This window comes from Sphaerotilus uruguayifluvii, from assembly GCF_013294065.1.
Taxonomy (GTDB): Bacteria; Pseudomonadota; Gammaproteobacteria; order Burkholderiales; family Burkholderiaceae_C; genus Sphaerotilus; species Sphaerotilus uruguayifluvii.
This window is the reverse complement of the sequence record NZ_JABSNM010000001.1, coordinates 10,500-65,747: the sequence shown is the minus strand read 5'-3', so window position 1 is coordinate 65,747 and position 55,248 is coordinate 10,500. Positions and strand designations below refer to the sequence as shown.

The window sequence follows — 55,248 nt, the reverse complement described above, 5'->3', positions numbered from 1 at the left end:
CCGTTGACCACCAGGCCCAGCCCGAACACCAGCATCAGCGCCATCGCCGCGGCCTGGCGGCGCTGGCGCGGCGGCGTCGCGCGCCGCCACCACAGCGCCAGCGCGAGCAGCACGCCCAGCCGCCCGGCCCAGGGCACCGCGTGATAGAGCGCCTGCACCGGCGCGAGCTGCCCCAGCGGGAAGGGCGTCGCCGCGGCCGCGTCGTGCACCGCGGCGGTGACGGCCAGATCGAGGCCGGGCCGCAGGTTGAACAGCGCCAGCGTGCCGGCCAGCGCCAGCAGCCAGCCGGCCCACAGGGTGCGCCAGCGTCGGTTCATCGGGGACTCTCCGGGACGGGGGCAGGAATCCGGGTGCGCCACAGCGTCAGCCGCAGCGGCGAGCCGCTCTGCGGCGCGCTGGCCCGGGCCAGCGGCTCGGGCGGAGCGAAGGCCTCCCAGCCTTGCGGCGGCGTGTCGCCTTCGGCGACGATCAGCACGGTGCGACCCCGGTCCGCCGCCGCGATGCCCTGCGCTCCGGGCCAGCCGGCGACGAGCTGGTAGTGGTCGGTCGGCGGGCGGGACGGATCGGGGCGCCAGGCCCGCCAGTCGGCGCCGGGCAGATCGCGCCAGGCATGGCGGCCGTGCGCGATCAGCGTGCGGTCGGCGCCGAGCAGCAGCGCGCCATCGGCCAGCGGCCCGCGCGCGGCCGGCGCCAGCGCCGCCAGCGCCGGCTCCCAGCCGCGCATGCGTGCCCACAGGTCGAGCGCCCGCGGCGGCACCGCGCCGTCGCCGCCCGCGAGCCGGGTCGCGGTGCCGATCAGCGGCAGCGTGCTCACCAGCAGCAGGTGCAGCGCGACGATGCCGGCGGCGGCGCGGCGCAGCGGCCGGCGCGCCGCCGGCGCCAGCCACAGCGCCAGCGCCAGCACCAGGCCCTGCGTCGCCGGCGCGGTCCAGTTGATCTGCGCCTTCGCGTTCAGCGCCTGCGCCGCGCCCAGCGCCAGCAGCGGCAGCGTCATCGCCAGCAGCAGCTCGCGCACGGGGGCCGGCAGCGGCTCGCGCTGCGCGCTGCGCCGGCGCCAGCGCAGCCACAGCACCAGCCACAGCGGACCGCTCATCAGCCACTGGCCGCCGATCCATTCCGCCAGCGACGCCAGCACCGGGCGCTGCGCGTCACGGCGGGCCTGCAGGGTGATCTCGGCGGTGTGGTGCAGCGTCGGCCAGCCGGCCGCGGCGTTCCAGAGCAGGTTGGGCACCAGCAGCAGCGCCGCCAGCGCGAGGGCCAGCGCCAGCGCCGGCCGCGCATCGGGGCCGCCGTCGTGCCGGCGCCGCCACAGCCACCACAGCAGACCGGGCAGCAGCGCCGCCATCGTGTACTTCGACAGCAGCCCCAGGCCCAGCCCCAGCCCGAGCGCCAGCCCGTCGCGCAGGCGTCCCGAGCGGCGCAGCCGCCACAGCGCGTGAGCCGCCAGCGTCCAGCACAGCAGCAGCGGCGCGTCGGTGGTCGCCGCCAGCCCGAGCAGGCCGGCGACCGGATTGCTCAGCGCGATCAGCGTCGCCCAGAGCGCGGCCCGGCGCGCCCGCGCCGGCTCCTGCGGCCAGGCGGCCTGCGCCAGATCGTGCGCGAGCGGGCCCAGCGCGAGGCAGGCGGCGACCTGCACCGCCATCGCCAGCCAGCGCACGCCGAGAACGCCATCGCCGCCGATCGCGGTCGAGGCGGCGATCAGCGCGGCGATGCCCGGCGGCTTGGAGTAGTAGCCCCAGTGCAGCTCGCGCGACCAGTCCCAGTACTGCGCCTCGTCGACCTGCAGGCCGACGCCCGGATCGAGCAGCACCAGCGCCAGCACGCCCAGCCGCAGCAGCAGCGCGGCCGCGCCCAGCGCGAGCAGGCGGGCGCGCAGCGCCGGGCTCATCCGCGGACTCATCGCACCGGCTCCTGCGGCTCGGCCGGGCGCTGCACCAGGCTCAGGCCGCTGCGCTCGGCCAGGCGCAGCGGCGGCGCGCGCCAGCCGGCCTGCCGCGCCAGCGCCTCGAGCTGGTCGCTGCGCACCAGCGCCAGCTCGCCCGGCTGCGGCGCGCGTCGCGGCACCGGCCGGTCCAGATGGAAGGCGAAGCTGGGCAGATGCAGGCCCCACTGCACCGCGGCGGGCGCACCCGGCTGCGCCTGCGCCTGCCGCGCCAGATCGCGCACCGGGCCCTGCAGCCGCTCGCCCCACCACGGCGCGCACTGGCCGTGGAACCACAGCAGCCCGCACAGCGCCGCCGCCGCCAGCCGCGCGGGCTCGCCCCAGCGGCTGCGCGGTCCGGTCAGGCACAGCGCGGCGGTGGCCGCGGCCAGCAGCGCCCCGGCCGCCAGCGGCGCCGGCGACGGCGTCGGTGCGCCCAGCAGCGCCCGGTACAGCGGATCGGCGATGCGCTCGGCGTGGGTCTGCAGCGCCAGCGCGACGCCGGCCAGCAGCGGCGCCAGCAGCACCAGCAGCGCCTGCTGCAGCCGCAGCAGCGCGCCGGGCAGCGCCTCGCCCGGCGCGCTGGCGGCCAGCAGCCGCCCGGCCAGCAGCGCCAGCGGCGTCAGGCCGTACAGCGCGTAGTGCGGCAGCTTCGTGCCCGACAGGCTGAAGAAGAGAATCACGAAGCCGGCCCAGCCGAGCAGATAGCCCGCCAGCGGCTCGTGCCACAGCGCGCGTGCACGGCGCAGCAGCTGCACCAGCAGCGGCGTCCACGGCAGCATCAGCAGCGGCAGCACCAGCAGGTAGTAGCCGAGGCTGCCGCCGTGGCCCTCGAGCGTGCCCTGGTAGCGCGACAGGTTGTGCCGCACCAGGAATCCGTCGACGAAGGCCTGGCCGTGCTGGACCAGCATCAGCGCATACCAGGGCAGGGCCACCGCCAGCATCAGCGCCCAGGCCGTCCCGTCGCCCAGCAGGCCGCGCAGCCGCGTGCCCACCGGCACCCGGCTGCGGTGCGTGGCGATGAAGACCAGCGCGGCCGCACCCGGCACGATCAGCGCGATCGGACCCTTGGTCAGCAGGCCCAGGCCGATCCACAGCGCGGTGCGGCGCAGCGCCTGGCGCGCCGCCGCGCTGCCGGACGCGGCCTCGAGATGGCGCCACAGGTCCAGCCCGGCCAGCGCCAGCCACAGGTTCAGCAGCGCATCGGCGGTGGCGGCCCGCCCGATCAGCGCCACGCCCAGCCCGCTGGCCAGCACTGCACCGGCGCCCAGCGCCGCCGCACCGCCCCAGCGTGGCCGCGCGAACATCGCGGTCGCCAGCACCCAGCCCCAGGCCGCCAGCACCGAGGGCAGGCGCAGCGCGAACTCGTGCCGGCCCAGCAGCGCCATCGCGCCGGCCTGCAGCCAGTAGACGAGGATCGGCTTGTCCCAGCGCGGCTCGCCATTGAGCGTGGTGCGGCTCCAGTCGCCGCCGGCGAGCATCTCGCGCGAGGCCTCGCCGAAGGCGCCCTCGTCGACGTCGACCAGCGGCGCGGCGCCCAGCCGCAGCAGCATCGCGCCGAGCAGCAGCAGGGCCGGCAGCCAGGGGCTCCAGCGCGGGGCGCGCGATTCAGGCGCGGGGCTCATCGCGGCCGTCGTCCTGCCGCACCACATAGGGCTGGCCGTGGCGCGCGCCGTAGTAGATGCGGATCAGCAGCTCGGCCAGCACGCCGGTGGTCAGGAACTGCAGCCCGCCGATGCTGCAGAAGAAGCCCAGCGACAGCAGCGGCCGCCCGCCGATGTCCTCGCCCAGCAGCAGCTTGAGCACGCCCAGGTAGCCCAGGATCGCCAGACCGGCGCCCAGCACCGCCAGGCCGATCACGCCGAAGAAATGCCCGGGCCGCGCCGCGAAGCGCTGGAAGAAGGTGACCGCCAGCAGGTCCACCAGCACCCGCAGCGTGCGCGACAGGCCGTACTTGGAGGTGCCGTGCAGGCGCGGGTGGTGGTCGACCGGCTCCTCGGCCATGCGCGCAGGCGACGTCACCGTCGACAGCCAGGCCGGAATGAAGCGGTGCATCTCGCCGTAGAGCCGCACCTCGCGCAGCACGCTGGCGCGGAAGGCCTTCAGGCTGCAGCCCAGGTCGTGGAAGGGCAGTCCGGTGATGCGCCGGATCAGCCGGTTGGCCAGCTGCGAGGGCAGGCGGCGCAGCCAGAAGCCGTCCTGGCGCTTCACCCGCCAGCCGGCGACGATGTCCAGGTCCTCGGTCAGCAGGCGCTGCACCAGGCGCGGGATGTCGCGCGGGTCGTTCTGCAGGTCGCCGTCCATCGTCACGATGACGTCGCCCTGCGCGGCATCGATGCCGGCCTGCATCGCGGCGGTCTGGCGGAAGTTGCGCGCCAGCGAGATCACCCGCACCGGCGCGCCGGTGGCGCGCGCGTGGCGGCGCAGCGCCGCGGCGGTGGCGTCGCGGCTGCCGTCGTCGACGACGACCAGCTCCCAGGGCTGCGGATAGGCCGCCAGCGCGGTGCGCACCGCGTCGATCAGCGCCGCGGCGTTGTCGACCTCGTTGTACATCGGCACGACGACCGACAGATGGTGGGCCGGCAGGTGCGCCGGCGACGGCAGGCCTGCGCCCGCCGCCGCCACCTTCACCCCGGTGACCCCCATGGCGCCACTCCACGCCCCGTCACCGGACTCCCCTGTCCCATCCCGTTCCCATGCTGCGGCCGAGCCTGCAGCGCCTGCCGCGTTCATGTCGTCGATCCTGTCGTTGCAGTGCGCAGGGTGCCGAGCGCCCCGCCGAAAGCGCCGCCGAGCGTGGTCAGCGCCAGCGACAGCGCATGCATCTGCAGCACCGCGCCCAGCGCCAGCGCCGCCGGCTGCGGCGCGCCGGCGCCGGCCCAGACCGCCGCCTCGTAGCTGCCCAGCCCGCCCGGCGCCTGCAGCGGCAGCACGCCGGCCCATTCGCCGGCCAGCACGCCGCGCAGCGCCGCGCTGCTGCCGCCCGAGCCGGTGCCGCCGAGCGCGTCGAGCAGCAGCGCCAGCGTCGCCAGCTTCAGCGTCCAGTTGCCGATGCAGGCCATCCAGGCCCGGCGCCCGCCGCGGCGCGCCAGCAGCGCCTCGCGCCAGCGCGCCAGGCGCGAGGGGGCCGGCGTCGGCCGGTCCTTCGAGGCCAGCCGGGCCAGCAGCCGCTCGGCCGGCGCGATCAGGCCGAGCAGCAGCAGCGCGGCCAGCGCCAGCGCGGCCGGGCCCGGCAGGCCTGCGCCGGCCAGCGCCAGCGCCAGCGCGCCCAGCAGCGCCAGCACCAGCGCGTCCTGCAGCCGCAGCCACAGCAGGCTCGGCAGCGACTCGCGCAGCGGCACCTGCCAGCGCCGCTGCAGCCACAGGCTGTAGCCGGCCTCGCCGCCGCGCATCGGCAGCCAGACCACCGCCGCGTTGTGCATCAGGAACAGCGCCAGGCAGTCGCGCAGGCTCGCGCCGGTGCGCGGATGCCATTCGGCATGCAGCCGCAGCGCGCGCAGCAGCCAGGTGCCCGCCAGCGCGGCCGATGCGCCGGCCCAGGCTGCCGGCTGCAGCGCGCCGGCGCGCTGCAGCAGCGTGTCCATCATCTCGGCCGGGCTCATGGCGCGCTCCGCCGCGCCGGCACGGCCAGCGCGCGGCCGCCGCGGTGCAGCCCGGCGCCGATCGACAGCGCCGCCAGCACGCCCTGCAGCGGCAGCGCCGCCGGATAGCCGGTCGACAGGCGCGCGATCGCCAGACCGCAGCCGATCTGGACCAGCGCCAGCACGAGCTGGCCGCGCCGTCCGCCCAGCCAGCGCGTCAGGCCGCCGCGCGCCGACAGCGGCCAGGCCCAGGCGGCGGTCATCAGTCCGATCGCCGCGCCGGCGCACACGTCGGCCGGCCAGTGCGCGCCGACGGCCACGCGTGCCAGCAGCAGCATCAGCGTGCCGGCCGCGATCAGCCCCTGCTGCAGCGGCGAGCGCCGGCGCGACAGCAGCAGCAGGCCGGCCAGCGCCAGCGCGGTGACCGCGTGGCCCGAGGGCATCGCGCCGCGCAGCAGCGGCTCGCCGATCACCGTGATCGCGTCGGGCGGCAGCACCGCCGCCGGGCGCGGATGGTCGAGCAGCCGCTTGAAGAGATGGGTGAGCGCGCCGCCGATCGGGAAGGACCACAGCAGCGCCGCCACCGGGCGCATCGCCTCGGGCCCGGCGCCCGGATGCGCGGCCACCAGCACGATGAAGGCGCTCAGCCCGAGGCCGGCGACGCTGAGCATCGACCACAGCCACTGCGGCAGCGGCGCGGGCAGCGCGCCGAGCGCGCCGTTCAGCGCGACGAAGAGATCGGCGTCACGCCCGTGCAGCGCCAGGCCGGCCACCAGCAGCACCGCCGCCAGTCCACGGCACCAGACGGCCGGCAGCGGCCGGCGGTGCGGGATCGGCAGGGAAGGATGGGTGGCGTTCATGGCGCCGCGGATGGTCGCCAGGGCCGATGACGACGCGGTGAATCCGCGATGACGGCTGTGTGACGTCGGCTGCGCGAGACGCCGCCGGTCCGGCCGGCGGGAACCGACACGGTCCTGTCATCGCGGCTGCCGAGCATGCGCAGCCACCATGGCCCAGATCCTCGTCACCGGCGCGGCCGGCTTCATCGGCGCGCATGCCGCCGCGGCGCTGGCGCAAGCCGGCCACCAGGTCGTCGGCTGCGACAGCTTCAACGCCTACTACCCGGTCGAGCTCAAGCGCGCACGGGTCGAGGCGCTGCTGCAGCCCGCCGGCGTGCCGGTCGAGACGCTGGACCTGTGCGACGGCGCGGCGCTGCAGGCGCTGATGCGCCAGCACCGCATCGACACCGTGCTGCACCTGGCCGCGCAGGCGGGCGTGCGCCACTCGGTCAGCGCGCCGCTCGACTATGTGCAGGCCAACCTGCTCGGCTTCGCCTCGGTGCTGGAGGCCTGCCGGCTGCAGGGCGTCGGCCATCTGCTCTACGCCAGCTCGTCGAGCGTCTACGGCCGGCGCGACGGCGATGCCGCGCCCGGGGGCTTTCGCGAGAGCGACCGCATCGACGCGCCAGCCTCCTTCTACGCCGCGACCAAGCAGGCCAACGAGGCGATGGCCCATGCCACCGCCGCGGTGCACCGCCTGCCGGTCACCGGCCTGCGCTTCTTCACCGTCTACGGGCCGTGGGGCCGGCCGGACATGGCGTACTGGAGCTTCGCCGAGCGGCTGCGCCGCGGCGAGACGCTGCAGCTCTACGGCCGCGGCGAGCTGCGCCGCGACTTCACCCATGTCGACGACGTGGTGGACGCGCTGCTGCGGCTGGTCGCACGCGGCGCCCCCGCCGGCCGGCACCGCGAGGACGGCGTGCCGGCCGAGCTGTTCAACATCGGCCACCGCCATCCGGTGCGGGTGATCGACTTCGTGCGGCTGCTCGAGCGCGCCACCGGCTGCCCGGCGCGCATCGAGTTCGCGCCGATGCAGGCCGGCGACGTGCCCGACACCAGCGCCGACCCGTCGCGGCTGATCGAGGCGATCGGGCCGTGGCGGGCCACGCCGCTGGCCGAGGGCCTGGCGGGCTTCGTGCGCTGGCTCGACGCCTGGCGCGCGCGCGAGACGCCGTCGCCGGCCTGGCCGGTCAGGCTGCCGGCGGCGGCCTGACGCGGCGCTCAGCCACCTCAGTCGCAGATCCAGACCTGCGACTGCCGGCCGATCGCCGCGAGGCGCCGGCCGCTGCACAGCACCAGATCGACGCCCGGCTGGCGCGCGCTGTCGGGGCGGCGGCGCCAGAAGTGGCGCGCGATGCCGGCCACGCCGAGGTGGCGCAGGCCGTCGATGCACAGCCGCGGCGTCAGGTCGGGATCGTCATGGTGGCGCGGCGACGGGCCCGGGCCCTCGATCAGCGCCGGCACCTCGATCAGCAGCATCGCCGGCGCGCCCGGCGCGGCCTGCCAGACGGCCGGATCGACCTCGGCGGCGGTGGTCAGCGCCAGGCGCAGCGGCGTGCTGCGGTCCGACAGCGCGTGCAGCACCGCGGCCATCGCCGGCGACAGGCGCTGGGCCGGGCGGGTCGGCGGGGTCGGCGCGTCGGCGACCTCGAGCACCTCGCCGGGGCGCTCCAGGGCCTGTCGCAGCAGCCGGGTGGCCAGGTCGCTGGCCGAGGTTTCGGGCAGGGAGGTCGTCATCGCGGTGCTCCTTCGTGCGGGTCGACGCAGGCAGTGTCGGCGCCGTCCATGACACGAGCTTGTCGCCGGACCGTCGTGCCCGCTGTCGTGCCGATACCGCGTCGTGCCGCTGTCACCCGCGCTTCACCGGGCGGTCATCCGGGCTGCCGACGATGGCCCCATGAACGCCATCACCGCCCCCGCCGCCGCGGCGCCGGACAGTGCCTTCGCGCAGGAGGAACTGTCGGTGCGCACCGTGTTCATTTCCGACGTGCACCTGGGCACGTCCGGCTGCCAGGCCGAGGCGCTGCTCGACTTCCTGCGCGCGGTCGAGTGCGAGACGCTCTACCTCGTCGGCGACATCGTCGACGGCTGGCAGCTGCAGCGGCGCTGGTTCTGGCCGCAGGCGCACAACGACGTGGTGCAGAAGGTGCTGCGCAAGGCGCGCAAGGGCACGCGCGTGATCTTCGTGCCCGGCAACCATGACGAGTTCGCGCGCCGCTACGCCGGCCACGCCTTCGGCGGCATCGAGGTGGTGGAGGACTGCATCCACCAGACCGCCGACGGCCGCCGGCTCTGGGTGATGCACGGCGACCTGTTCGACGGCGTGATCCAGTGCGCGCGCTGGCTGGCGCATGTCGGCGACGGCCTCTACCAGCTGGCGCTGCGGCTCAACCGGGTGCTGAACTCGGCGCGTGCGCGCTTCGGCCTGCCCTACTGGTCGCTCTCGCGCTACCTGAAGCTCAAGGTCAAGCGCGCGGTCAGCTTCATCAACGACTTCGAGCTGGCGGTGATCCGCGAGGCGCGCCGGCGCGGCGTCGACGGCGTGGTCTGCGGCCACATCCACCACGCCGAGCTGCGCGTGGTCGACGGCCTGACCTATGCCAACGACGGCGACTGGGTCGAGAGCCTGACCGCGCTGGTCGAGCATGCCGACGGCCGGCTCGAGGTCATCGACTGGGCCGAGGCGATGCGCCGGCGCGCGCGCCGCGCGCCGATGGCGGCGCTGCCGCAGCCGGCCTGAGCCCGATCCGGCCCAGGCTCCGGCCCCGGGCTCAGGTCGCCGCGATCAGCGCGGCCGGCCGCGGGATCGGTCGGAGCGCCTGCTCGAACTGGCGCGTCGCCGCCGCCCAGGTGTAGCGCTCGGCGAAGGCGCGCACGCGCGTGCGGTCGCAGCGCAGCGCGGCCAGGCAGGCCGCCTTCAGGTCGGTGTCGATCACGCCGCCCTCGCCGCTGGTGCCGACCACGTCGATCGGGCCGGTCGCCGGCAGCGCCGCCACCGGCGTGCCGCAGGCCATCGACTCGATCAGCACCAGGCCGAAGGTGTCGGTCTCGCTCGGGAAGACCATCACGTCGGCGCTGCGGTAGAGCTGCGCCAGGTCCGGGCCGGAGAGCACGTCGAACCAGCGCACCCCGTCGCCGTAGGTGCGGCGCAGCCGCGCGGCCTCGGGGCCGGCGCCGGCGACCCATTTCTCGCCGGGCAGCGCCAGCCGCAGGAAGGCGTCGATGTTCTTCTCGACCGCCAGCCGGCCCACGTACAGGAAGACCGGGCCGTGGCCGGCCGGGCGCGCCAGCACCGGCCCGTGCGGGCTGAACATCTCCAGGTTGACGCCGCGGCTCCAGTGCACCGGATGCCGGTAGCCGTGGCGGCGCAGCTCCTCGCCCATGTGCGGCGTGGGCACCAGCGTGGCCACGCCGCTGTTGTGGAAGCGGCGCAGCAGCGCGTGGCTCCAGTTCACCGGCAGGCCGGTGCGCAGCTGCAGGTATTCGGGGAACCGGCTGTGATAGGCGGTGGTGAAGGGCCAGCCGCGCCGGCGCGCCACCGCGCGTGCCGCCCAGCCCAGCGGGCCCTCGGTGGCGATGTGCAGGCAGTCGGGCTGCAGCGCGTCGAGCCGGCGCGCCATGCTGCCGGGCGTCACCGCGGCGAGGCGGATGTCCGGATAGGTCGGGCAGGGCACGCTCGGCCAGCCCTGCGGCGAGACGATGTGCACCTCGTGGCCGAGCAGGCCGAGCTCGTGCGTGGTCATCTTCAGCGTGCGAACCACGCCGTTGACCTGCGGCTCCCAGGCGTCGGTGACGATGACGATCCTCATCAGGCGATCTCCTTGTGGCGAGGGGCTTGCCGGTGGTGGTGCCGGTGATGCAGCGCGACCAGCGCCATCAGCAGCGCGATGCCCAGGCCGAAGCCGCGGATCAGCAGGTCGAGCGGCAGGGCCTGCCGGGTGAAGGCGGCATAGGCTGCCAGCATCAGCAGCACGCTGGCGTTCTCGTTGAAGTTCTGCACCGCGATCGAGCGTCCGGCGCTGAGCAGCGCGGCGCCGCGGTGCTGCAGCAGCGCGTTCATCGGCACGACGAACAGCCCGGCGACCAGGCCGGCGCAGGCCAGCAGCGGCAGCGCCGGCAGCCAGTGGTCGATGTGCGGCATCGGCAGCAGCAGCAGGCCCATCGGCACGCCCAGCCACAGCACCTGCGGCGCACGCTCCAGCGGCACCAGCCGCCCGGCCAGCAGCGCGCCGACCACCACGCCGGTGGCCGACAGGCCCTGCAGCCAGGCGGCCTGCGCCAGCGTCAGGCCGAGGTCTTCCTCGGCCCAGCGCAGCACCAGGAACTGCAGCGTGGCGCCGACGCCCCAGAACAGCGTGGTGGTGGCCAGCGAGACACGCCCGAGCGGATCACGCCACAGCCGCGCGTTGGCGCGCGCGAAGTCGCCGAGCTGGCCGGCCAGCGGCGGCGCGGCCGGATAGCGCGCGCCGCTGTCGGGAATGCCCAGGTTCAGCAGCGCCGCCAGGCCGTAGAGCGCCAGCAGGCCGGCCAGGGCGGCGGCCGGCGCCAGCCAGGCCAGCAGCGCGCCGCCCAGCATCGTGCCCAGCAGGATGGCCAGCACGGTGGCGACCTCGATCCAGCCGTTGGCGGCGACCAGCCGGTGCGCCGGCATCAGCTCGGTCACCAGACCGTACTTGGCGGGCGAATACAGCGCCGCGCCGGCCCCGGCCAGCGCGAAGCACGGGCCCACCGGCGCGCCCAGCGCCATCGCGGCGCAGGCGCCGGCCTTGAGCGCATTGGCCGCGCTCATCACCGCGGCCTTCGGCGCGCGGTCGGCCAGCGGCCCGACGAAGGGCGCCAGCAGCACATAGGCCAGCGTGAACGCCAGCTTGAGCAGCGGCGGCAGCCAGACCGGCCCGCCCTCGGCCGCGAGGCGGCCGATCGCCACCAGCAGCAGCGCGCTGTCGGCCAGTCCGGACACGAACTGGGCCGACATCAGCAGTCGGAAGCCGCGCAGGGCGGCGGGCAGGGGCAGCGACGTCGTCACCCGGCCGAGTGTCGGCAGCGGGCATGACGCCGGCGTGATCGGGACGTGATCGTGGCGTGACCGGGCCGCGTCAGCCCGCCAGCGCGCGCCCGATCAGGATCTTCTGCACGTCGCTCGTGCCCTCGTAGATCTGGCAGACGCGCACGTCGCGGTAGATGCGCTCGACGGGAAAGTCGCTGACATAGCCGTAGCCGCCGAAGGTCTGGATCGCCATCGAGCAGACCCGCTCGGCCATCTCGCTGGCGAAGAGCTTGGCCATCGCGGCCTCCTTCAGGCACGGGATGCCGGCGTCCTTCATCGAGGCGGCGTGCCAGATGAGCTGGCGCGCGGCCTCGATCTGCGTCGCCATCTCGGCGAGACGGAACTGCACCGCCTGGTGCTCGAAGATCGGCACGCCGAAGGCCACGCGCTCCTTGCTGTAGCGCAGCGCCGCCTCGAAGGCCGCGCGCGCCATGCCGACGCACTGCGAGGCGATGCCGATGCGCCCGCCCTCCAGCCCGGCCAGCGCGATCTTCAGGCCCTGGCCCTCGTCGCCGATGCGGTTGGCCGCCGGCACGCGGCAGTTCTCGAACAGGATCTGCGCGGTGTCCGAGCTGTGCTGGCCCATCTTGTCCTCGATGCGCGCCACCGTGTAGCCGGGCGTGGCGGTCGGCACGATGAAGGCGCTGATGCCCTTCTTGCCGGCGTTCCGGTCGGTCACCGCCATGACGATGGCGACGTCGCCGTTCCTGCCGCTGGTGATGAACTGCTTGACGCCGTTGAGCACGTAGGCGTCGCCGTCGCCATCCTGGACCCGGACGGCGGTGGTCTTGAGCCCGCCGGCTTCCGAGCCGACATGCGGCTCGGTCAGGCAGAAGGCGCCGAGCATGTCGCCGCGCGCCAGCGGCCTAAGGAAGCGCTGCTTCTGGTCCTCGCTGGCGAAGCCCATCAGGATCGAGCAGACCGGGCAGTTGTTGACGCTGATGACGGTGGAGGTGCCGCCGTCGCCCGCGGCGATCTCCTCGAGGATGAGGGCCAGCGCCAGGTAGTCGAGGCCGGCGCCGTCGTGCTCGGTCGGCACCGCCACCCCGTAGCAGCCCAGCGAGGCCAGACCCTTGAGCTCGGCGGCGGGAAAGTGGTGCTCCTTGTCCCAGCGCGCCGCGTGCGGGGCGATCTGGTCCTGGACATAGGTGCGGATGGCGTCCTGGATGGCGCGGTGGTCGTCTGAGAGCAGCATGGGTGGGCCTTCGCTTCTTTCGCTTGTTCTGCGTGGGCACCCGCCTTGCGCGGGCGTGACGGACAGGGCGTGACGGGGGTCGCCGGGCTTACCAGTCGAGCGGCGAGCCGTCGAGGTTCAGGAAACGGCCGTTGTCGGCCGGGGTCAGGCGGGCGAAGGTGGCGCGCAGGCTGCCGGCGCTGTCGGCCACCGGCAGCGGCGCCTGCGGGCCGCCCATCGCGGTCTGCACCCAGCCCGGATGCACGGCGATGCAGGTCGCGCGGCCGGCCAGCGCCAGCGACACGTCCTTCAGCACCGAGTTCAGCGCCGCCTTCGACGCGGCGTAGAGCCAGCCCAGCGTCTGCGAGCGGCTGCCGATCGAGGCCATGATCGACGACACGACCACCAGCCGCGCGCCCGGCGCCAGTGCGTCGAGCAGCTGCGGCAGCACCTGCATCGGGCCGAGCACGTTGGTGTGCATGACCGCATCGAAGTCGGCCGCCGAGGGCGTGTCGAGCGTGCGCAGGCGCGGGCCGTAGACGCCGGCGTTGACGACGACCAGATCGAAGGCCTCGCCGTCGATCTGCCAGGCCAGGCCGGCGACGCTGGCGGCCTTCGCCACGTCGATGCGCAGCGCCTTGGCGCCGAGCGCCGACAGCGCCTGCAGGCCGGCGTCGTCGCGCGCGGTGGCGACGACGCGGGCGCCGGCGGCGCGGTACTGGCGCACCAGCTCCAGGCCGATGCCGCGCGAGGCGCCGACGACCAGCACCGAGGCGGGTTCCGCGGCGGGAGAGGACAGGGTGGAGGACGAGGTCATGGCAGGGGTGCCTCGGTGCGGGCCAGCCGTGCGGCCAGGCCCAGGAAGAGCAGGCCGCCCAGGCCCTGCAGCCAGCGGCCGGCCGAGGCGGAGGCGAAGGAGGACGCGCGCGCACGCTGCCGGAGCAGGCCGGCGAGGCCCACGAGCACGGCCAGGAACAGCGCGCTCTGCGCCGCGAACCAGGCGCCCAGCACCAGGAAGCTGAAGGCCTTGTCGGGCGTGGCGGCGTCGATGAACTGCGGCAGGAAGGCGAGGAAGAACAGCGCGACCTTCGGGTTGAGCACGTTCGTCAGCAGGCCCTGGCGAAAGGTGCGGCCCAGCGACGGGGCCTCGCCGGCGGCGCCGTGCGACACCGCGGCCGCAGGAGCCCGCGCCGGATCGGCCCACGCCGCGCGCAGCATGCCCGCGGCCAGCCAGACCAGATAGGCCGCGCCCAGCCACTTCAGCGCCGAGAAGGCGGTGGCCGACATCGCCAGCAGCGCCGCCAGCCCGGAGGCCGCCGCCAGCGCGTGCACCACGCAGCCCAGGCTGATGCCGGCCGCGCCGGCCAGCCCGGTGCGCGGTCCGCACTGCAGCGTGCGCCCGACCACGAAGACCAGGTCGACGCCCGGCGTGGCGTTGAGCACCAGCACCGACAGCGCGAACAGCGCCGGATCGTGCAGACCCAGGGTCATGCCGATGCCGTGCGTCACGCCATCTCGACGGCCAGCGCGGTGGCCTCGCCGCCGCCGATGCACAGGCTGGCGACACCGCGCCTGAGGCCGCGCTTCCTGAGCGCGCCCAGCAGCGTCACGACGATGCGCGCGCCCGAGGCGCCGATCGGATGGCCCAGCGCGCAGGCGCCGCCGTGCACGTTGACGATCTCGTGCGGCAGCGAGAACTCGTGCATCGCCGCCATCGTCACCGCCGCGAAGGCCTCGTTGACCTCCCACAGGTCGACGTCGCCGGCCTGCCAGCCCGCGCGCGCGAGCACCTTGCGGATCGAGCCGACCGGCGCGGTCGAGAACCAGGCCGGCTCCTGCGCGTGCACCGCATGCGCGACGATGCGCGCGACCGGCCGCAGGCCATGCGCGGCGGCGGTCGACTCGCGCATCAGCACCAGCGCGGCGGCGCCGTCGGAAATGCTGCTGGCGTTGGCGGCCGTGATCGTGCCGTCACGCTTGAAGGCCGGCTTCAGCCCGGCGATCTTGTCCAGACGGGCCTTGAAGGGCTGCTCGTCGTGGCGGACCACCGTGTCGCCGCCGCGGCCCCTGATCGTCACCGGCGCGATCTCCCAGTCGAAGGAGCCGTCCTCGTTGGCAGTCTTGGCGCGCGTGGTGGAGGCGATGGCGTAGGCGTCCTGCGCCTCGCGGGTGAAGCCGTACTTCTCGACGCAGGCCTCGGCGAAGACGCCCATCGCCTTGCCGCGCTCGTAGGCGTCCTCCAGGCCGTCCATCGCCATGTGGTCGAAGAGCTGCGCGGCGCCGTACTTCACGCCCTTGCGCACGAAGCTCAGGTGCGGCGCGTTGGTCATGCTCTCCATGCCGCCGGCGATCATCACGTCGGCCGAGCCTGCGGCGAGCATGTCGTGCGCGAACATCATCGCGCGCATGCCCGAGCCGCACATCTTCGACAGCGTCACCGCGCCGGCCGAGATCGGCAGGCCGGCGGCCAGCGCGGCCTGGCGCGCCGGCGCCTGGCCCTGGCCGGCCATCAGGCAGTTGCCCATCAGCACCTCGTCGACCACGTCGCCGGGCAGGCCGGCGCGCTCGATGGCGGCGCGGATCGCCACGCCGCCGAGCTCGGCGGCGGGCAGCGCGGCGAAGTCGCCCAGCAGGCCGCCGATCGGCGTGCGGGCGGCGGAGACGATGACGACGGGGTCGTGGCTGCGGCTGATGCTGACGCTCATGGAGGCGCTCCTTCGGGATTCACTCGGTGGGGACGTGGGGAACAGGGGCAACGGCAGGTCCGACCGGGCGCCGACGGTGCTGGAAGCGGCGCTCCGGGTCGTAGGGAAAGACGTCGTGCACATGGCCGGCGCGGATGCGCGTCTGGTGCGCCTGCCAGAAGGCCGCATCGAGCAGGTCGGCGTGATGGCGCATGAACACCTCGCGCACGCCGCGGTGGCCGAGCAGGAAGGGGCCGAAGGTCTCCGGGAAGACATCCTTCGGGCCGACCGAATACCAGATCTCGCCCGACATCTCGTCCTCCTCGTTGCGCGGCGCGGGCACGCGGCGGAAGTGGCAGTCGGTGACGTACTCGATCTCGTCGTAGTCGTAGAAGACGACCTTGTTGTTGCGCACCACGCCGAAGTTCTTCCACAGCATGTCGCCGGGGAATATGTTGGCCGCCACCAGGTCCTTGATCGCCTGGCCGTACTCGACGACCGCATGCTCGAGCTGCTCGGGCGTGGCCTCCTGCAGGTAGATGTTCAGCGGCACCATGCGGCGCTCGATGTAGACGTGCCGGAGGATCACCTCTTCCTGGCCGTCGCCGTCGCGGTCGGAGATCTCGAGCTGGCTGGGCGCCTCGCGGCGGATCTCCTCGATCAGCTCGTCGGAGAAGCGCGCGCGCGGGAAGGCGACGTTGCTGAACTCCAGCGTGTCGGCCATGCGCCCGACCCGGTCGTGCTGCTTGACCAGCAGGTACTTGCCCTTGACCTGCTCGCGCGTGGTGTCCTTCTGCGCCGGGAAGCGGTCCTTGATGACCTTGAAGACGTAGGGGTAGCTGGGCAGGTCGAACACCAGCATCACCATGCCCTTGATGCCCGGCGCGATGCGGAAGCGGTCGGTCGAGTGGCGCAGGTGGAACTGGAAGTCGCGGTAGAACAGCGTCTTGCCCTGCTTGTGCAGGCCGAGCTGGCTGTAGAGCTCGCTGCGCGGCTTGCGCGGCATCAGCGCGCGCAGGAACTGCACGTACGCCGAGGGCACCTCCATGTCGACCATGAAGTAGGCCCGCGCGAAGCTGAACAGCCGCTGCAGGTCGTCCTCGCCGAACAGCGCCGCGTCGATCGTCAGCCGGCCGGCCTCGTCATGCAGGATCGGCAGCGCGAAGGGCAGGTCCCTGTAGCCGTTGATGATGCGGCCGACCACATAGGCGCCCTTGTTGCGGAAGAACAGCGAGCTCAGCGCCTGGATCTGGAAGTTGGTGCGCAGCCGCCCCGGGCCGATCGCCGCCTCGGTCTCGGCGAGCACGTCGTCGAGGTCGCGCTCCAGGTCGGCCCACTCGCCCTCCAGCCCGAAGCTGCCGACCAGCTGCGCCAGCGCCTCGCGCAGCGTCTCCCGGACCGGATACCAGGCGCGGAAGGTCGGGCGCGCCTGCGGCTCGTCGTTCTCGATGTATTCGGTCGAGACGGCCGGGCGCACGAAGATGAAGTCGTTGTGGAAGTAGTCCCGGTGCAGGATCTTGGTCGTCACCGAGTTGAAGAAGGTCTCGGCCAGCTCGGGCTGGCGGTGGCCGGTCAGCAGGCCGATGTAGTGCAGCTTGACCTGCTGCCAGACCGTCATCGGCAGCGAGCCGGCGCGGAAGTCGCCGCGCAGCCGCTCGAGCGTCTCCTCGACGCGGCGCGGGTAGAACTCGATGCGCTCGCGCTGCGCACGCTGCTGGCCGTGCCAGTCGGCCCGCTCGAAGCGGGCCTTGGCGCCGGCGCTGGCCTCGCGCAGCAGCCGGTAGTGGCGGTTGAAGCCGTCGAGCATCGCGCAGGCGATGTCGAAGGCGCGGGTGTCGTCGAGCTGCTGCGGGAACATCGGCCGGCGCTCCGGGGGTCAGGCCGCCGCGCCTTCGCCGGACGCGAAGCGCTGCTTCAGCGCCGCCAGCGCGCGTGCGTAGGCCGGCTCGATGTCCTTCGACTTCGCCACCGTCATGCGCATGTCCTCGAGCAGGCCGTTGTGCAGGCCGTAGACCCAGCCGTGGATGACGACTTCCTGGCCGCGCTGCCAGGCGTCCTCGACGATGGTGGTGCGGCAGACGTTGCGCGCCTGCTCCAGCACGTTGAGCTCGACCAGCGCGTCGGTGCGGCGTTCCGGCTCGACGGTGTCGAGGAAGTCGTGGTGGTGGTTGCGCACGTCCTGCACATGGCGCAGCCAGTTGTCGACCAGGCCGACGCGCAGGTTGTTCAGCGCCGCCTTGACGCCGCCGCAGTTGGAGTGGCCGACGACGATGACGTGCGTGACCCTCAGCGCGTCGACCGCGTACTGGATCACCGACAGCGCGTTGAGGTCGCTGGGCACGACCACGTTGGCGATGTTGCGGTGGACGAAGAGTTCACCGGGCAGCAGGTCGACCAGCTCGTTGGCCGGCACGCGGCTGTCGGCACAGCCGATCCACAGGTACTGCGGAGTCTGCTGCTTCAACAGGCGCGAGAAGAAACCCGGCTCGCGGGTCTCGGTGTCGGCTGCCCACTGGCGATTGCGTTCGAAGAGTTCGTTCAGTTCTGTGCTCATGGACAGCGATTGTTGCGTCAGGGACCTGTCCGTGGCTGACACCCGGGCGATTTTTGTTTACGTTTACGTAAACGTCAATCGGTGAAAGCCAGCAGGCCGCGGCCGAGGCCGGGCGAGGCGGTCCGGCCTCGGTCTCAGCACTCGACGATGTTGACCGCCAGCCCGCCGCGGGCGGTCTCCTTGTACTTGGTCAACATGTCGGCGCCGGTCTCGCGCATGGTCTTGATGACCTTGTCGAGGCTGACATGGTGCGAGCCGTCGCCGCGCAGCGCCATGCGCGCGGCGTTGACCGCCTTGACCGAGGCGATGGCGTTGCGCTCGATGCAGGGGATCTGCACCAGGCCGCCCACCGGATCGCAGGTCAGGCCGAGGTGGTGCTCCATGCCGATCTCGGCGGCGTTCTCGACCTGCTCGGGCGTGCCGCCCATGACGGCGCACAGGGCGCCTGCAGCCATCGAGCAGGCCACGCCGACCTCGCCCTGGCAGCCGACCTCGGCGCCGGAGATGCTGGCGTTCTCCTTGTAGAGCAGGCCGATGGCGGCGGCGGTGAGCAGGAAGTCGGCGATGCCGGCGGCGCTGGCGCCGGGGTGGAAGCGCGCGTAGTAGTGCAGCACCGCCGGGATGATGCCGGCCGCGCCGTTGGTCGGGGCGGTCACGACCCGGCCGCCGGCGGCGTTCTCCTCGTTGACCGCCAGCGCGTAGAGGTTGATCCAGTCCAGCGTCTGCAGCGGGTCGCGCAGCGCGGCCTCGGGGTGCGCGAGCAGCTGCGCGTGCAGCGCCGCGGCACGCCGGCGCACCTTGAAGCCGCCGGGCAGCACGCCCTCGGTGCGGCAGCCGCGCGCCACGCAGTCCTGCATCACCTGCCAGATGCGCGCCAGACCCGCGTCGATCTCGGCGTCGTCGCGCCAGTGGCGCTCGTTCAGGCGCATCACGCCGGCGATCGAGGTGCCCAGCGAGCGAGTCAGCGCCAGCAGCTCGGCGCCGCTGCGGAAAGGGTGCGGCAGCACCGAGGCGTCGGGCGCGATGACGCGCTGGCGCTGGCCGTCTGCGGCGACCTGCTCGCTGACGACGAAGCCGCCGCCGACCGAGTAGTAGGTGCGGCTGTCGAGCTCGCGGCCGTCGGCGTCGAAGGCCAGGGCGCGCATGCCGTTGGCGTGAAAGGGCAGCGGGCGGCGCAGCATCGCCAGATCGTCGCGCTCGACGAAGGTCACCGGATGGCGGCCGGCCAGCACGATGCGCCGCTCGGCGCGCATCGTCGCCAGCAGCGCCGGCACCGCGTCGACGTCGACGCTCTCGGGGTCGTGCCCGGCCAGGCCGAGCAGCACCGCCTTGTCCGAGCCGTGGCCGCGCCCGGTGGCGCCCAGCGAGCCGTGCAGCTCGACGCGCACCCGCGCCACCGCCTCGAGCCGGCCCTCGGCGATCAGGCGCTCGACGAAGAGCCGGGCGGCGCGCATCGGCCCCACGGTGTGCGAGCTCGACGGCCCGATGCCGATCTTGAACAGGTCGAATACGCTGACGGCCATCTTGTCTGTCTCCTCAGAGCACCGCGTAGCGCCCCGGTCGGTGGTTGATCGCGATGAAGAGGTTCATCGTCACCGCGGCAAGGATGGAGTAGAGCGCCTTCTGCGGCTCGATCAGCGCGAAGGACAGCGCCAGGATCGTGCCGTCGATCGCCATCTGCACATGGCCGGCGCGCCAGTGGCGCGAGCGCTGCAGGTAGAGCGAGACGATGGTGGCGCCACCCAGGCTGGCGTGGTGCCGCGCCAGGAACAGGCAGCCCGAGCCCAGCAGCAGCCCGCCGAGCACCGCCGCGTAGGCCGGATGCAGCCGCTCGATCGCGAACAGCGCCGGCGACCAGGACGTCATCAGCGACAGCAGGCCCACCGACAGGAAGGTCTTGAGCGTGAACTCGCGCCCCATGCGCTTCCAGGCGAAGCCGTAGAAGGGCAGGTTCAGAACGAAGAACAGCGGCCCGAAGCTCCAGCCGGTGGCGTAGTGCAGCAGGAAGGCGGCGCCTGCGGTGCCGCCGGTCATCAGCCCGGCCTGGCGGAACATGATCAGCGCCAGCGACACGAACAGCGTGCCGGTGAACAGCGCCTGCGCGTCCTCGAACGGGGTGTGGCGGCGCACGCGCTCGGTCTCGGCGGCGGGCGGGGCGGGGCGGGAAAGCGGATCGGCGGCCATGACCCGAATCTGCAGGAAGCGTGCCGGCACCGATCCGGTCGTGTCGGCCACGATTCTCCGGGTGTTCACGCCTGTGCGCGCCCGCGGCGCTGCGGCACAGTGGCCGGCCAGCCGTCCGGAGATCCGTCCATGTCGACCGCCATGCCGTCCCCGCTGTCCGCCGCCCGGCGTGCGCACATCGCCACCGTCATCGAGGTCGCCGACCGGGGCCTGACGGCGCCGGCCGCCGCCGCGCACGACGCGATCATCCGCGCGAGCTGGCAGCGCTGCGTGCACGACCACCGGCTCGACCCGACGCGCATGCAGGAGGCGGTCATCCTGCCGCAGGCCCGGCTGCGCGAGCACCAGGACCAGATGGAGGACTTCCTGCAGATCGCCCGCCACGGACTGGAGCAGCTCTATCGCCAGGTCGCCGGCCTGGGCTATGTGGTGCTGCTGACCGACGCGCGCGGCGTGACGGTGGACTTTCTCGGCGACCTGCAGATCGAGGGCCGGCTGCGCCGCGCCGGCCTCTATCTGGGCGCCGACTGGAGCGAGGCGCAGGCCGGCACCTGCGGCGTGGGCACCTGCATCAGCACCGGCCAGGCGCTGACGGTGCATCTGGACGACCACTTCGACGCGACCCACATTCCGCTGACCTGCACCTCGGCGCCGGTGTTCGGGCCCGGCGGGCGGCTGGAGGCGGTGCTCGACATCTCGCAGCTCAGCAGCGCCGAGCCCAAGTCCAGCCAGCATCTGGCGCTGCAGCTGGTGCGCGACGCCGCCGCGCGCATCGAGGACGCCGCCTTCCTGCGGCGCCACCGGCGCGACTGGATCCTGCGCCTGGGCGACGCGCCGGCCTTTCTCGACCTGCGCGCCGACTATCTGCTGGCGCTGGACGCGGCCGGCCGCGTCACCGGCCACAACCGCCGCGCGCAGCAGCTCTTCGCGCCGCCGGGCACCGCGGCGACGGCGGCCTCGACGCTGATCGGCCGGCCGCTGCAGGCGCTGCTGGAGCTCACGCCCGCCGAGCTGCCGCGCCATCTGGCCGGGCAGGGCGGCGAGGCCGGCGCGGTGCGCTGCACCGGGCGGCCGGACCTGCTGTTCCTGCGGGTGAGCGCGCCGCCGGCCGTGTCGCCGGCCCGCCGCCCGGCCGAGACGCCGCGCAGCGCCACGCTGCCGGCGCCGCTGGCCGCGCTCTCGGGGGGCGACCCTGCGCTGGACCGGCTGGTCGAGCGCGCCGCGCGGCTGGTCGACAGCCCGGTCAGCCTGCTGATCACCGGCGAGACCGGCAGCGGCAAGGAGTTTCTCGCCAAGGCGCTGCACCGCAGCAGCGCGCGCCGCGACGGGCCCTTCGTCGCGGTCAACTGCGCCGCCATTCCCGAGTCGCTGATCGAGAGCGAGCTGTTCGGCCATCTGCCGGGCAGCTTTTCCGGCGCGGGCCCGAAGGGCAAGCGCGGCCTGATCCAGGAGGCCGACGGCGGCACGCTCTTTCTCGACGAGATCGGCGACATGCCGCGTGCGCTGCAGGCGCGGCTGCTGCGGGTGCTGGCCGAGCGCGAGGTGCTGCCGATCGGCGCGACGCGGCCGCAGCCGGTGCGCCTGCGGGTGATCGCCGCGACGCACTGTCCGCTCGAGACCATGGTGCGCGAGGGGCGCTTCCGCGACGATCTCTACTACCGGCTCAACGGCGCGCACTTCGCGCTGCCGCCGCTGCGCGAGCGCCGCGATCTGGAGGTGCTGGTCGCGCGGCTGCTGGCCGACGACGGCGCCGGCACGGTGCTGGCCGACGACGCCCGCGCGGCGCTGCGGGCGCACGACTGGCCCGGCAACCTGCGCGAGCTGCGCAATGTCGTCGACTACGCCCGCAGCGTCTGCCTCGGCGGCGTGATCCGCCTGGCCGATCTGCCCGAGCGGCTGCAGGACCAGGGCGGCCGCCGCGCCGCCCTGGCGGCACCGCCGTCCGCCGCTGCGGTCGCCGCGATCGAGCATGACGCGGCCCGGCAGCTGCGCGAGCGCCTCGCGGCTGCACGCTGGAATGTCTCGGCGGTCGCGCGCGAGATGGGCGTCGCGCGCATGACGCTGTACCGGCGCATGCGCCGCTTCGGCATCGTCTCGCCGCTGGATGCGGCCGAGTGATCGGTCGAGGCACCTGTCACGCGGCGACCGGTGACAGCTGTCTCGGTGTGACAGCTGTCACCGCGGCGGCCGGGTGCCGGGCGGTGCGGGAAGTGTCAATGGAATCAATGACTTGTCTTCGTTCCAGGGCGTGAGCGGGCGCGGCACGCGGCTTGCGCTGTCTGGAGGCGGCGGCACGGCAGCGCAGAGGCCGGCCGCATCCGCATCCACCACGAAGGAGACATGACGATGAGCGAGACCCTGACCGCCCCGGTCACCCCGACCGCCCGCGCCGCCGCCTGGCTGGCCCGTCTCGAGGCCGCGCTGGCCGCGCGCGACAGCGAGGCCGCCGCCGCGCTGTTCGACGACGAGTGCTACTGGCGCGACCTGGTCAGTTTCACCTGGAACCTGCGCACCGAGGAGGGCCGCGACGCGATCCGCGAGATGCTCGACGCGCAGCTCGGCACCGTGGCGCCGTCCGGCTTCCGCCTGCAGGGCGAGGCCAGCGAGGCCGGCGGCGTCACCGAGGCCTGGTTCGACTTCGAGACCGCGCAGGCGCGCGGCACCGGCCATCTGCGCCTGAAGGGCGATCTCGCCTGGACGCTGCTGACGACGATGAGCGAGCTCAAGGGCTTCGAGGAGAAGAAGGGCCGGCGTCGCATCAAGGGCGCCGAGCACGGCGCGCAGGCCGGCGGGCGCGTCAGCTGGCTCGAGCGCCGCCAGCAGGAACTGGCCGCGCTGGGCGACACCGAGCAGCCCGAGGTGGTCATCATCGGCGGCGGCCAGGGCGGCATCGGCCTCGGGGCGCGGCTGCGCCGGCTGGGCGTGCCGACGATCATCATCGAGAAGAACGCGCGTGCCGGCGACTCCTGGCGCAACCGCTACAAGAGCCTGTGCCTGCACGATCCGGTCTGGTACGACCACATGCCCTATCTGCCCTTCCCGGACGACTGGCCGGTGTTCTGCCCGAAGGACAAGGTCGGCGACTGGCTGGAGATGTACGTCAAGGTGATGGAGCTGAACTACTGGAGTTCCACCGTCGCCGAGAAGTGCCGCTGGGACGAGGCCAGCGGCCGCTGGGAGGTGCGCGTGGTGCGCGAGGGCCGGCCGGTCACGCTGCGGCCGCGCCAGCTGGTGTTCGCGCTGGGCGTGTCGGGCTACGCCAACGTGCCGAAGATTCCCGGCGCCGAGACCTTCGAGGGCACGCAGCACCATTCCAGCCGCCACCCCGGCGGCGCGGCCTGGGCGGGCCGCAAGGCGGTGGTGCTGGGCTCGAACAACTCCGCGCACGACATCTGCGCCGACCTCTGGGAGCACGGCGCCGACGTGACGATGATCCAGCGCAGCTCGACGCACATCGCGCCGTCGGACTCGCTGATGGAGCTGGCGCTGGGCGGGCTCTACTCGGAGCAGGCGCTGGAGAACGGCGTCAGCACCGAGAAGGCCGACCTGCTGTTTGCCTCGGTGCCGTACCGGATCATGCACACCTTCCACATCCCGGTGTACGAGGAGATGAAGCGCCGCGACGCCGACCTGTACGCGCGGCTGGAGAAGGCCGGCTTCCTGCTCGACTTCGGCGAGGACGGCTCGGGCCTGTTCATGAAGTACCTGCGTCGCGGTTCGGGCTACTACATCGACGTCGGCGCCTCCGAGCTGGTGGCCGACGGCCGCATCCACCTGAAGAGCCGCGTCAACATCGAGCGCATCAACCCGCGCTCGGTCACGCTGACCGACGGCACCGAGCTGCCCTGCGACCTGCTGGTCTACGCGACCGGCTACGGCTCGATGAACAGCTGGCTGGCCGACCTGATCTCGCCCGAGGTCGCCGACCAGGTCGGCAAGTGCTGGGGCCTGGGCTCGGCCACCACCAAGGACCCCGGCCCGTGGGAGGGCGAGCTGCGCAACATGTGGAAGCCCACGCCGGTCGAGAACCTGTGGATCCACGGCGGCAACCTGCACCAGTCGCGCTGCTACTCGCAGTACCTGGCGCTGCAGCTCAAGGCGCGCATGGAAGGGCTGGCCACGCCGGTTCACAAGCCGGCGCCGAGCCACCACCGGCGCTGATGACAGAGGAGCTGCGCGTGCGCTAGGATGGCCCCGGGCCGCATCGCGCGGCCCGACGTCGCTCGGACGGTTCCGGGCGCTCACGTTCATCCCTGCCAATGTCGTCTTCCAGCTCTTCGGGCAAGCGCCGCTTCGCCCGCATCGACCGTCTTCCCCCCTACGTCTTCAACATCACGGCCGAGCTCAAGCTCGCCGCCCGCCGCCGCGGGGAAGACATCATCGACCTCAGCATGGGCAACCCCGACGGGGCCACGCCGGCGCACATCGTCGCCAAGCTCACCGAGGTCGCGCAGCGCCCCGACACCCACGGCTACTCGGCCAGCAAGGGCATTCCGCGCCTGCGCCGCGCGATCTCGCACTGGTACAAGGACCGCTACGCCGTCGACATCGACCCCGACAGCGAGGCCATCGTCACCATCGGCTCGAAGGAGGGCCTGGCGCACCTGATGCTGGCCACGCTCGACCGCGGCGACACCGTGCTGGTGCCGGACCCGAGCTATCCGATCCACATCTACGGCGCGGTCATCGCCGGCGCCGACATCCGCTCGGTGCCGCTCGTTCCCGGCGTGGACTTCTTCGCCGAGCTGGAGAAGACCATCCGCGGCAGCTACCCCAAGCCCAAGATGATGGTGCTGGGCTTCCCGAGCAACCCGACGGCGCAGTGCGTCGAGCTGGACTTCTTCGAGCGCGTCATCGCGCTGGCGAAGAAGCACGACATCTTCGTCGTGCACGACCTGGCCTACGCCGACATCGTCTTCGACGGCTGGAAGGCGCCGTCGATCATGCAGGTGCCCGGCGCCAAGGACATCGCGGTCGAGTTCTTCACGCTCAGCAAGAGCTACAACATGGCCGGCTGGCGCATCGGCTTCATGGTCGGCAATCCCGATCTGGTGGCCGCCCTGGCGCGCATCAAGAGCTACCACGACTACGGCACCTTCACGCCGCTGCAGGTGGCGGCGATCGCGGCGCTGGAAGGCGACCAGGCCTGCGTCCGTGACATCGCCGCCACCTACCAGAAGCGCCGCGACGTGCTGGTCAAGGGCCTGCGCGATGCCGGCTGGAACGTCGACTGCCCCAAGGCCTCGATGTACATCTGGGCGAAGATCCCCGAGAAGTACGCGGCGCTGGGCTCGCTGGAATTCGCCAAGCGGCTGATGGAGCGCGCCCGGGTCTGCGTCAGCCCCGGCATCGGCTTCGGCGACCACGGCGACGACCATGTGCGCTTCGCGCTGATCGAGAACGAGAGCCGCATCCGCCAGGCCGTGCGCGGCATCCGCGCGATGCTCAAGGCCGACGGCGTGACGCCGGCCGGCTGAGGCCGCATCATCGCGGCAGTCCCGTCACCGGAAGGTCCGCGCCGATGAACGCTCCCGCCGCCCCGATCGATCTGCTGCTGTCGCGCCTGCTGGCGCTGGCGCGCGACGAGCGCATGCCGCCGTGTGGCTGCATCCGTGCGGTGCAGGGCCATGCGATCAAGTCGGCCGAGCTGGGCGGGCCGCTGCTGGTGCTGCCGCTGGTCGGGCACAAGCGGCTGCGCGACGGCGAGCTGCGGCTGTCGGTGTGCCCGGGCGAGCTGCTGCTGGTGCCGGGCGCGCGCCAGGTCGACATGGAGAACCTGCCCGACGCGGCCGCCGGCGAATACGTCGCGGTCGGCCTGATGGTGCCCGAGCCGGTGCGCGAGGCGGCGCGCCGGCTCTGGCGAGCGCCGCCGCCGGGGCAGCCCGGCGCGTCGGCGGTGCTGACGCTGGGCACGCACGCGGAGCTGGCCGAGGGCTGGATGCAGTGGGCGCTGGCGGTGGAGCAGGGCCGCGCGCTGCAGGCCGACCACGCGCTGCTCGGCCTGGTGCTGCGGCTGTGCGAGCTGGGCCACGCCGGCGTGCTGGTGCCGGTGGAGCTGCGGCTGGCCGCGCGCATCCACGCGCTGGTCGCCGAGCGCCCGGCGCGCGCCTGGAGCTCCGACGACATCGAGCGCATCACCGGCCTGAGCGGCGCGACGCTGCGCCGGCGCCTGGCCGACGAGGGCACCAGCCTGCGCCGCGTGCTGGTCGAGGCGCGGCTGGCCTGCGCGCTGCAGCTGCTGTACGCGACGCGGCTGCCGGTCAAGACGGTGGCGCAGCGCGTCGGCTACCGCTCGGTGTCGAGCTTCGTGCGGCGCTTCGGCGAGCGCTACGGCGTCGAGCCCTCGCGCATCGGCCTGGGCGTGCCGCTGCCCGAGCCGGTGGCGGTCTGACGGCCGGGCCTGAGCGTTTCGCGCACGACTCTGAGCGCCGCGCGCACGCCGGCCCGACTACGCTGTCGACATCGATGTTCCGACCCACCCAGGAGAGATTCCGATGACGATCATGCCGAAGACGACGAGATCGCCGCTGCGCCGCGCCGTGGCCGCCGCGCTGCTGCCGCTGGCTGCGCTGGGCGCGACGCTGGCCCCGCTGGCCGAGGCGCAGGCCGCGCCGCCCGCGCAGCAGCGCAGCCAGGTGCCGGGCTACTACCGCGCCGCCTTCGGCGACTTCGAGGTCACCGCGCTGTTCGACGGTGTCGTGCCGCTGGCGCCGGGGCTGCTCAAGGGCCTGGCCGCCGACGAGATCCAGACGCTGCTGGCGCGCATGTTCCTGGAGACCACCCCGGGCGTGCAGACCGCGGTCAACGCCTTCCTGGTCCACACCGGGCAGAAGCTGGTGCTGGTCGATGCGGGCGCCGCGTCGTGCTTCGGCCCGACGCTGGGCCGCATCCAGGACAACCTGAAGGCGGCCGGCTATGCGCCGGAGCAGGTCGACGTCGTGCTGCTGACCCACATGCACGCCGACCACCTCTGCGGCCTGCGCGACGCGCAGGGCCGCGCGGCCTTCCCGAACGCGACCGTGCGGGTGGCCGCGGCCGATGCCGGCTTCTGGCTCGACGAGAAGATCGCCGCCGGCGCGCCCAAGGAGATGCAGGGCTTCTTCAGGATGGCGCGCGAGTCGGTCGCGCCCTACCGCGAGGCCGGCCGGCTGTCGACCTTCGCGCCGGGCGAGGCCCTGCTGCCCGGCATCACCGCGATGGCGACGAACGGCCACACGCCCGGCCACAGCTCCTTCCTGTTCGAGTCGCAGGGCCGCCGGCTGCTGGTCTGGGGCGATCTGGTGCACTCGCATGCGGTGCAGTTCGCGCGCCCTGCGGTCAGCATCGAGTTCGACACCGACCCGGCGCAGGCGATCGCGACGCGCCGCAAGGTGTTCGAGCAGGCGGTGCGCGAGGGCTGGTCGATCGCCGGTGCGCACCTGCCCTTCCCCGGCCTGGGCCGGGTCGGCCGCGAGGGCGAGGCCTACCGCTGGGTGCCGGCCGAGTACGGCCCGGTGGCCACGCGCTGATCGTCGGGGCCGAGTTCCAGCTCGACCGCCAGGCCGCTGCCCTGGGCCGGGCTGTCCAGCCGGAGCCGCCCGCCGTGGGCCCGCGCCACCAGATCGGCCAGCATCAGGCCCAGCCCGGTGCGGCCTTCGTAGGCCTGCGCGTCGAGGGCCTGCTGCAGCGCCTGGCGCCGCCCCGGATCGATGCCGGGGCCGTCGTCGACCAGGCGCAGGCCGAGCCGGGTGCGCTCGACGCGCACCTGCCGCGCGCCGTGGCGCACCGCGTTGTCGAGCAGGTTGGCCAGCGCTGCCACCAGCAGGTCGGCGTCGGCCATCAGCGGTTCGGCCAGTGCCGCGTCCTCGTCGTCGAGCAGCAGCGCCAGCCCTGGCATCGGGATGTGCGCGACCAGGTCGACCACGTCGACCGAGTGGCGCTCGATGTCGACGCCGGAGCGGAACAGCGTCAGCAGCGCGGTGGCCACCCGCGACAGCCGCGAGGCCGCCTCGCGGCTGCGCTGCAGGCGCTGGCGCATCGCCTCGGCGCCGTCCGGGCATTCGCGCAGCGCCAGCGCGAGCTGCACGTCCATGCCGGCCAGCGGCGTGCGCAGCGCATGCGCCGCATGCGCGACGATCGCGCGCTCGTTGTGGATGCGCTGCGCCAGCCGGCGTCCCAGCGCGTCGATCGCGTCGCGGATCGGCTGGAGCTCGATGCGCTCGGCCGGCGGCAGCGCGGTGGCCGCATCCAGCGGATCATGCCCGCGCACCTGCTCCGAGAGCTGGTTGAGCGGCTGCAGCTCGCGCCGGGCGCGCCGGCGCAGCGCGCTGGCGCCGCCGATGCCGACCAGCATCGCCGCCACCAGCGTGCCGCGCGTGACGTCGCCGAGCGCCTCGAGCCGCTCCTCGCGCGACTGCGCGACATAGAGCATGCGCCCCTCGCTGCCGAGCGCCAGGCCGTAGACCCGCCAGCCGTCGACCGAGTCCGACAGGCCCGGGCGGCGCTGTGCCTGCAGCGGCTGCGCCGGCGCGCGCGACGAGCGCATCAGCACCTGCGCCGCATGCGCGTCGTCGTCGACCACCTGCCACGAGAAGCGGCTGCTGCCCGGGCCGAGCGCGACGGTGGCGGCCGCGCGGTGCAGCACCTCGTCCTGCAGCTCGGTGTCGGGCAGCAGGCCCGAGATCAGCCCGGCCGAGGCGATCAGCGCGTCGTCGAGCAGTTCCTCGACCTCGTGCTCGACGACCAGCCAGACCGCCAGCGCCGCCGCCAGTCCCCAGGCCAGCGAGATCCACAGCAGCGCCGACGACAGCCGCGCGCCGATCGACTGCACGGTGGCCGCGGCCCGGCTCATGTCGCCAGGCGGTAGCCGAGGCCGCGCACCGTCTCGATCAGGCTGCGGCCGAGCTTGCGGCGCAGCGCCGAGACATGCACCTCCAGCGCGTTGCTGACCACCTCGGAATCGGTGCCGAGCACGAGGGTGTCCAGGTCGTTCTTCGAGACGATGCGCCCGGCACGCAGCGCCAGCGCCTCCAGCACTGCCCATTCGCGCGCGGTCAGCTCGACGCGCTGGCCGTCGAGCCGGGCGATGCGCCCGCTCAGCTCGATCTCGACCGCGCCGATGCGCAGCACCTCGCTGGCGCTGCCGGCGCTGCGCCGGCACACCGCACGCAGCCGCGCCGACATCTCCTCCGGCGCGAAGGGCTTGACCAGGTAGTCGTCGGCGCCGGCGTCCAGGCCGTCGATGCGGTCGGCGAGCCGGTCGCGTGCGGTCAGCATCAGGATCGGCGTCGTCACGCCGCGCCGGCGCAGCGTGCGCACCCAGTCCAGGCCGGAGCCGTCGGGCAGCTGCCAGTCGACCAGCAGCGCGTCGCAGGGCTCGTCGGCCATCAGCGCGGCGTCGCCGAGGCGGCGGAACCAGTCGACCGAATGACCCTCGGCGCGCAGGTAGTCCCTCAGGCCTTCGCCCAGGATCGGATCGTCTTCGAGCAGCAGCAGTCTCATCGTGCAGGGCAGCAGGCAGGGGGGAGAGGCATGGCCGCGGGCCGAGGCCAGGGACTTCGCGTCCGCATGGCCCGGTGTCCGTGACCGATCGACGAAACTAGCACCTTCGGCGGACAGTGCAGTCCATTTCCGCCGCGGCAGCACGGCCAATGGGCCGGTTCAGGCTGGCTTCATGTCGAGGCGGCCCGATCCCGGCCCGGCGTCGGGTGCCGATGTCCCCCCTTTTGTCCGTCCCTGCTCCCGCCACGCGCCTGCCGGCGCTGTCCACACGATGTCCGTCGAAGATTCTTCCGGTGCGGCCGCGCCGCGCCGCGCCTGGTCGGCCGAGGCCGCCCTGCTGCTGGTCAGCCTGTTCTGGCTGCTCACGGCCAATGCCGCCTTTTTCCGCCAGGCGCTGGCCGGCCGAGCGCTCGGCGATCCGTCGTCCTGGGGCTTTGGCCTGGCGCTGGCGGTGGCGCTGCTGGCGCTGCATTTCCTGGTGCTCGGCCTGCTGTGCCATGGCCGGCTGCTCAAGCCGGTGGCGGCGCTGCTGATCCTGGTCGCTGCCGGCGGCTCCCATTTCATCGGGACCTTCGGCGTCTACCTCGACCCGTCGATGCTGCGCAACGCGCTGCGCACCGATCCGGCCGAGGCGCGTGAGCTGATCGGCCCGATGCTGGCGCTGCACCTGGGGCTGCAGGCGGTGCTGCCGATCGGGCTGCTGTTCTGGCTGCCGCTGCGCCGGCGCCCGTTCGCGAAGGCGGCGCTGGCGCGCGCGCTGTGGCTGCTGGGGGCGCTGGTGCTGCTGGTGGCGGCGGTGATGATCGAGTTCCGGCCGCTGTCCTCGCTGATGCGCAACCAGCGCGAGCTGCGCTACCTGATCACGCCGGCCAATGTGCTGTGGTCGACCGGCAGCGTCGTCGCCGCCGACCTCAAGGGCGCCGCCAGGCCGCGCCAGCCGATCGGGCTGGACGCCGCGCCGGGGCCGCGCATGAGCGCGCGCACCCGGCCGATGCGCGTCGTCCTGGTCGTCGGCGAGACGGCCCGTGCCGCCAACTGGGGACTGAATGGCCATGTGCGCCAGACCACGCCGGAGCTGGCGGCCGTGCCCGGCCTGATCAACTTCCCGCAGACCTCGAGCTGCGGCACCAACACCGAGGTCTCGGTGCCGTGCATGTTCGCGCCGGTGGGCCGGCGCGACTACGACGAGGACCGCATCCGCGGCAGCGAGTCGCTGCTGCATGTGCTCTCGCGCGCGGGCGTCGACGTGCTGTGGCGCGACAACCAGTCCGGCTGCAAGGGCGTCTGCGACGGCCTGCCCAGCGAGGAGATGGTTCGGCTCGACCCGCCGGGGCTGTGCGCCGAGGGGCGCTGCCTCGACGAGGCGCTGCTGGCCGGCCTGGACGAGCGGCTGGCCCAGGCCCAGGGCAGCGGCGTCATCGTGCTGCACATGCTCGGCAACCACGGTCCGTCCTACTTCCGCCGCTATCCCGACCGCTTCGGCCGCTTCCAGCCGGCCTGCCAGAGCGATGACCTGCGCCAGTGCGACAACGCCGCGATCGCCAACGCCTACGACAACGCGCTGCTCTACACCGACCATGTGCTGGCGACGCTGATCGAGCGCCTGAAGGCGCAGGCGCAGTCCGGCCGGGTCGACACCGCGATGATCTACCTCTCCGACCACGGCGAGTCGCTGGGCGAGTCGAATCTCTTCCTGCACGGGCTGCCCTGGGCGATCGCGCCGCAGGAGCAGAAGCGCGTGCCGATGGTGATGTGGTTCTCCGACGGCCTGGCGCGCCAGGAGGCGCTCGACCTCGACTGCCTGCGCCGGCGCGCCGCGCAGCCGGCCACGCACGACAACCTGTTCCACACGATGCTCGGCCTGCTCGACGTGCGCACCACGCTGCACGAGGCGCCGCTGGACCTGCTGGCGGCTTGCCGCCGCCCCGCCGGGGCGGGGCAGTGAGCCCGCTGCCGGCGGGGGCGCGGCCGCGCTGGCCGCGCGATCTGGCGGTGCTGCTGGCCGCGCTGGCGCTGCTGCTGGGCTGGGACGCCTCGGGCCTGGACCTGGCGGTGATGCGCCTGATCGGCGGGCCCGAGGGCTTCCCGCTGCGCGAGGCCTGGGTGACGAGCACGCTGCTGCACTCGGGCGGGCGGCTGCTGGCCTGGGTGGTCGTGCTGCTGATGGCGGTCGATGCGTGGCGGCCGCAGGTCGCGGGCCCGAGCCGGCGCGAGCGCCGGCTGTGGCTGGCAGTCACGGTGGCGGCGGTGGTGCTGGTGCCGGGCATCAAGCGCATCAGCCGCACCAGCTGCCCCTGGGATCTGGCCGAGTTCGGCGGCTCGGCGGCGCAGGTGTCGCACTGGGCCTGGAGCGTGGGCGATGGCGGCCCCGGCCACTGCTTCCCGTCGGGCCATGCGGCGGGCGCGTTCTGCTTCCTGAGCGGCTATTTCCTGCTGCGCTGCAGCCGTCCGCGCCTGGCGCGGGTCTGGCTGGCCGGCACGCTGCTGGCGGGGGCGCTGTTCGGCCTGGCGCAGACGCTGCGCGGCGCGCACCATCCCAGCCACACGCTGTGGACCGCCTGGCTGTGCGCGGCGCTGTGCGTGGCCGTCGCGGCCTTCGACGAGCGGCGCCGGTTGCGCTGAAGCCGGTTCAGCGCAGCACCAGCGCCAGCGCGACCGACAGCACCAGCGGCGCGATCGCGTTGCCGATCAGCACCATCGACGCGACCCGGTCCGGCTCCTGGCGGTAGCGCTCGGCGAACATGTAGTTCAGCACCGCCGGCGGCAGCGCGCCATAGATCAGCAGCAGGCCCCGCTCGCGCTCGGGCAGGTCGAAGGCGTGCGCGGCCATCCAGGCCGCGGCCGCCCCGGCCAGCGGGCGCAGCAGCGCGCCCTTCAGCCCGAAGCCGATCGCGCCGATGCGCGATTCCGCCATCCGCACGCCCAGCGCCAGCAGCATCAGCGGCACCGCGATGTCGCCGACCATGCGGATCGCGGTCATCAGCGGCGGCCACACGCCCAGGCCCGACAGGCTGACCGCCACGCCCGCGAAGGCCGCCAGCACCGAGGGCGAGCGCCAGGCGTCGACCCGCCGTGCCTGGCGGTCGAGCAGCCAGACGCCGAAGGAGAAGTGGACCAGGTTGGTCACCGCGAAGATGACCACCGCCGGCGCCAGCGCCTCGGGGCCGAAGGCCAGCACCGCCAGCGGCAGGCCGAGGTTGCCGCTGTTGCTGAACATCATCGGCGGCACCAGCGTGCGCGGATCGATGCCGCGCCAGCGCGCCGCTGCCCAGCCGATGGCGCCGCTGCCGGCCAGCACCGCCAGCGTCGCGCCCAGCAGCGGCAGATCCTCGGCCGGCCGGACCTCGCGCCCGGCCAGCGCGGCGAAGACCAGCGCTGGCGTGAAGACCTCCATGTTGAGCCGGTTGGCCTCGGCCAGGTCCGGGCGGTGGCGCCGGCCGACGAGGTAGCCCAGCGCGGTGATGGCGAAGAGCGGAAACAGGATCGAGACGATGCGCATCAGCATGGCGCCACGATAACCGCGCCGTGCCGGACTGGTTCGGCGTGAAGAAAGTCGCGGTTCGTGACAGCCTCACCCTGAACGCGGGGGGACGGGGGGCACCCGGTTGACGCCCGGTTACCCCCTTGTCACCAGTTGTTGCCGAAAATGAAAAACATCGACAGGCGCCTGGCGCCGCTTCCTGCTTCAGCTACGTGGATCCGATGGAGAAGATCGTGCAGCAACGACCGCGGCGCAGCCTGCGCCCGACGACCGGCCGGGGGGCGGGGGCCCTGACGGCTTTCGCGGCCCTCGCGGCCCTGATGACCGGCAACCCGGCGTCCGCCCAGACGGCGGCCACCTTCCTGATCGACGGCGTGCCCTACACCAGCACTGCCTGTGCGGCGGAGTGGGGCACCTGCCGCTTCGAGGGCACGCGTCGCGTCGCCTATGGCGTGCCGGGCAAGTGGCTGTACCGCTACGCCACCTCCAGCCAGGCCTGCTCGAGCCCGGCCTTCGGCAAGGATCCGGCCTTCGGCCAGAAGAAGTTCTGCTACGCCACCGCCTCGACGGTGCTGATCCCGCCGACGACGCCCTATCCGGCGCCGCTGACCACCGCCGAGAAGCAGGCCGCGCGCCTGCTCAACCAGGCCACCTGGGGCGCGACCGCGACCGAGATCGCGCGGGTGTCGAAGATGACGCCGGCCGCCTGGGTCGACGAGCAGCTGGCGCTGCCGCTGACGACGCCCAGCCACTGGACCTATGTGAAGACCGGCGGTCCGCTGGGCACTTCGCAGTTCATCAACGCCTTCATGGAGAGCTACTGGTCGCAGGCCGCCACCGCGCCGGACCAGCTGCGCCAGCGCATGACGCAGGCGCTGGCGGAGATCTTCGTCACCAGCGCGGTCAGCAGCGGCATCGACATCCAGCCCGAGGCCCATGCCGCCTACATCGACATGCTGGCGAAGAACGCCTTCGGCAACTACCGCCAGCTGCTCGAGGGCGTGTCGCTGAGCCCGGCGATGGGCATCTACCTGTCGCACATGAACAACCAGAAGGAGGACACCGCCACCGGCCGCCTGCCTGACGAGAACTACGCCCGCGAGGTGATGCAGCTCTTCAGCATCGGCCTGTGGATGCTCAATCCCGACGGCAGCCGCCAGCTCGACGCCAGCGGCAGCCCGATCCCGACCTACGGCATTCCCGAGGTCATGGGCATGGCCAAGGTCTTCACCGGCTGGACCTGGGGCGGGGCCTACGGCAGCTGGGAGCTGCCGATGAAGAACAACGCCTCGATCACCTCGACCAGCCAGAAGTCCATCGTCAACGGCGTCGTCATCCCGGCCGGCACCGACGGGCCGGCCTCGCTGAAGATCGCGCTCGACACGCTGGCCAACCACCCGAACGTCGCGCCCTTCATGAGCGAGCAGCTCATCAAGCGCTTTGTCACCAGCAATCCGAGCCGAGCCTATGTCGCGCGGGTCGCGGCGGTCTGGACCGACAACGGCCGCGGCGTGCGCGGCGACCTGGCGGCGGTGCTGCGCGCCATCCTGCTCGACACCGAGGCGCGCAGCGACACGATGCTGGGCAGCCCGACCTACGGCAAGCTGCGCGAGCCGATGATGCGCTTCGGCCACTGGCTGCGGGCCTTCAACGCCCGGCCGAACGACGGCGTCTGGACGATCTGGAACCTGGAGGATCCGGTGACCAGCCTGGGCCAGAATCCGCAGCGCTCGCCCAGCGTCTTCAACTTCTTCCGGCCCGACTACGCGCCGCCGGGACCGATCCTGCTGGCCGGCCTGACCGCGCCGGAGTTCCAGATCACGCACGAGACGACGCTGACCGGCTACAGCAACTTCATGTCCTGGCTGGCCGAGCGCGGCTTCGGCGGCAAGATCCTGCCGGACTACAGCCGCTACGAGGCGGTGGCCGACAACGCCGAGACGCTGCTGAGCCTGCTCAACCTCGAGCTGATGGCCGGCCAGATGAGCCCCGCGACCAAGGCCGCGATCACCGACGTGATGAACACGCTGCCGGTGACGCTGGCCAACGCGCGCAAGCTGCGCGTCTGGAAGGCCGTGTACCTGGTGATGACCTCGCCCGAGTACGTGGTGCAACGCTGAACGACCGACGGACAACGCCATGACCCATATCCACAAGCATCTGGCCCGTCGGGAGTTCCTGCGCCGCGCGGCGCTGACGACGGCCTGGGCCGGCACGCCCTTCGCCGCCAACCTCGCCGCGATCGGCGCGGCCGCGGCGCAGACCGCCGGCGACCACAAGGCGCTGGTGTGCATCTTCCTGCACGGTGGCAACGACAACAGCAACACCGTCGTGCCCTTCGAGTCGAATGCCTATGCCGCCTACCAGGCGGCGCGCCCGGCCATCGCGCTGCCGCAGGCCTCGCTGCTGCCGCTGTCGCTGACGGGCCTGGCCGGGCCGCAGCTCGGCCTGAATCCGGCGCTGGCGGCCATCAAGCCGCTGGTCGACGCCGGCCGCTGCGCGATCCTGGCCAATGTCGGCACGCTGGCCTGGCCGACGACGCTGGCGCAGTACAAGGCGCGCACGGTGCAGACGCCGCTGGGCCTGTTCTCGCACTCCGACCAGCAGACCTCCTGGCAGACCGCGCTGCCGACGCGATCGTCGTCGACCGGCTGGTTCGGCCGCCTCGCCGACCTGACCACCAGCACCTACAACGCCGGCACCGGCGTGTCGATGTGCATGTCGCTGGCCGGGAACAACATCATGGAGGCCGGCGCGTCGGTCGTGCAGTACCAGGTCACGACCCAGGGGCCGGTGCTGATCGACACGATGGACCCCGGCCACTGGCGCTATGACGCGGCGATGGCCACGGCGATGGGCAAGCTGCTGTCCGAGCAGCGCACGCACATGCTCGAGCAGGCCTACACCACCGTCGGCTCGCGTGCGATCGCCACCGGCCAGCGCGCCCGGGATGCGCTGGCCGCGGCGCCGGCGCTGTCGACGATCTTCCCGACCAGCGGGCTGGGGGCGCAGCTGCGCATGGTCGCTCGGCTGATCGCCGCGCGCAGCGGCCTGGGCCACCGCCGGCAGATCTTCTTCGTCGGCCACGGCGGCTACGACTTCCACGACAACCTGGTCGACAACCAGACCGCGCGGCTGACCGAGCTGGGCAACGCGATGGCGGCCTTCCACGCCGCGACCGTCGAGCTGGGCGTGGCCTCGAACGTGACCACCTTCACCGCGTCGGACTTCGGCCGTGGCCTGCAGTCCAACGGCCGGGGCTCCGACCATGGCTGGGGCAGCCATCACTTCGTCATGGGCGGCGCGGTCAGCGGCAACCGGCTCTACGGCCAGTGGCCGACGGTGGCGCTGGGCGGCCCGGAGGACATCGGCCAGGGCCGGCTGCTGCCGACCACGCCGGTCGACCGCTACGCGGCGACGCTGGCGCGCTGGTTCGGTGCCTCGGCGGGCGACCTGGCGACGGTGCTGCCCAACCTGTCGCGCTTCGCCACCGCGGCCGACGCGCCGCTGGGCTTCCTGCCGGTCAGCTGAGCGAGCTGAGCGGCAGGGCGGGGCGGCTCAGCCCTGCTGCTCCCAGCGCCGCCACAGCGCGGCGATGTCGGCCGGCGAGGTGCGGCAGCACCCGCCGATCAGCCGCGCGCCCGCCTCCGACCAGTCCATCGCCTGCGCGTCGAAGGCGCGGTGCGCGCACTCGGGGCCGGCGCGCCAGACCTTGGCCTGCGCGTCCCAGACCTCGCCCGCGTTCGGGTAGACCAGCACCGGCCGCTCGGTGCGGGCGCGGATCGCGCGCACCAGCGCCGCGATGTGCTGCGGCGCGGTGCAGTTGACGCCGATCGCCACCACCGAGGCGAAGGGCGCCAGCGCCGCGGCGCAGTCGCCGATCGGCTCGCCCTGGCTGGTGTGGCCGTCGTCGCGGCAGGAGAAGCTGATCCAGCCGCGCAGGCCCAGCTCGTCCATCAGCCGCGCCAGCGCGCGCGCCTCGGCCAGGCAGGGCAGGGTCTCGCAGGCCATCAGGTCGGCGCCGGCGGCCTTCAGCACCTCCAGGCGCGGGCGGTGGAAGGCCATCAGCGCGGCCTCGTCCAGGCCGTAGTCGCCGCGGTATTCCGAGCCGTCGGCCTTCATCGCGCCGTAGGGGCCGACCGAGGCGGCCACCAGCGGCGCCGGGCGCGGGTCGTCCGCCGGGCGCTCGCGCAGCCACTGCGCGCGGGCCTCCTGCGCCAGCTCGACCGAGCGGCGCATCAGCGCGGTGGCGGCCTGCGTGTCCAGGCCGCGCCGGGCGAAGCCCTCGAAGGTGGCCTGGTAGCTGGCGCTGGTGGCCACATCGGCGCCGGCGCGGAAGTAGTCGAGGTGGACCGCGCGGATCAGCTCGGGCTGCTCGATCAGCAGCCGCGCCGACCACAGCGCGTCGCGCAGGTCGGCGCCGCGGCGCTCCAGCTCGGTGGCCAGCGCGCCGTCGAGGATCAGGTGCGGGCGCCGCGCCAGCCATTCGGCGATCGGATCGATGGGCTCGGCGGCTGGCGGCGTCGGGGTCAGGGGCGAGGTCATGGCGGGATTCATTCGGTGTCGAGGGGCGTGCTCAGCGCCTGGTCGAGGTCGGCGATCAGGTCGTCCGGGTGCTCCAGGCCGACGCTCAGGCGGAAGAGGCCGTCGCCCGCCCAGCGCCGGTAGTCGGCCAGCGCCTCGCCGTGCAGATCGTAGGAGCTCTCCATCATCGCCGCGGTGTCGAGCAGCACGACCAGGCTGCGCTGGTGGCCGAGCGAGAAGGCGTAGTGCACCCGCCGCAGCCGTGCGGCGAGCTGGCGCGCCATCGCCTGCGGCCGCGCGGTGCGGAAGGTCAGCACCGCGCCGCCCAGCGGCATCTGCCGCTGCGCCAGCGCGTGCTGCGGGTGGCTCTCCAGGCCCGGCCAGACGACCGCCTCGACCTGGGGGTGCATCTGCAGCCAGCGCGCGATGCGCCCGGCGCTGTCGCAGGCGCGGCGCAGCCGCACGTCCAGCGTGTCGATGCCGCGCAGGATCAGCCACGCGGCTTGCGCCGACAGCGCCGCGCCCAGGTGCACGCCGGCGCGGGCGCGCAGCCGCGCGATCAGCGCGCGCGGCCCGATCACCGCGCCGCCCAGCGCGTCGCCGTGGCCGTTGATGAACTTGGTCAGCGAGTGGATGACCAGATCGGCGCCCAGCGTCAGCGGCTGGCTCACCACCGGCGTGGCCAGCGTCGAGTCCACCGACAGCCGCGCGCCGTGCGCATGCACCCGCTCGGCCAGCGCGCGCAGGTCGGTCAGGCGCAGCAGCGGGTTGCAGGGCGTCTCGGCATGGACCCAGCGGGTGTTCGGGCGCAGCGCGGCCTCCAGCGCCGCCGGGTCGGCGAGGTTGACCGCGCTCACCTCGATGCCGAAGTCCGGCAGCATGCGCGAGGCCAGCTCGCGGGCGCCGGCGTAGCAGACGTCGCTGACGATCATGTGGTCGCCCGCGCGCAGCAGCGACAGCCAGACCGCGGCGATCGCGGCCACGCCGGAGGCGGTGGCCAGCGCGTCCTCGCCGCCCTCCAGCGCGGCCAGGCGCTGTTCGAGCTGGCGCACCGTCGGGTTGGTCCAGCGCGCGTACATGAAGGGCAGCTGCGCCAGATCCTCGACGCCCTCGGCCGAGAACGCCGCCTCGCCCGGCTTCACCAGGTGGTTGACCGAGGCGCACAGGCCGGGCGCGATCGCGCCGGTGCTCGGGTCGATCTGCAGGCCGGCGTGCAGCGCCAGCGTGGCCAGGGCGTCGGAGGGGGCGTTCATGCCCGTCAGTCTCGCGGCGGTGATGCGCGGTGCGGCCGCATCCGCCGGGGTCGCGGCGCCGCAGCGCGGCATCTTGGCGCGGCCGCGCGCCGCTAGACTGCGCCTCCATGTCCGATTCCGATGACCTGAGCGCCGCCGCCGAGCCCGGCCCTGCGCTCGACGCCTTCGACCGCCGCATCCTCGCGCGGGTGCAGCAGGACTGCCAGCGCCCGGCCGAGTCGATCGCCGCCGAGATCGGCCTGTCGGCCTCGGCGGTGCAGCGCCGGCTGCGGCGCCTGCGCGAGCGCGGCGTGATCCGTGCCGAGGTCGCGCTGCTCGATCCGGCCGCGCTGGGCGCGGGCCTCACGCTGATCGCCGGCATCGGCTTCGAGCGCGAGCACTACGCGGCGCTGGCGCGGCTGCGCGCGCTCCTGGCGGCCGAGCCGGCGGTGCAGCAGGCCTACAGCACCACCGGCGACAACGATCTGGTGGTGATCCTGCGCGTGGCCGACATGCCGGCCTATGACCGGCTCTGCGCGCGGCTGATGGCGCAGCTGCCGCAGATCGGCCGCATCACCACGCAGGTGGTCATCGAGCCGCTGAAGGTCGGGCTGGCGCTGCCGGTGCCGGGCGGGGACTGACGGCGACGGGGCTCAGGCCCAGTCGGTGTTCGGCGCCCGCCACAGGTCGACGCCGCCGTCCTGCGCATGCGCGTCGATCTCGGCCAGTTCCTCGGCGCTGAAGTGCAGGTTCTGCAGCGCGGCGACGTTCTCGCGGATCTGCGCGGCACTGCTGGCGCCGATCAGCGTGGTCGTCACCCGCGGGTCGCGCAGCACCCAGGCCAGCGCCATCTGGGCCAGCGACTGGCCGCGCCGCCGCGCGATCGCGTCGAGCGCGCGCACCCGCGCCAGGTTGGCCTCGCTCAGGTGCTCGCGCATCAGCGAGCCGCCGCCGGGGCGGTTGACGCGCGCGTCCGCGGGAATGCCGTTCAGGTACTTGTCCGACAGCAGCCCCTGCGCCAGTGCGGTGAAGGCGATGCAGCCGGCGCCCTCGGTCGCCAGCGTGTCGAGCAGGCCGCGCTCGATCCAGCGGTTCAGCAGGTTGTAGCTCGGCTGGTGGATCAGCAGCGGCACGCCCTCGGCCTTCAGCAGCGCCGCCATCTCGGCCGTCTTGCCCGGCGAGTACGACGAGATGCCGACGTACAGCGCCTTGCCGCTGCGCACCGCGTGCGCCAGCGCGCCGGCGGTCTCGGCCAGCGGCGTGTCCCGGTCGAAGCGGTGCGAGTAGAAGATGTCGACGTGGTCGAGGCCCAGGCGCCTCAGGCTCTGGTCCAGGCTCGCCAGCACATGCTTGCGCGAGCCGCCGCCCTGGCCGTAGGGGCCGGGCCACATGTCCCAGCCGGCCTTGGTCGAGATGATCATCTCGTCGCGGTAGGGCCTGAAGTCCTCGCGCAGCAGGCGGCCGAAGTTGATCTCGGCGCTGCCGTAGGGCGGGCCGTAGTTGTTGGCCAGATCGAAGTGCGTGATGCCGAGGTCGAAGGCGGTGGTCGCCATCTCGCGCTGCACGCTCAGCGGCGTGGTGTCGCCGAAGTTGTGCCAGAGGCCGAGCGAGAGCGCGGGCAGCTTCAGGCCGCTGGCGCCGCAGCGCCGGTAGGGCATCGTCTCGTAGCGGCCGGGGGCGGCCTGCCAGGCGGGGGTCATCGGCGTGTCTCCTGGGGGTGTGACGTGAACGTCCCAGTGTGCCGCCCGCGAGTTCCAGCGCCGGTACAGACAAAAAAAAGCCCGACCGCAGTCGGGTCGGGCATTGAACGGTACCGAGAAAGGTACCGAGGAGACAAGTGGCACGGGCAGCGGGCTTCAGGCCCGCGGCCGGATCAGCGACGCGGCGTGGTGGCCTTGGCGGCGGTCTCGCCCAGCGTCTTCAGGTTGGTCTCGGCCAGCGACACGGCCTGGCGAGCGGCCTTCTGCACGCTCTCGAAGGCGGCGTCGGCGTTGGCCATCGCGGTCTTGACCATGGCGACGGCGTTCTCGCTGCCCTTCGGGGCCTTCTCGGCGGCCTGGTCGACCAGCTCGGTGAACTTTTCCTTGGCGGCGGTCAGCTGGGCTTCGGCCAGCTTGCTCACCTCGGCCTGGGTCGAGGCGGCGATGTCATAGACCTGGCGGCCATAGGCCAGCGCCTTTTCCTGGGCCGGCTTGACGTATTCGGTCTGCAGCGCGGCCAGTTCCTGCGGGCCCTTGGCCGACAGCACGGCCTTGGCGTGCGCGGCGTTCTCTTCCAGCGTGCTGCGCGCGGCCTGCATGTTCAGCTCGACCAGCTTCTCGATGCTCTCGAAGGCCTTGTGGGTCAGCGAGACCAGGGCTTCGAGGTTGGCCTTGTTGGCAGCGGCGAGTTGTTCGGGCGTCAGGGACATGGTCGGGCTCCGGCTGAGAGGCGGGTGAGAAGGATGATTCCAGAAATTTTTGCTGCACTGCAGCATGACTTCAGTATAGAACGATCCGCCGTGCTTGCAAGCATTTTGCTGCGGTGCAGCAATCATTGGGGTGCAGGCTCTAGATCGAGATCCGCGGCCGGCGAGTCGCGCAGCGCCGCCTGCAGCCGCTCCACCACCGGCGAGCTGCCGCAGCACGACAGCACCAGCGACTGCGTCGCGCGGGTCATCGCGACATAGACCAGCCGCACCGCGTCCTCCAGCGTCTCGTCGCGCCAGGGCAGGCGCTGCAGGCCGGCGACATGCACATGCGCGAACTCCAGCCCCTTGGCGCTGTGCAGCGTGACCAGCCGGATGCCGGCCTGGCGCCAGTCGAAATGCTGGAAGCCGGCGCTGCCCATCGACTGCAGCGGCAGGCCGCGCCGCGCCAGCGCCTCGGCGATCGGCGCCATCTGCGCCCGGGTGCGGCACAGCACCGCGATCTCGCCGGCCGCGGTGCCGGCGGCCACCGCGTCGGCGATGCGCGCGGCCAGCAGCTCGGCCTCTTCATGCTCGCTGCGGGCGCGGATCAGCACCGGGCGCGGGCCGCGCCGGCCGGAGCTGCTCGGCGCCACGCCAGTGACGCCGTCCTCGTCGCCACGGCCGGCCTCGCGGTCGCGGCCGCGCTCGGGCAGCAGGCCGCGCGCGAAGCGCAGCGCCAGTCCGAGCACCTCGGCGGTGTTGCGGTAGTTCAGCCGCAGCACGCTGGTGCGGCCGCGCGCCTGGATGCCGACGCTGGCGAAGCTGAAGCGCTGGCGCAGGCGCTGGTAGATCGACTGCGCATCGTCGTAGAGCACCAGCAGCCGGCGCGCGGCCGGATCGCTCATCGCCGCGGCCAGGCGCAGCCAGCCGTCCTCGAAGTCGTGCGCCTCGTCGATCAGCACCGCGTGGTGGCCGCCCAGCGGCACCCGGCCGGCATCGGCCGCGGCGATCACCGCCTGCGCCAGCCGCGCCGGCGCGTCCGCGTCGTCCTGGCCCTCGGGTGCGGCGGGCACCGCGATGCGGTGGCGCCGCGCCAGCTCGGCGCACCAGCCGTGGAAGGTGCGCACCTGCAGCCGCGTGCGCAGGGCCTCGCCCGGCGCGATCAGCGCCTCGATGCGGTCGGCCAGCGCGCGGTTGTAGCAGAACACCAGCACCGGGCGCGCCGGCTCGGCCTCCTGCGCCAGCCGCCGCGCGCGGTGCACCAGGATCATCGTCTTGCCCGAGCCGGCCACGCCGTGAATCACCCGGTGGCCGTCGCCCAGCGTGCGCGCGACCTGCTCCTGCTGCAGGTCCATCACCTGCAGCAGGTCGGGCACCTCGGGCGGCGGCTCGGGCGGCGGCTCGACGGGGGTGGCGTGACCGGCCCTCTGCACGGGCGACGGCGCACCCAGCCGCAGCTCGGGAAACAGGTGCCAGCGGATGCGCTCGCGCTGCGCCGGCGTCAGCCGCTGCGGCAGGTCGACGGTGAACAGGCCGGAGAGGCGCTGCACGAAGGTCTCCGGATCGACGCTGTCGTCGAGGTCGTCGCGCAGCAGCGTGCGCGCCGGCGGGAAGACCGCGTCGAAGCCGGGCAGGGCGGCGACCTCGGCGCGGCGCAGGTTCGACATCACCGCGCCCCAGCCGTAGCGCAGCGCCAGCCGGCCGCGGTGCGGGCCGTCGTCGTGCACCAGCGCCGGATCGCGCTGCAGCAGGTCGGCCAGCGCCATCGCGTGGTCGCGCACCTGGCGCAGCGGATGCGCGGTCATCACCGGGCCGCTGGCGGTGGCCAGCTCGACCCGGTCGGGCGTGGCCTGGCGGATCGTCGCGAGCTTCCAGTCCTTGACCTCGAGCAGCAGCAGCCCCAGGCCGGGGCCGAGCACGATGAAGTCGGGCTGGCGCGCGGCCTCGCCGACCGGCAGGTCATGCCAGACGATGTGCTGGTCGTCGAGGCACTGGCGCAGCTGGTCGAGCACGCGGCGCTCGCCGGCGTTGCAGCGGGATTCGATCTGGCGCAAGCCCTGGGGAAACTGGGCCATCGGGGGCAATCGGGTGGGAGTGGTACGGACGACCGCGGGGCGCGATCCTTGCATGAGATCGGCGCCCTTGTCGCGTTTCCTGAATCCTGCACCGGCATGGCGCCGCGAGTTTCATTTCCGGCTTCACATCCGGAAAGACCAGCAGCCCTTCAGGGCCGAGAGTGCGCGAAGATGGGCCATTGATCTGCCACAGCCTCCGTCACACCCCCTTTCGCCTGCCGCAGAGGAGTCGCCATGAGCACCGTCGCCCAGATCCTGAAGTCCAAGTCCGTCAACCAGCCGGTGCGCACGCTGCCGCCGGAGGCCACCGTGCGCCAGGCCGTCGAGCTGATGGCCGAGCACCGCATCGGTGCGCTGCTGGTCGCCGAGGGCGAGCGCATCGTCGGCATCTTCACCGAGCGCGACTACGCCCGGAAGATCGAGGTGCGCGGCCGCTCCTCGACCGCCACCCGGCTGGCGGAGGTGATGACGCCCGACGTGCTGCACGTCGGGCCGACCACCACGACGCAGGAATGCATGGCGCTGATGACCGACAAGCGCCTGCGCCACCTGCCGGTGCTCGATGGCGGTCAGGTCGTCGGCATGGTCTCGATCGGCGACCTGGTCAAGGAGATCATCTCCGAGCAGCAGTTCATGATCGCCCAGCTCGAGAGCTACATCCGCAGCTGAGCGGCGCGGCGGATCGCCGCGACCGCCGCCTGCTCGCTGGCGAGCGAGGCGCCCAGCGCGTGCCGGCACAGGCCGGCCTGCGCGTAGTGCAGGTTCTCGTAGAGCTCGGCGGCGACCGGATGGGCGTCGAGCAGCGCGTCGAGCGCCGGGCCGGGCTCGGCCGCATCGAGCAGCGCCCCCAGCGTCGAGGCGACCTGGCGGTACTGCGCCGCTGCGCGCTCCGAGGCGCCGGGATCCAGCCGCTCCAGCAGCTTCGTCAGCGCCAGCACCGCGCCAAGATCGTGGTGAAGTCGTTCGGGACGGGTGCTCTGCATGGTCGGCTCCGGCAAGGATGTCTCCCGATCTGCAGGGAGGCGGGGCCGATTTCAAGGCCTGCGCGACACTTCGCCGCATGAAGATCGACTTCGACGGACTCCAGGCCTTCGTGGCCATCGCCGATCTGGGCGGCTTCGGCAAGGCTGCCGAGAGCCTGCATCTGACCCAGACCGCGCTGACCCGCCGGCTGCAGAAGCTCGAGGGCTGGCTCGGGCTGAAGCTGGTCGAGCGCAGCACCCGGCGCGTGGCGCTGACCGCGGTCGGCCGCGACTTCCTGCCCCAGGCCCGCGCGATGGTGCAGGACGTCAGCGGCGCGATGAGCCGTCTGCGCGACATGGCCCAGCACGGCCACGGCCAGTTCACGCTCGCCTGCATTCCCTCGATGACCTCGCATGTGCTGCCCGGGCTGATCGGGCGCTATGCGCAGCGCCATCCGGGCAACCACATCCGGCTGCTCGACGGCGCGTCCACCGAGGTGCGCCAGGCGGTGCTGGGCGGCCAGGCCGAACTGGGCATCGCGCTGGCCGGCGAGCGCCATGCCGAGCTGGCCGAGACGGCGCTGTTCGACGATCCGCTGGTCTTCATCTGCCGCGACGGCCATGCGCTGGCCGGCCGCGCCAGCCTGCGCTGGGAGGACATGCGCGGCCTGGACCTGGTCGGCGTCGGCAGCTTCATGGCCACGCGCATCCAGATGGACTACCAGCTCGCCCGGCGCGGCATCACGCTGACCGCGCGCTACGAGGTCCAGCACCATGCGACCGCGCTCAATCTGGTGGCCGCCGGCGTGGGCTGCGCCATCCTGCCGGCCTCCACCTTCCGCGAGGGCGACCGCCCGGGCGTGCGTCGCCTGGCCATCACCCACCCGGTGGTGCGCCGCAAGGTGCAGCTGCTGCGCCGCCGCCATGCCGACCTGTCGCCGGCGGCGCGGGCCTTCGTCGACCTGATGGCGTCGTCGGACGCTGATGCATGGCAGGCATCAGTGGCCACCTGAGTTTCATTTCACGCATCAATCCGTCCACGGAAGAATCGACGCCGTCACCCCACGGACTCTCGAACTTTCGAACGGATTCACGATGCACACCGACGTGCTGGTCATCGGTGGCGGCAACGCCGCCCTGTGCGCCGCGCTCACCGCGGCCGAGGCGGGCGCGCGCGTGCTGCTGCTGGAGGCCGCGCCGCGCCTGCTGCGTGGCGGCAATTCCGCCCATACCCGCAACCTGCGCTGCATGCACGACGCGCCGCAGGACGTGCTGGTCGACGCCTATCCCGAGGAGGAGTTCTGGCAGGACCTGCTGAAGGTCACCGGCGGGCGCACCAGCGAGCCGCTGGCGCGGCTGACCATCCGCGCCTCGTCGACCTGCCGCGACTGGATGCGCCGCCACGGCGTGCGCTTCCAGCCGCCGCTGTCGGGCGCGCTGCATGTGGCGCGCACCAACGCCTTCTTCATGGGCGGCGGCAAGGCTCTGGTGAACGCCTACTACCGCAGCGCCGAGCGCCTGGGCGTGCAGGTGCGCTACGAGACGCCGGTGCAGGGCCTGGAGATCGAGTCGGGCCGCTTCGTGGCGGCCCGGGCCGGCGACGAGCGCATCACCGCCGGCGCCTGCGTGCTGGCTGCCGGCGGCTTCGAGTCGAACCGCGAATGGCTGAGCCAGGCCTGGGGCACCAACGAGCGCGGCGAGCGCCCGGCCGAGCAGTTCCTGATCCGCGGCACGCGCTTCAACCAGGGCGTGCTGCTGCGCCACCTGCTCGAGGAGCACCGCGCCGACGCGATCGGCGACCCGACGCAGGCGCACATGGTGGCCATCGACGCGCGCGCGCCGCTCTACGACGGCGGCATCTGCACCCGCATCGACTGCGTGTCGTTGGGCATCGTCGTCAACCGCGAGGCGAGGCGCTTCTATGACGAGGGCGAGGACTTCTGGCCCAAGCGCTACGCGATCTGGGGGCGCCTGGTGGCCGGCCAGCCCGGGCAGATCGCCTGGAGCGTGATCGACGCCAAGGCGGCCGGGCGCTTCATGCCGCCGGTCTTTCCCGGCGAGGTGGCGCGGAGCCTGCCCGAGCTGGCGCGCCGGCTCGGCCTGGACGAGGCGACCTTCATGCGCACCGTGGACGACTACAACCGCGCCTGCCAGGCCGGCCAGTTCGACCACACCACGCTGGACGACTGCCACACCGCCGGGCTGCAGCCGCCCAAGACCCACTGGGCGCGGCCGCTCGACACGCCGCCCTACACCGCCTACGCGCTGCGTCCGGGCGTGACCTTCACCTATCTGGGCCTGAAGACCGACGAGACGGCGGCCGTGCGCTTCGGCGGCCGGCCCAGCGACAACCTGTTCGTCGCCGGCGAGATGATGGCCGGCAACGTGCTGGGCCAGGGCTACACCGCCGGCGTGGGCATGTCGATCGGCACCGCCTTCGGCCGCATCGCCGGCGCGGGCGCTGCCTCGGCCGCAAGCCGCGCACGCAAGGAGAACGCATGAGCACCGTCGACATGAGCCGCGGCGGCACCGACACGCTGCAGACGCTGGTGCGCCAGGCCACCGCGCTGGCGCAGGGCGATCCGGTCGAGGAGGTGGCGCGCCAGCTGCAGATCTGCAATGCCTGCCGCTACTGCGAGGGCTTCTGCGCGGTCTTCCCGGCGATGACGCGCCGCCTGGAGTTCCCCGCGGCCGACGTGCACTACCTGGCCAATCTCTGCCACAACTGCGGCGCCTGCCTGCACGCCTGCCAGTACGCGCCGCCGCATGCCTTCGCGGTCAATGTGCCGCAGGCGATGGCGCGGGTGCGCGGCCGAACCTACGCCGACCATGCCTGGCCCGCGCCGCTGGGCCGGCTCTACCAGCGCAACGGCCAGTTGGTGGCGCTGCTGCTGAGCCTGGCGCTGGGCCTGTTCCTGGCGCTGGCGGCGGCCTGGAACGGCGCGCTGTGGGGCTCGCCGGGGCCGGGCGGCTTCTACGCCATCTTCCCGCACCACACCCTGGTGCTGATGTTCGCGCCGGTGTTCCTGTGGGCGGTGCTGGCGCTGGGCCTGGGAGTGCGGCGCTTCTGGCGCGGCATCACCCCGGTGACGGGCGCCCGGCCGGTGAGCGGCGAGGCGGCGGCCTCGGCCACGCAGGAGGTGCTGACGCTGAAGTACCTGGACGGCGGCCACGGCGACGGCTGCCACGAGGCGGACGAGGCCTACACGCTGTGGCGGCGGCGCTTCCACCACCTCACCTTCTACGGCTTCGGCCTGTGCTTCGCGGCCACCGGCGTGGCCACGCTGATGCACTACCTGGGCGGCCAGTCGGCACCCTACGACCTGCCCGGCCTTCCCAAGCTGCTGGGCGTGCCGGGCGGCGTGAGCCTGCTGGCCGGATCGCTGGGGCTGGGCTGGCTGCGCATGCACCGTCATCCGCTGCACGGCGACGCCGCCCAGCGGCCGATGGACATGGCCTTCATCACGCTGCTGGCGCTGACCAGCGCCAGCGGTCTGGCGCTGTGGCTGGCGCGCGGCCTGCCGGCGATGCCGCTGCTGCTGTGCCTGCATCTGGGGGCGGTGATGGCGCTGTTCCTGACGCTGCCCTACGGCAAGTTCGCCCACGGCATCTTCCGGGTGGCGGCCCTGCTGCGCCACAACGTCGAGCGGCGCCTGCCCAGTCCCGTCGGTCTCGGCGCCGACTGACCGTCCCGGCCTCCTCGGCCCCTCGCTTTCGATGTTCCCGATGCGGCCGCCGCGGGCGGTGGCCGCCGGCGTGCGCCTGCGCGCCGCTCCCTGCCCCACGAACGTTTCCAGGAGACACGCATGCCCTCGACCGAGCCTTCCGGCTGTTCCCTTCCCTGCGATGCCGGTGCCCCGGCGCCTGCCTCCGCGGCCGGATCGATCCGGCGCCGCGCCGGGCTGCTCGGTGCGCTGAGCCTGCTGGCGCTGGCCGCCGCACCGGTGCAGGCACAGAGCGCCGACTTCCCGCCGAAGAAGACCGTCACCATCGTCGTGGGCTTCGCCGCCGGCGGGGCGGCCGACATGGCCGCGCGGGTCATCGGCAAGAAGCTGGGCGACAACCTCGGCGCCACGGTGGTGATCGAGAACAAGGCCGGCGCGGGCGGCAACCTGGCGCACCAGTACGTCGCCCAGGGACCGACCGACGGCAGCGTGCTGCTCTTCGGCTCGGTCGGGCCGCTGGCCATCGCGCCGCACCTGATGAAGGTCGGCTACGACCCGATCCGCGACCTGGCGCCGATCACGATGGGCGTGAACTTCCCGAACGTGCTGGTGGTGCATGCCGGCGCGGGCATCCGCAGCTTCGCCGACTTCATCGCCGCGGCGAAGAAGACGCCCGGCCGGCTCGACTACGCCTCGACCGGGCCCGGCTCGGCCTCTCACCTGGCCGGCGAGCTGCTGGACGACATGGCGCACATCGACACCGTGCACATCCCGTACAAGGGCGGCGCGCCGGCGCTGCAGGACCTGCTGGGCGGCCGGGTCACCGCGTATTACTCGACCTATTCGACCTCGCAGCAGCACATCGACGCCGGCAAGCTGGTGCCGCTGGCCATCACCGGGCCGAAGCGGCTGCCGCAGCTGCCCGGCGTGCCGACGATCGCCGAGTCCGGCTACCCCGGCTACAACGCCACGAACTGGTATGCCTTCGTGGCCGCGTCCAGGGTGCCCAGGCCGGTGCTGGACCGCTGGAACGCCGAGCTGGTCAAGGTGCTGAAGTCGCCCGAGGTGGTCGCCGAGCTGAACCGCCACGGCATGCCGCCGGCGCCGGGCACCCGCGAGGAGCTGGGCCGCGAGATCGAGCGCGAGTCCGCCTACTGGGGCCGCGTGATCCGCGATCGCAAGATCGTCATGGACTGACACGCCACGCGACGACACGACGACACGGAACGACGACACGACAAGAAGGAGACCGACCATGAAGAAGATGCAAGCGATGCCGGTCCGGCGCACCTGGCTGCGGCTGGGCGCCACCCTGGTGCTGGGCGCCAGCAGCCTGCTGGCCAGCGGCGCGGCCGTGGCTGCTGAACTGCACGTCATCACTTCCGGCGCCTTCACCGAGGCCTACAAGCAGCTCATCCCGATCTACGAGGCCGCCAGCGGCCACACGGTCAGGAGCTCCTTCGGCGCCTCGGTCGGCAATGCGCCGGACTCGATTCCCAGCCGCTTCGCCCGGGGCGAGAAGTTCGACCTGGTGATCCTGTCGGAGACCGGCCTGGAGGCGCTCGAGAAGGACGGCCGCCTGGTGCCGGGCTCGCGCCTGGACCTGGCGCGTTCGCACATCGGTGCGGCGGTGCGCAAGGGCGCGCCGCGGCCGGACATCTCGACCGTCGAGGCGCTGCGCCGCACCCTGCTCGAGGCCGGCTCGGTGGCCTATTCGGCCAGCGCCAGCGGCGCCTATCTGTCGACCGTGCTGTTCCCGAAGCTGGGCGTCGAGGAGCGGCTGCGCCAGACCGGCAAGCGCATCCTCAGCGAGCGGGTCGGGGCGGTGGTGGCGCGCGGTGACGCCGAGCTGGGCTTCCAGCAGGTCAGCGAGCTGATCTATTTCAAGGAGCTGGACTTCATCGGCACGCTGCCGCCGGAGGTGCAGCAGTCGCTGTTCTTCTCGGCCGGGCTGGTGCAGGACTCGTCGCAGCAGGAGGCGGCGCGGCATCTGGCGCGCTTCCTGCGCTCGGCGGCGGTGGCGCCGATCGTGCGCGCCACCGGGCTGGATCCGGTGGCCGAGGCGCCGGCCCGCTGAGCGGCGAGGCCCGCGCGATGAGCACGACGCCGGCCGCCCGGTCCGAGGCCGCCGAGCTGCGCAGGCCGGGCGGTCCGGCGCAGCTGTTCCTCGTCTTCACCCGCACCTCGCTGCAGGGCTTCGGCGGCGTGCTGGCGGTGGTGCAGCGCGAGCTGGTCGAGCGAGAGCGCTGGTACACGCCCGAGTCCTTCCTGCAGGACTGGGCGGTGGCCCAGGTGCTGCCCGGGCCGAATGTCTGCAATCTGGCGCTGATGCTGGGCGACCGCACGCACGGCTGGCGCGGGGCCGCCGCCGCGCTGGCCGGCCTGCTGCTGCTGCCGCTCGCGCTGGCGCTGCTGCTGGCGGGCGTGGCCGGCGGTCTGGCGGCGCATCCGGACACGCAGCGGGTCGTCTCCGGGGCGCTCGAGGGCATGGGCGTGGTCGCGGCCGGGCTGATCGTCGGCACCGGCCTGCGGCTGGCGGCCGCGCTGCGCTCGCATCCGCTCGGTGTCCTGCCGGCGCTGGCGGTGGCGGTGCTGGCCTGGGCCGCGCTGGCGCTGGCGGGCTGGCCGCTGACCTGGGTGGTGCCCGGCCTGGGCCTGTGCGGCGCGCTGGCCACCGCCCTCGTCATGAAGAAGGGGCGGCGATGAGCCTGGCGGACTGGATGACGCTGGCCGGCCTGCACCTGAGCCTGTCGCTGCTGGCGGTCGGCGGCGCGGTCACGCTGGCACCGGCGCTGCATCTGCATCTGGTGCGCGAGCTGGCCTGGCTGAGCCCGGCGCAGTTCACCCAGGCGCTGGTGCTGGCGCAGGCCGCGCCGGGGCCGAACGTGCTCTTCATCGCGCTGCTGGGCTGGCAGGTGGGCGTGGGCGGCAGCGGCGCGGCACCGGCGAGCGCCGCCGCGCTGGTGTCCGGCCTGTGCGGCGCGCTGCTGAGCCTGGCGGCGGTGCTGCTGCCCAGCAGCCTGCTGGCGCTGGGCGTGACCCGCTGGATCGGCCGCCATCAGCAGCATCTGGCGGTGCAGGCCTTTCGTCTCGGGCTGGCGCCGGTGGTGATCGGCGTGCTGATGTCGACCGCCACGCTGCTGCTGCAGGGCGAGCGCGGCGGCTGGCCTGAGGTGCGGCCGCTGCTGCTGGCTGCCGGCGTGGCGCTGCTGGTGTGGCGCACCCGGCTGGCGCTGCCGTGGATGCTGGCCGCCGGCGCGCTGCTGGGGGCCTGCGGCCAGCTCTGACCGGCTCTGCGGCTCCGCGGCCCGGCGGCGGGCGCGGATCAGCGCCGGGCCGTCGGCACCCGGTGCGAGAAGATCGACAGCAGGCTCGCGGCCACCACCACCACGCCCATCGCGGCGCTCAGGCTGAGCGCGTGCGCGATCGCGCCGATCAGCGGCGGACCGATCAGGAAGCCGCTGTAGCCGATCGACGAGACCGAGGCGATCGCCGCGGCGCGGCTGGTGCCCGGCACCCGGGTCGCGGCGTTGTAGAGGATCGGCACCACCGGCGCCAGGCCGGCGCCGACCAGCGCGTAGCCGGCCAGCGAGACCCACGGGTGGCCGCTGACCAGCACCACCGCCATCGCGAAGGCCGACAGCCCGGCGCTGAAGGCCAGCAGCTGGTCCTCGGGGCAGCGCGCGCGCAGCCGGTCGCCGGCGAAGCGCGCCAGCGCCATCGCGCCGGCGAAGGCGGCATAGCCCAGGCCGGCCTGGGCCTGAGGCATGCCGAGCTCCTGCTTCAGGTAGAGCACGCACCAGTCGTACATCACGCCCTCGGCGCTCATGCCGGCGAAGATCAGCAGGCCGATGACCAGCAGCTGGCCGCGCGGCCAGGCGAAATGCGCCTGCGGGCCCTCGTGCGGCTCGGGCGCCGGGTGGGTGTCGAGCATGCCGCGGGCGGCGACCAGCACCGCCAGCGCCATCAGCAGGCCGAAGCCGGCGAGCTGGTGCTCCGGCGCCACCTCCAGCCGCAGCAGGCCCGCGGCCAGCGCCGCGCCGGCCATCGCGCCGAGGCTGAACATGCCGTGCAGGCCGCTCATGATCGCCCGGCCGCCGAGCATCTCGAGCGCCGAGCCCTCGGCGTTGATCGACACGTCGTAGAGGCTCATCGCCGCGCCGAAGACCAGCATCGCCGGCAGCAGCAGCGCCAGCGAGGGCCAGTGCAGCACCAGCGCCAGCATCGAGCCCATCACCAGCGCGCAGGCCCGCGCCGCGCCACGCGCGCCCAGCCGGCCGACCACCCGCCCGGCGGTGAACAGCGACACCACCGCGCCGGCCGCCGCCGACAGCAGCACCAGCGACAGCATCGCCTCGTCCAGGCCGTACTGCGCCTTGACCGACGGGATGTGCACGCCCCAGGCGCCACCGACCAGGCCGAGCATGGCGAAGAGCGCCCGCGTGGCGGTGCGCGCGCGCGACAGCCGGGACGGCGAGGGCGGCGCGGCGGCGCCGGTCAGCGGGGAGGTCAGGGTGGTCGTCATGCGGATGCTCCCGGGCGCGCGGCCAGCCGCTCGCGCGGCTCGACCTTCGGGCAGCGGTCGGGCCGGCGCGCCGAGTTCGGCGCGGCCCACTGCACCGCGTTGGCCAGCACGCGCCGGATCTGCGGGTGGTGATAGGTGGGATAGGTCTCGTGGCCCGGACGGAAATAGAAGATGCGCCCGTGGCCGCGCTGCCAGCAGCAGCCCGAGCGGAAGACCTCGCCGCCCTCGAACCAGGAGATGAACACGGTGCTGTCGGGCGCGGGAACGTCGAAGCGCTCGCCGTACATCTCTTCCTGCGCGAGCTCGATGCAGTCGTCCAGGCCGGCGGCGATCGGGTGCGCGGGTTCGACCACCCACAGCCGCTCGCGCTCGCCGGCGACACGCCACTGCAGCGAGCAGTGCGTGCCCATCAGCCGGCGGAAGAGGCGCGAGAAGTGGCCCGAGTGCAGCACGATCAGGCCCATGCCGGCCAGCACATGGCGCTGCAGCCGGTCGACGACCGCATCCTCGATCTCGGCATGCGCCCGGTGGCCCCACCAGACCAGCACGTCGCAGCCGGCCAGGCGCTCTTCCGACAGGCCCTGCTCGGGCTCGTCGAGCGTGGCGGTGCCGATCTCGAGCGCGCGTGCGCCCGGGCCCAGGCCGGGCAGCTCGGCCAGCGCGGCGGCGATCGTCGCGTGAATGCCGTCCGGATAGATCGCGGCGACCTCCGGCCGGGTGCGCTCGTGGCGGAATTCGTTCCAGACGATGACAGAAATCCGCGCTGGTGGCGCGGGCAATGGAGCGGGACTTTGCATGTCGGCAGAATAGGTTTTTCCCCGGGTGGGCGGCAACGGCTGCCGACAGCACAAAACCTCGAACCATGTCAGAAAACCTGGATGCCGCGGCGATGACGGCCGACCTGCCGGCCGAGCCGGCGCAGCGCCTGCGCGAGCTGGTCGAGCGCTTCGCGCGCGCGGCGGCCGAGGGGCGCGCGCCGCTGTGGCTGCCGCCGCATCCGGCGGTCTGGCCCGGTCGCGGCGAGGGCCATTTCCATCTGGCCGCCGAGCTCTTCCTGCAGGTCTCGGGCACGACCCGCTTCATCTTCCCGCATGCCGAGCGGCTGCTGCGGCCCGGCGAGATGCTGCTGGTGCCGCCGAAGCTGCTGCATGACGAGCATGTGCGCGCGGCCGGACCGGCGCCGGCGCAGGCCTTCCAGAATCTGGTGATCCACGCTGATGCCGGCTCGCTGTGCAGCCATCTGGCGCACGAGGTGCATCCCGGCCGCCCCGGCATCCTGCACCTGGAGGTGCGCGGCCATGCGCAGGTCGCGCGCATCCAGGACTGGCTGGCCGACGCGGCGCTGCCGGGCGAGGAGGGCGACGCGGCGCTGGCGCTGCAGCGCCGTGCGCTGGTGGCCGCGGCGCTGGCCGGGGTGCGCCGGGTGCTCGAGGCCGGCGCGGCCACCGAGGTCAGCGTCGAGCCGCCGCTGCTGGCGCGGGCGCGCTCGCTGATCCGCGACCGCCTGGGCGACCACACGCTGAGCGTGCGCGATCTGGCCGCGCACTGCGGCTGCAGCGCCGACTACCTCTCGCACCTCTTCCACCGCCATGCCGGCGAGACGCTGGCCGCGCACATCGTGCGCCTGCGCCTCGACCGTGCCGAGCGGCTGCTGGCCGACGAGGCTGCGCTGGCGGTCAAGGAGGTGGCCTGGGCCTGCGGCTTCGCGTCCTCGGGCTACTTCATCCGCACCTTCCGCGCCCGCCACGGGCTGACGCCGGCGGTCTGGCGCCAGGCGCGGCCGAGCCGGCCCGCCGGCGCGACCGACGCCGCCGTGCCGGCGCTCCCCTTCGTGCCCACGCGCGAGCGCCCCTGCCGCTGGGCGCGCCTGCCCGGCGACGAAGCCGACGACGGCCGCCCCGATACTGCCGCCTGATGCCGCCCCGGCAGCCTCCTTCTTCCTTTTCCTCTTCCTTCGACACGAGCACCGACATGAGCACCGATCGCCCCGATTCCGCCGTCTCCCCCGCGCCGTCCGCCGGCGAGCAGCGCCGCCGCCAGGTCATGGGCGACGCCTTCGTCGACCGCGCGCTGGGCGCGGCGGACGCCTTCTCGAAGCCGCTGCAGGCCTACGTCAACGAGCACGCCTGGGGCTCGACCTGGCTGCGCGAGGGGCTGGAGCTCAAGCAGCGCAGCCTGTGCACCGTGGCGATGCTGGCCGCGCTGGGCCGCAGCCAGGAGCTCAAGGGCCACCTGCGCGGCGCGATGAACAACGGCGCCACGCTGGCCGAGATCCGCGAGGTGCTGCTGCACGTCGCCCCCTACGCCGGCGCCCCGGCCGCCATCGAGGCCTTCCGCGCCGCGAAGGAATGGATGGCCGACAGCGGGCTGTCGGTGGATGGGCTGGATCCGAGCTGAGGCGGAACGCACCCGAGACGGCGCCCGCTTGCCGACCTGACAGGCCGCAGATTTACCATCTGCGGCCTGTTTGTTTGGGCGTGCAAAAACTCAGGGGGCGCAGCAGATGGCGAGAGACGACGCAGAGGCGGAGCGGCGGATTGCGGAGGCGAAGGCCAGCGGGGCGCTGGAGCTGTCGCTGCGAGGGCTGGACATTGATCGGCTGCCGGACAGTCTGCGGACATTGACCCGTCTGGAAACACTCGATCTGCGCGGATGCCAGAAGCTGGCGGATATCCGGGCTGTCTCGTGCCTCATGGGGTTGAAAGCGTTGCTCTGCGGCGTGGACGCAACTGCAGAGAGCTGGTGGGAGCAGTCATTTGCTCTCTCCGACATAAAGCCGGTGTCCGGTCTGAAGAGTCTGCAGCAGCTCTACCTGATCGGGTGCAGGCAACTGACGGATGTGAGCGTGCTGAGCAGCCTGACGGGCTTGCAGCAGCTCTACCTGATCGGGTGCAGCCAACTGAAGGATGTGAGCGTGCTGAGCAGCCTGAC

The 55,248-nt window shown here is 73.2% G+C and carries 51 protein-coding genes (1 of these 51 cut by a window edge); 23 read left to right on the top strand and 28 right to left on the bottom strand.

The window, feature by feature from the left end:
• The 6 genes from HNQ01_RS00280 to HNQ01_RS00255 all read right to left on the bottom strand — a co-directional run.
• A protein-coding gene (locus HNQ01_RS00280; protein WP_173803320.1) for a phosphatase PAP2 family protein crosses the window boundary here: on the bottom strand, positions 1–317 show its 5' end (the start). It extends 454 nt beyond the left edge of the window; 317 of the gene's 771 nt are visible here — the first part of the coding sequence; it begins with the start codon at positions 315–317; its stop codon lies beyond the left edge, outside the window.
• A complete protein-coding gene (locus HNQ01_RS00275) occupies positions 314–1,900 on the bottom strand; it encodes an ArnT family glycosyltransferase (RefSeq protein ID WP_173803319.1) in 1,587 nt (528 codons plus the stop codon). The genes HNQ01_RS00280 and HNQ01_RS00275 overlap by 4 nt, the downstream gene beginning before the upstream one ends.
• On the bottom strand, positions 1,897–3,546 hold the full coding sequence (locus HNQ01_RS00270) for an ArnT family glycosyltransferase (protein ID WP_173803318.1): 1,650 nt from the start codon (positions 3,544–3,546) through the stop codon (positions 1,897–1,899). The genes HNQ01_RS00275 and HNQ01_RS00270 overlap by 4 nt, the downstream gene beginning before the upstream one ends.
• Positions 3,530–4,567 carry a glycosyltransferase family 2 protein gene (locus tag HNQ01_RS00265; protein WP_173803317.1) on the bottom strand — a complete coding sequence of 346 codons (1,038 nt, stop codon included), beginning with the start codon at positions 4,565–4,567 and terminating at the stop codon, positions 3,530–3,532. Before HNQ01_RS00265 ends, HNQ01_RS00270 begins: the two co-directional genes overlap by 17 nt.
• 83 nt (positions 4,568–4,650) lie before the next feature.
• On the bottom strand, positions 4,651–5,523 hold the full coding sequence (locus HNQ01_RS00260) for a lysylphosphatidylglycerol synthase domain-containing protein (RefSeq protein WP_173803316.1): 873 nt from the start codon (positions 5,521–5,523) through the stop codon (positions 4,651–4,653).
• Positions 5,520–6,362, bottom strand: coding sequence for a phosphatase PAP2 family protein (locus HNQ01_RS00255; RefSeq protein WP_173803315.1), 843 nt, complete (start codon positions 6,360–6,362; stop codon positions 5,520–5,522). The genes HNQ01_RS00260 and HNQ01_RS00255 overlap by 4 nt, the downstream gene beginning before the upstream one ends.
• 148 nt (positions 6,363–6,510) lie before the next feature.
• Between HNQ01_RS00255 and HNQ01_RS00250 the strand changes: the two genes are divergently transcribed.
• Positions 6,511–7,554, top strand: coding sequence for an NAD-dependent epimerase/dehydratase family protein (locus tag HNQ01_RS00250; protein ID WP_173803314.1), 1,044 nt, complete (start codon positions 6,511–6,513; stop codon positions 7,552–7,554).
• A 17-nt stretch (positions 7,555–7,571) separates the two neighbouring features.
• Here the strand turns inward: HNQ01_RS00250 and HNQ01_RS00245 are convergent, their stop codons facing one another.
• A complete protein-coding gene (locus HNQ01_RS00245; RefSeq protein ID WP_173803313.1) occupies positions 7,572–8,078 on the bottom strand; it encodes a hypothetical protein in 507 nt (168 codons plus the stop codon).
• A 160-nt stretch (positions 8,079–8,238) separates the two neighbouring features.
• Between HNQ01_RS00245 and HNQ01_RS00240 the strand changes: the two genes are divergently transcribed.
• A complete protein-coding gene (locus HNQ01_RS00240; RefSeq protein WP_173803312.1) occupies positions 8,239–9,081 on the top strand; it encodes a UDP-2,3-diacylglucosamine diphosphatase in 843 nt (280 codons plus the stop codon).
• A gap of 31 nt (positions 9,082–9,112) precedes the next feature.
• Here the strand turns inward: HNQ01_RS00240 and HNQ01_RS00235 are convergent, their stop codons facing one another.
• The 10 genes from HNQ01_RS00235 to HNQ01_RS00190 form a co-directional block, all read right to left on the bottom strand.
• Positions 9,113–10,150: a glycosyltransferase family 4 protein gene (locus tag HNQ01_RS00235; protein WP_173803311.1), complete on the bottom strand. Its 1,038-nt coding sequence runs from the start codon at positions 10,148–10,150 to the stop codon at positions 9,113–9,115.
• On the bottom strand, positions 10,150–11,316 hold the full coding sequence (gene lplT / locus HNQ01_RS00230) for a lysophospholipid transporter LplT (RefSeq protein WP_173803669.1): 1,167 nt from the start codon (positions 11,314–11,316) through the stop codon (positions 10,150–10,152). Before lplT ends, HNQ01_RS00235 begins: the two co-directional genes overlap by 1 nt.
• Before the next feature lie 121 nt (positions 11,317–11,437).
• Positions 11,438–12,583: an acyl-CoA dehydrogenase family protein gene (locus tag HNQ01_RS00225; RefSeq protein ID WP_173803310.1), complete on the bottom strand. Its 1,146-nt coding sequence runs from the start codon at positions 12,581–12,583 to the stop codon at positions 11,438–11,440.
• 88 nt (positions 12,584–12,671) lie between these two features.
• Positions 12,672–13,379: an SDR family oxidoreductase gene (locus HNQ01_RS00220; protein WP_173803309.1), complete on the bottom strand. Its 708-nt coding sequence runs from the start codon at positions 13,377–13,379 to the stop codon at positions 12,672–12,674.
• On the bottom strand, positions 13,376–14,071 hold the full coding sequence (locus tag HNQ01_RS00215) for a LysE family translocator (protein ID WP_353621613.1): 696 nt from the start codon (positions 14,069–14,071) through the stop codon (positions 13,376–13,378). The genes HNQ01_RS00220 and HNQ01_RS00215 overlap by 4 nt, the downstream gene beginning before the upstream one ends.
• Positions 14,068–15,267 carry an acetyl-CoA C-acyltransferase gene (locus tag HNQ01_RS00210; RefSeq protein ID WP_173803307.1) on the bottom strand — a complete coding sequence of 400 codons (1,200 nt, stop codon included), beginning with the start codon at positions 15,265–15,267 and terminating at the stop codon, positions 14,068–14,070. Before HNQ01_RS00210 ends, HNQ01_RS00215 begins: the two co-directional genes overlap by 4 nt.
• A gap of 19 nt (positions 15,268–15,286) precedes the next feature.
• Positions 15,287–17,104, bottom strand: coding sequence for a bifunctional isocitrate dehydrogenase kinase/phosphatase (aceK, locus tag HNQ01_RS00205; protein ID WP_173803306.1), 1,818 nt, complete (start codon positions 17,102–17,104; stop codon positions 15,287–15,289).
• Between the two features lie 18 nt (positions 17,105–17,122).
• Positions 17,123–17,800: a carbonate dehydratase gene (gene can, locus HNQ01_RS00200; RefSeq protein WP_173803305.1), complete on the bottom strand. Its 678-nt coding sequence runs from the start codon at positions 17,798–17,800 to the stop codon at positions 17,123–17,125.
• 134 nt (positions 17,801–17,934) lie between these two features.
• The gene (locus tag HNQ01_RS00195) at positions 17,935–19,323 is read right to left on the bottom strand and encodes an L-serine ammonia-lyase (RefSeq protein WP_173803304.1); all 1,389 of its coding nucleotides are present in this window, start codon (positions 19,321–19,323) and stop codon (positions 17,935–17,937) included.
• A 13-nt stretch (positions 19,324–19,336) separates the two neighbouring features.
• The gene (locus tag HNQ01_RS00190; protein ID WP_173803303.1) at positions 19,337–19,984 is read right to left on the bottom strand and encodes a YitT family protein; all 648 of its coding nucleotides are present in this window, start codon (positions 19,982–19,984) and stop codon (positions 19,337–19,339) included.
• A gap of 129 nt (positions 19,985–20,113) precedes the next feature.
• Between HNQ01_RS00190 and HNQ01_RS00185 the strand changes: the two genes are divergently transcribed.
• From HNQ01_RS00185 to HNQ01_RS00165, 5 genes are all read left to right on the top strand, one after another.
• Positions 20,114–22,102, top strand: a complete 1,989-nt coding sequence (locus HNQ01_RS00185) for a sigma-54-dependent Fis family transcriptional regulator (protein WP_286180372.1) — start codon at positions 20,114–20,116, stop codon at positions 22,100–22,102.
• A 228-nt stretch (positions 22,103–22,330) separates the two neighbouring features.
• Positions 22,331–24,145: a flavin-containing monooxygenase gene (locus HNQ01_RS00180; RefSeq protein ID WP_173803302.1), complete on the top strand. Its 1,815-nt coding sequence runs from the start codon at positions 22,331–22,333 to the stop codon at positions 24,143–24,145.
• A gap of 98 nt (positions 24,146–24,243) precedes the next feature.
• A complete protein-coding gene (gene alaC / locus HNQ01_RS00175; protein WP_173803301.1) occupies positions 24,244–25,461 on the top strand; it encodes an alanine transaminase in 1,218 nt (405 codons plus the stop codon).
• A 44-nt stretch (positions 25,462–25,505) separates the two neighbouring features.
• The gene (locus tag HNQ01_RS00170) at positions 25,506–26,375 is read left to right on the top strand and encodes a helix-turn-helix transcriptional regulator (protein ID WP_173803300.1); all 870 of its coding nucleotides are present in this window, start codon (positions 25,506–25,508) and stop codon (positions 26,373–26,375) included.
• 103 nt (positions 26,376–26,478) lie between these two features.
• Entirely contained in the window at positions 26,479–27,492 is a 1,014-nt protein-coding gene (locus HNQ01_RS00165; protein WP_173803299.1) for an MBL fold metallo-hydrolase, read from the top strand.
• On the opposite strand, the gene HNQ01_RS00160 is transcribed toward HNQ01_RS00165, so the two are convergent.
• A complete protein-coding gene (locus HNQ01_RS00160; RefSeq protein ID WP_173803298.1) occupies positions 27,447–28,814 on the bottom strand; it encodes a sensor histidine kinase in 1,368 nt (455 codons plus the stop codon). The genes HNQ01_RS00165 and HNQ01_RS00160 overlap by 46 nt on opposite strands.
• The gene (locus HNQ01_RS00155) at positions 28,811–29,464 is read right to left on the bottom strand and encodes a response regulator transcription factor (protein ID WP_173803297.1); all 654 of its coding nucleotides are present in this window, start codon (positions 29,462–29,464) and stop codon (positions 28,811–28,813) included. The genes HNQ01_RS00160 and HNQ01_RS00155 overlap by 4 nt, the downstream gene beginning before the upstream one ends.
• Positions 29,465–29,735: 271 nt before the next feature.
• Here HNQ01_RS00155 and HNQ01_RS00150 point away from each other — a divergent pair, with 271 nt between their 5' ends.
• Positions 29,736–31,409, top strand: a complete 1,674-nt coding sequence (locus HNQ01_RS00150) for a phosphoethanolamine transferase (protein WP_173803296.1) — start codon at positions 29,736–29,738, stop codon at positions 31,407–31,409.
• Positions 31,406–32,086: a phosphatase PAP2 family protein gene (locus tag HNQ01_RS00145; RefSeq protein ID WP_353621611.1), complete on the top strand. Its 681-nt coding sequence runs from the start codon at positions 31,406–31,408 to the stop codon at positions 32,084–32,086. Before HNQ01_RS00150 ends, HNQ01_RS00145 begins: the two co-directional genes overlap by 4 nt.
• Before the next feature lie 7 nt (positions 32,087–32,093).
• Here the strand turns inward: HNQ01_RS00145 and HNQ01_RS00140 are convergent, their stop codons facing one another.
• Positions 32,094–32,969, bottom strand: coding sequence for an AEC family transporter (locus HNQ01_RS00140; RefSeq protein WP_173803295.1), 876 nt, complete (start codon positions 32,967–32,969; stop codon positions 32,094–32,096).
• 197 nt (positions 32,970–33,166) lie between these two features.
• Here HNQ01_RS00140 and HNQ01_RS00135 point away from each other — a divergent pair, with 197 nt between their 5' ends.
• Both HNQ01_RS00135 and HNQ01_RS00130 read left to right on the top strand, forming a co-directional pair.
• Complete coding sequence (locus HNQ01_RS00135) at positions 33,167–35,065, top strand: DUF1800 domain-containing protein (protein WP_286180371.1); 1,899 nt, start codon at positions 33,167–33,169, stop codon at positions 35,063–35,065.
• Positions 35,066–35,084: 19 nt separating this feature from the next.
• Entirely contained in the window at positions 35,085–36,476 is a 1,392-nt protein-coding gene (locus tag HNQ01_RS00130) for a DUF1501 domain-containing protein (RefSeq protein ID WP_173803294.1), read from the top strand.
• Between the two features lie 27 nt (positions 36,477–36,503).
• Here HNQ01_RS00130 and mmuM read toward each other — a convergent pair whose 3' ends face one another.
• On the bottom strand, positions 36,504–37,490 hold the full coding sequence (gene mmuM / locus HNQ01_RS00125; RefSeq protein WP_173803293.1) for a homocysteine S-methyltransferase: 987 nt from the start codon (positions 37,488–37,490) through the stop codon (positions 36,504–36,506).
• Between the two features lie 8 nt (positions 37,491–37,498).
• The gene (locus tag HNQ01_RS00120) at positions 37,499–38,722 is read right to left on the bottom strand and encodes a trans-sulfuration enzyme family protein (protein WP_173803292.1); all 1,224 of its coding nucleotides are present in this window, start codon (positions 38,720–38,722) and stop codon (positions 37,499–37,501) included.
• Between the two features lie 107 nt (positions 38,723–38,829).
• Between HNQ01_RS00120 and HNQ01_RS00115 the strand changes: the two genes are divergently transcribed.
• Positions 38,830–39,342: an Lrp/AsnC family transcriptional regulator gene (locus HNQ01_RS00115; RefSeq protein WP_173803291.1), complete on the top strand. Its 513-nt coding sequence runs from the start codon at positions 38,830–38,832 to the stop codon at positions 39,340–39,342.
• A 12-nt stretch (positions 39,343–39,354) separates the two neighbouring features.
• On the opposite strand, the gene mgrA is transcribed toward HNQ01_RS00115, so the two are convergent.
• From mgrA to HNQ01_RS00100, 3 genes are all read right to left on the bottom strand, one after another.
• Positions 39,355–40,401: an L-glyceraldehyde 3-phosphate reductase gene (gene mgrA, locus HNQ01_RS00110; protein ID WP_173803290.1), complete on the bottom strand. Its 1,047-nt coding sequence runs from the start codon at positions 40,399–40,401 to the stop codon at positions 39,355–39,357.
• 173 nt (positions 40,402–40,574) lie between these two features.
• Complete coding sequence (locus HNQ01_RS00105; protein ID WP_173803289.1) at positions 40,575–41,111, bottom strand: phasin family protein; 537 nt, start codon at positions 41,109–41,111, stop codon at positions 40,575–40,577.
• A gap of 122 nt (positions 41,112–41,233) precedes the next feature.
• Positions 41,234–43,165, bottom strand: coding sequence for a 3'-5' exonuclease (locus HNQ01_RS00100; RefSeq protein ID WP_173803288.1), 1,932 nt, complete (start codon positions 43,163–43,165; stop codon positions 41,234–41,236).
• A 234-nt stretch (positions 43,166–43,399) separates the two neighbouring features.
• On the opposite strand from HNQ01_RS00100, the gene HNQ01_RS00095 reads away from it, so the two are divergent.
• The gene (locus HNQ01_RS00095; RefSeq protein ID WP_173803287.1) at positions 43,400–43,834 is read left to right on the top strand and encodes a CBS domain-containing protein; all 435 of its coding nucleotides are present in this window, start codon (positions 43,400–43,402) and stop codon (positions 43,832–43,834) included.
• Here the strand turns inward: HNQ01_RS00095 and HNQ01_RS00090 are convergent.
• The gene (locus tag HNQ01_RS00090) at positions 43,819–44,148 is read right to left on the bottom strand and encodes a hypothetical protein (protein ID WP_286180370.1); all 330 of its coding nucleotides are present in this window, start codon (positions 44,146–44,148) and stop codon (positions 43,819–43,821) included. The two genes, HNQ01_RS00095 and HNQ01_RS00090, sit on opposite strands and share 16 nt — an antisense overlap.
• A gap of 77 nt (positions 44,149–44,225) precedes the next feature.
• Here HNQ01_RS00090 and HNQ01_RS00085 point away from each other — a divergent pair, with 77 nt between their 5' ends.
• The 7 genes from HNQ01_RS00085 (at position 44,226) to HNQ01_RS00055 (ending at position 51,079) form a co-directional block, all read left to right on the top strand.
• The gene (locus tag HNQ01_RS00085; protein WP_173803286.1) at positions 44,226–45,140 is read left to right on the top strand and encodes a LysR family transcriptional regulator; all 915 of its coding nucleotides are present in this window, start codon (positions 44,226–44,228) and stop codon (positions 45,138–45,140) included.
• Between the two features lie 82 nt (positions 45,141–45,222).
• The gene (gene tcuA, locus HNQ01_RS00080) at positions 45,223–46,629 is read left to right on the top strand and encodes an FAD-dependent tricarballylate dehydrogenase TcuA (protein ID WP_173803285.1); all 1,407 of its coding nucleotides are present in this window, start codon (positions 45,223–45,225) and stop codon (positions 46,627–46,629) included.
• Positions 46,626–47,813 carry a tricarballylate utilization 4Fe-4S protein TcuB gene (gene tcuB, locus HNQ01_RS00075; protein ID WP_286180369.1) on the top strand — a complete coding sequence of 396 codons (1,188 nt, stop codon included), beginning with the start codon at positions 46,626–46,628 and terminating at the stop codon, positions 47,811–47,813. The genes tcuA and tcuB overlap by 4 nt, the downstream gene beginning before the upstream one ends.
• Before the next feature lie 198 nt (positions 47,814–48,011).
• Positions 48,012–48,989: a Bug family tripartite tricarboxylate transporter substrate binding protein gene (locus tag HNQ01_RS00070; protein WP_434801474.1), complete on the top strand. Its 978-nt coding sequence runs from the start codon at positions 48,012–48,014 to the stop codon at positions 48,987–48,989.
• A 58-nt stretch (positions 48,990–49,047) separates the two neighbouring features.
• The gene (locus HNQ01_RS00065; protein ID WP_173803283.1) at positions 49,048–49,869 is read left to right on the top strand and encodes a substrate-binding domain-containing protein; all 822 of its coding nucleotides are present in this window, start codon (positions 49,048–49,050) and stop codon (positions 49,867–49,869) included.
• 17 nt (positions 49,870–49,886) lie between these two features.
• Positions 49,887–50,498, top strand: coding sequence for a chromate transporter (locus tag HNQ01_RS00060; RefSeq protein WP_173803282.1), 612 nt, complete (start codon positions 49,887–49,889; stop codon positions 50,496–50,498).
• Positions 50,495–51,079, top strand: a complete 585-nt coding sequence (locus tag HNQ01_RS00055) for a chromate transporter (RefSeq protein ID WP_173803281.1) — start codon at positions 50,495–50,497, stop codon at positions 51,077–51,079. Before HNQ01_RS00060 ends, HNQ01_RS00055 begins: the two co-directional genes overlap by 4 nt.
• A gap of 38 nt (positions 51,080–51,117) precedes the next feature.
• Here HNQ01_RS00055 and HNQ01_RS00050 read toward each other — a convergent pair whose 3' ends face one another.
• Together HNQ01_RS00050 and HNQ01_RS00045 are read right to left on the bottom strand one after the other, a co-directional pair.
• Positions 51,118–52,317, bottom strand: coding sequence for an MFS transporter (locus HNQ01_RS00050; RefSeq protein WP_173803280.1), 1,200 nt, complete (start codon positions 52,315–52,317; stop codon positions 51,118–51,120).
• A complete protein-coding gene (locus tag HNQ01_RS00045; RefSeq protein ID WP_173803279.1) occupies positions 52,314–53,114 on the bottom strand; it encodes a ThuA domain-containing protein in 801 nt (266 codons plus the stop codon). The genes HNQ01_RS00050 and HNQ01_RS00045 overlap by 4 nt, the downstream gene beginning before the upstream one ends.
• A gap of 65 nt (positions 53,115–53,179) precedes the next feature.
• On the opposite strand from HNQ01_RS00045, the gene HNQ01_RS00040 reads away from it, so the two are divergent.
• From HNQ01_RS00040 to HNQ01_RS00030, 3 genes are all read left to right on the top strand, one after another.
• Entirely contained in the window at positions 53,180–54,232 is a 1,053-nt protein-coding gene (locus tag HNQ01_RS00040; protein WP_173803278.1) for a helix-turn-helix transcriptional regulator, read from the top strand.
• A 56-nt stretch (positions 54,233–54,288) separates the two neighbouring features.
• Complete coding sequence (locus HNQ01_RS00035; RefSeq protein WP_173803277.1) at positions 54,289–54,714, top strand: carboxymuconolactone decarboxylase family protein; 426 nt, start codon at positions 54,289–54,291, stop codon at positions 54,712–54,714.
• Between the two features lie 106 nt (positions 54,715–54,820).
• Positions 54,821–55,248 (top strand): leucine-rich repeat domain-containing protein (locus HNQ01_RS00030; protein ID WP_353621610.1); only part of this gene is annotated, 428 nt, incomplete at its 3' end.

Coding starts and splice junctions, on each gene's coding strand:
- HNQ01_RS00035 (WP_173803277.1), top strand. CDS start 54,289: ATGAGCACCGATCGCCCCGATTCCGCCGTCTCCCCCGCGCCGTCCGCC.
- HNQ01_RS00040 (WP_173803278.1), top strand. CDS start 53,180: ATGTCAGAAAACCTGGATGCCGCGGCGATGACGGCCGACCTGCCGGCC.
- HNQ01_RS00225 (WP_173803310.1), bottom strand. CDS start 12,583: ATGCTGCTCTCAGACGACCACCGCGCCATCCAGGACGCCATCCGCACC.
- HNQ01_RS00210 (WP_173803307.1), bottom strand. CDS start 15,267: ATGAGCGTCAGCATCAGCCGCAGCCACGACCCCGTCGTCATCGTCTCC.
- HNQ01_RS00250 (WP_173803314.1), top strand. CDS start 6,511: ATGGCCCAGATCCTCGTCACCGGCGCGGCCGGCTTCATCGGCGCGCAT.
- HNQ01_RS00255 (WP_173803315.1), bottom strand. CDS start 6,362: ATGAACGCCACCCATCCTTCCCTGCCGATCCCGCACCGCCGGCCGCTG.
- HNQ01_RS00120 (WP_173803292.1), bottom strand. CDS start 38,722: ATGAACGCCCCCTCCGACGCCCTGGCCACGCTGGCGCTGCACGCCGGC.
- HNQ01_RS00100 (WP_173803288.1), bottom strand. CDS start 43,165: ATGGCCCAGTTTCCCCAGGGCTTGCGCCAGATCGAATCCCGCTGCAAC.
- HNQ01_RS00270 (WP_173803318.1), bottom strand. CDS start 3,546: ATGAGCCCCGCGCCTGAATCGCGCGCCCCGCGCTGGAGCCCCTGGCTG.
- HNQ01_RS00170 (WP_173803300.1), top strand. CDS start 25,506: ATGAACGCTCCCGCCGCCCCGATCGATCTGCTGCTGTCGCGCCTGCTG.
- HNQ01_RS00060 (WP_173803282.1), top strand. CDS start 49,887: ATGAGCACGACGCCGGCCGCCCGGTCCGAGGCCGCCGAGCTGCGCAGG.
- HNQ01_RS00130 (WP_173803294.1), top strand. CDS start 35,085: ATGACCCATATCCACAAGCATCTGGCCCGTCGGGAGTTCCTGCGCCGC.
- HNQ01_RS00245 (WP_173803313.1), bottom strand. CDS start 8,078: ATGACGACCTCCCTGCCCGAAACCTCGGCCAGCGACCTGGCCACCCGG.
- HNQ01_RS00260 (WP_173803316.1), bottom strand. CDS start 5,523: ATGAGCCCGGCCGAGATGATGGACACGCTGCTGCAGCGCGCCGGCGCG.
- aceK (WP_173803306.1), bottom strand. CDS start 17,104: ATGTTCCCGCAGCAGCTCGACGACACCCGCGCCTTCGACATCGCCTGC.
- can (WP_173803305.1), bottom strand. CDS start 17,800: ATGAGCACAGAACTGAACGAACTCTTCGAACGCAATCGCCAGTGGGCA.
- HNQ01_RS00265 (WP_173803317.1), bottom strand. CDS start 4,567: ATGGGGGTCACCGGGGTGAAGGTGGCGGCGGCGGGCGCAGGCCTGCCG.
- HNQ01_RS00165 (WP_173803299.1), top strand. CDS start 26,479: ATGACGATCATGCCGAAGACGACGAGATCGCCGCTGCGCCGCGCCGTG.
- HNQ01_RS00190 (WP_173803303.1), bottom strand. CDS start 19,984: ATGGCCGCCGATCCGCTTTCCCGCCCCGCCCCGCCCGCCGCCGAGACC.
- HNQ01_RS00195 (WP_173803304.1), bottom strand. CDS start 19,323: ATGGCCGTCAGCGTATTCGACCTGTTCAAGATCGGCATCGGGCCGTCG.
- HNQ01_RS00240 (WP_173803312.1), top strand. CDS start 8,239: ATGAACGCCATCACCGCCCCCGCCGCCGCGGCGCCGGACAGTGCCTTC.
- HNQ01_RS00135 (WP_286180371.1), top strand. CDS start 33,167: ATGGAGAAGATCGTGCAGCAACGACCGCGGCGCAGCCTGCGCCCGACG.
- HNQ01_RS00050 (WP_173803280.1), bottom strand. CDS start 52,317: ATGACGACCACCCTGACCTCCCCGCTGACCGGCGCCGCCGCGCCGCCC.
- HNQ01_RS00185 (WP_286180372.1), top strand. CDS start 20,114: ATGTCGACCGCCATGCCGTCCCCGCTGTCCGCCGCCCGGCGTGCGCAC.
- HNQ01_RS00180 (WP_173803302.1), top strand. CDS start 22,331: ATGAGCGAGACCCTGACCGCCCCGGTCACCCCGACCGCCCGCGCCGCC.
- alaC (WP_173803301.1), top strand. CDS start 24,244: ATGTCGTCTTCCAGCTCTTCGGGCAAGCGCCGCTTCGCCCGCATCGAC.
- HNQ01_RS00115 (WP_173803291.1), top strand. CDS start 38,830: ATGTCCGATTCCGATGACCTGAGCGCCGCCGCCGAGCCCGGCCCTGCG.
- HNQ01_RS00095 (WP_173803287.1), top strand. CDS start 43,400: ATGAGCACCGTCGCCCAGATCCTGAAGTCCAAGTCCGTCAACCAGCCG.
- HNQ01_RS00235 (WP_173803311.1), bottom strand. CDS start 10,150: ATGAGGATCGTCATCGTCACCGACGCCTGGGAGCCGCAGGTCAACGGC.
- HNQ01_RS00065 (WP_173803283.1), top strand. CDS start 49,048: ATGAAGAAGATGCAAGCGATGCCGGTCCGGCGCACCTGGCTGCGGCTG.
- tcuB (WP_286180369.1), top strand. CDS start 46,626: ATGAGCACCGTCGACATGAGCCGCGGCGGCACCGACACGCTGCAGACG.
- HNQ01_RS00140 (WP_173803295.1), bottom strand. CDS start 32,969: ATGCTGATGCGCATCGTCTCGATCCTGTTTCCGCTCTTCGCCATCACC.
- HNQ01_RS00105 (WP_173803289.1), bottom strand. CDS start 41,111: ATGTCCCTGACGCCCGAACAACTCGCCGCTGCCAACAAGGCCAACCTC.
- HNQ01_RS00160 (WP_173803298.1), bottom strand. CDS start 28,814: ATGAGCCGGGCCGCGGCCACCGTGCAGTCGATCGGCGCGCGGCTGTCG.
- HNQ01_RS00150 (WP_173803296.1), top strand. CDS start 29,736: ATGTCCGTCGAAGATTCTTCCGGTGCGGCCGCGCCGCGCCGCGCCTGG.
- HNQ01_RS00275 (WP_173803319.1), bottom strand. CDS start 1,900: ATGAGTCCGCGGATGAGCCCGGCGCTGCGCGCCCGCCTGCTCGCGCTG.
- HNQ01_RS00055 (WP_173803281.1), top strand. CDS start 50,495: ATGAGCCTGGCGGACTGGATGACGCTGGCCGGCCTGCACCTGAGCCTG.
- lplT (WP_173803669.1), bottom strand. CDS start 11,316: ATGTCGGCCCAGTTCGTGTCCGGACTGGCCGACAGCGCGCTGCTGCTG.
- HNQ01_RS00085 (WP_173803286.1), top strand. CDS start 44,226: ATGAAGATCGACTTCGACGGACTCCAGGCCTTCGTGGCCATCGCCGAT.
- mgrA (WP_173803290.1), bottom strand. CDS start 40,401: ATGACCCCCGCCTGGCAGGCCGCCCCCGGCCGCTACGAGACGATGCCC.
- HNQ01_RS00090 (WP_286180370.1), bottom strand. CDS start 44,148: ATGCAGAGCACCCGTCCCGAACGACTTCACCACGATCTTGGCGCGGTG.
- HNQ01_RS00155 (WP_173803297.1), bottom strand. CDS start 29,464: ATGAGACTGCTGCTGCTCGAAGACGATCCGATCCTGGGCGAAGGCCTG.
- tcuA (WP_173803285.1), top strand. CDS start 45,223: ATGCACACCGACGTGCTGGTCATCGGTGGCGGCAACGCCGCCCTGTGC.
- HNQ01_RS00045 (WP_173803279.1), bottom strand. CDS start 53,114: ATGCAAAGTCCCGCTCCATTGCCCGCGCCACCAGCGCGGATTTCTGTC.
- mmuM (WP_173803293.1), bottom strand. CDS start 37,490: ATGACCTCGCCCCTGACCCCGACGCCGCCAGCCGCCGAGCCCATCGAT.
- HNQ01_RS00220 (WP_173803309.1), bottom strand. CDS start 13,379: ATGACCTCGTCCTCCACCCTGTCCTCTCCCGCCGCGGAACCCGCCTCG.